We start from the raw sequence: 57671 nt of genomic DNA on the forward strand, positions 1-57671 counted from the left end.
GGATGCTGAGCGAAGCCGAAGCATTCAACTTTTTCCACAAAGCGGAAGGATACTACACAACAAGTGTGCAGTATCCTTTCGCTTTATCGATCCAGATGTGGATTAGAAATCGTTGATGGAACGACCCAAGAAGGTAAGTGCACAACGGAAACCTACGTAAGACTTGGTAGTGTCTTGGTATTCGTAGCTACGTGCACCCGTCTGAAGGAAGTGGTGAATGTCTTTCCAGGAACCACCCCGAATAACTTTACGCTTATTTTCTGGAGTGTCGTCATCCTCGGCATCGTAACGGATATCAGGGTTCAAATCGTGCAAAAAAGAATAAGCGTTCTCATAGTATGCTGTATTGGTCCATTCCGAAACGTTGCCAGCCATGTTGTACAGGCCGTAATCGTTGGGGAAGTAAGCATCGGCGCGAACGGTGTAGAAACCACCATCTTCAGGATAGTTGCCACGACCTGGTTTGAAGTTGGCCAACAAACAACCTTTGGCATTGCGGATATAAGGGCCGCCCCAAGGATACATTGCCCGATCACGACCACCGCGAGCGGCATATTCCCATTCGTGTTCGAAGGGGAGCCGGTAATTTTCGGTGTTTTGACCGTCTTTACTTTCGCCAGTTGCTTTGTTCCACAACATGGTACGCCAGTAACAAAATGCATTGGCAGTGTGCCAGTCGATGCCCACTACGGGATATTCATCGAAAGCAGGATGCCAGAAGTAGTTCCGAGCATAAGGCTCGTTGTACGAATAGGCAAAGTCGCGCACCCATACCAGTGTATCGGGATAAACATTTACCTCTTTTTCTTTGATGAATTCGTTGCGAGGAGAGCGGCCACGGTCATTAGCTGCTTTTTTCCAATCGTACCAAGTGTACTTGTACTTCAGGTTACGAACGTCAATTTCTTTTTTGCCCGCAAAACGGTCATCGCCCTGATAGTACATTTCGGCAAGGGCTTCATCGGGATCTTCCCAATCGATTTCTTGCTCCCAGTCGATGCGGCCTTCGTCGGCATCGTCTTCGTCACTTTCAAGGAAGTGCTCCAGAATCGTGTGAGCAATTGAATCCTTTACCCAGTATACGAACTGGCGGTATTCATTGTTGGTAATTTCAGTTTCGTCCATAAAAAACCCTTGGATAGAGATTTGTTTGGGACGCTGAACAAAGGTGTTGCTGACATCCTGATCGCTGGGTCCAACCAACAGGGTGCCAGAGGGGACGTAGACCATTCCATATGGATTAATTCCTTTCCATACCGGACGGTCGAGAACACCGGTTAGTTCTCCGCTTTCTTGCTTTCCGCAAGCAACCGCTACAAATACCAGCGCAACTAGTGCAAGCTTGAGTACGTTTTTCATGTTAATACCCGAGTTTTCCTTCAGACTTTAAACAGCTTCGATATAAAGCTGCGTAAATATAGATCGTTTAGAAATTCAAAAAAAGTTAATTGGTGCGTTTCGCCCTAAGTTTAACAATCCGATAGCTCAAACGCGAAGCCCATGCTGCTTATTTTAGCGAATCAAAAAAAGTTTAAAGTACATTTTTCCGCTTATAATAACCGAGGATTGTAGATGATTTTAGGCTTGCGCCCTTTTCCAATCCCCTGTTGGATGCGGTAATGCACCCTCAACTCGTGAGATCCATTGCTTACTTCACGCAACGGCGAGAGAATCAAATCGTAAGCATACGCCACGCTCAACTTCTCATTTAGTTTTGCTCCTGCGATCAAACCAAGAGCGTCAATGCTATTGGAATTATACCCTCTAAACGAAGCGCCGCCAAAGATATTGTCATTATACCGAATTAACAAACCTAGGTCAGTTTGTATTTGTGTTAAATCCGTACGTACTATGGCAGATGGTTGAAACAATAGACTGGTTCCCAAAGGAAAGGAAGTTTGGGCATTAAAAAAAATGGTTCGTGTCGTATTTAGGTCAAATTCACTGAGCTTGATACTTGCCGCAGTCGCATTGCGCACGGCGAGGCCAAAGTTCCATTTTTCACTTTGGTAATAAGCGCCAAGATCAAAAGTTGGTGCCATGCCACTCATCGCTCCAGCAGAAAGTATGGCGTCGTTGTGGTTGATTAAAATGTCCTGATAAGTGCCATCTGGGGCCCGCAATTGGGATCCATCCAGGCCATACTGCATAAAACCACCCGATACGCCCAAACCAATGATGGCTTCGCCCAATTCCAACTGATAATTGTAGCTGAGCATCAGATTGCTGTTGCGCTGGGCGCCTAGTTCATCATTTTCAAACTTCACGCCGAAGGCCGCACGGAATTGGGGCAACGGAACCTGCAACAAGGCAAACTGTGACATGGGCGCACCCGGCAAGCCTCCCCATTGTTGTCGAATGCTGGCCGTAATACTCAGATCCTGATCAATAGCTGCCGCACCAGGGTTCCAATAATAAGGACTCAGCATATGCAAGGTATACTGTGCCGATTGTTGGGCATAGAGGTTGGTGCAACCTAACAAAATGCCCAAAATGAGGGTGTGAAGTTTACGCATAGTTCGAGTTTTCGATCAAAGCCTGTCGTACAGCTCAATTTTGCACAACACCACATCGCGCTGATCTTTGGAAGTAAAATAGTACAAATTGACCGTAAGTACCAAATCACAATTAATTAATGTAATTTGAAGGGCAAATTTTAACCCATACTTCGTTAAAAAGCCTTGCCTTTGGGAAAACATATTCTGCGGACTTGAGTTGGCAAAGAAGCGATAAAAACCCAATAATTCTGTAGTTTCTTTCATTCAGTACCTAACATTAGGTATAGGGGTAACTACCTCATGCTAGGTAATTTTCGCCAAACGATGATTTTTGTTAGTAGAAAAAGAAAAAAAACGATCTATTTTGCACCAGAATTGTTACTTAGATTAAATCAAAATAAGCGTACTCGTGGTCGCAACTACAAATACCGGAATGCAATTGGCCAAATTAAAAGTTGGCAGCAAAGGGCATGTCTCTCATTTTACTGATAACTGCATGGCTTGCAAGCTGTTATCTATGGGTATTTTACCAGGTACCCAGATTGAGATGGTACGTCCAGCCCCATTTGGCGGCGGGTGTTACATCAAAGCAGACAATCTTTTGATTGCTTTGCGCCGATCGGAAGCTTGCATCATTATGGTACGTTAACTTTATTTCATTCTTTCTCTAGTTCTGTCAAAGGTTTGAAACCAGCTCTGTCGCCCGCTCCTGAACCAAAGATTGCCCTTATTGGTAACCCCAACAGTGGCAAAACTTCGATTTTCAATCAACTCACCGGCCTACAACAGAAAGTAGGCAACTTCCCTGGTGTTACAGTTGACAAAAAAACCGGTACGCTGGAACTTCCTGGTGGTATCCGCGCCAAGCTGATTGACCTTCCCGGCGCTTATAGTTTTTACCCCACCTCAAAGGATGAAAAGTTGGTTGTACAAAGCCTCGTACAGCCGGGCAACGAAAACTACCCGGATGCCATCGTGTACATTGCCGATGTCACCAAGTTAGAAAAACACCTCCTGCTATTCAGCCAGCTCAAAGATCTGGGTCTTCCAGTGCTACTTGCCCTCAACATGGCCGATGTAGCGGAACAAGAAGGATTGCAATACGACCTAGAAAAACTCGGTCGCAAATTGGGTGCCCCTACGCTCTTGGTCAGTGGACGCACGGGTGAAGGACTTGGGCAATTGAAGCAGATGCTCGTTGATTTATTGGCTCAGGCACCTGCCACGAATGTACCCATCGACAGCACCCAATACCGTTTGGCACCTGAAGAAGCCAAATTGATTACCCAAATACAAGGCGATTTTCCGGGCTATACCCCTTATCAATTGGTGTTATTGGCGCACCACATCAAATGGTTGCCTTTTTTAACACCCGTTCAAAAAGCAGTCATTGAGCAGGCCATCGCTAATACTGGTTTTCAGGATTTGCAGTTGCAAGTGTATGAAACCATGCAGCGCTACGACCAATTTACCCCGATTGTACAACAAGCCCGGGATAAAGACGGGCAAGGTTCAGCCAGTTTTACAGAAAGACTGGATGATCTTCTGACCAACCGCTTCTTGGGGCCAGTGGTGTTTTTTGGTTTGATGTTGATGATTTTTCACGCCTTGTTTACTTGGGCTGAATTGCCTATGAATTTTATCGAAGGCGCTTTTGGTCGCCTCAATACTTTCCTACAAAACAACCTGCCTGAACACTGGCTGACGGATTTACTGACTGAAGGGATTGTGACGGGTTTGAGTGGTGTGGTGGTTTTTGTACCGCAAATTGCCATCCTATTTTTCCTGATATCCTTATTGGAAGAAGTGGGCTACATGGCGCGTGCAGCGTTTATGTTTGACCGCATCATGCAGTTTTTTGGCCTCAATGGGCGCAGTGTGGTGGCACTCATTTCGGGTGGTGCCTGTGCGATTCCCGCGATCATGAGTACCCGCACCATCAGCAACTGGAAAGAGCGGTTGATCACCATCTTGGTTACTCCTTTTATTAGTTGTTCGGCGCGGATTCCTGTGTATACGGTTTTAATTGGATTTGTGGTGCCTCCTACCAAGGTTGGATTTGTCAGTTTACAAGCACTGGCCTTTATGGGGCTTTATCTGTTAGGGATTGCTGCTGCTTTGCTGGCTGCTTTGGTTTTCAAATTGATCTTGCGCACCAATGAAACCAGCTACTTGATGCTGGAATTGCCTGAATACCGCTTGCCAGTCATGCGCAACGTGTGGCTGACCGTATGGGAAAAAGTAAAAACCTTCACCTTTGAAGCCGGGCGGATTATCCTGATCATCAGCATGGTGCTCTGGCTCATGTCTTCCTTTGGCCCGCCAGGAGCGATCAACCGGGCAGAAGAAGTAGCGCGGCGCAGCGCCCAACTGAAAAATCTGGATGAAACGGCTACGCAGGATTTGATCGATGCTCAGGTGATGGAAGCTTCCTTTGCCGGGCAATTGGGCAAGTTCATTGAACCAGTTATTCGACCACTGGGTTTTGATTGGAAAATTGGCATTGCTTTGATTACTTCTTTCGCGGCCCGGGAGGTTTTTGTAGCTACCATGGCTACCATTTATAGCATCGGCCATCAGGATGACGAATACTCCATTCGGGAAAAAATGGCCAAGCAACGCGATCCCATCACCAAAGAGTTGATTTACAGTCCAGCTACTTCATTATCGTTATTGTTATTTTACGTTTTTGCCATGCAATGTATGAGTACCATTGCGGTGGTCAAACGGGAGACGAAATCCTGGAAATGGCCACTGATTCAATTTGCATTTATGACGGGGCTGGCGTATTTGAGTAGCTGGTTGGCGTATATGTGGTTGAGTTGAGGTTTTTTATTTGGATAATCGTCATTCAACTGCTCAATCCTCCCATTCGGCATCAATCCCGCTTTCCTTTTTCCCATCTTCCATTTTTTTTCGATCTTGTCAGCTACAAGGGCGATAAAAAAATAAGTGTTCATTTTGCCAGAGGATTAGATAAGTAAACGGTTCATTTTAAGTTTCTTATCTAATCCTCTGGCTTAGAAAAAATGAACACTTATTTTTGCCATACTACATACATTCACTGACAACTGACATGAAAAAAATTTCTACCACCCTATTTTATGGGATTTTTTGCCTGCTGATGGCCCAAGCGCAATCCCCCGCTGCCCTAAGCATCGACCAAATTATGCTCGGCGATCGGTTCACCGGTTTTTCACCCGAAAATGTTTTTTGGAGCGAAGACAATAAAACCATCTATTTCAGTTGGAATCCGACGATGGACACGCTGAGTAGCCTGTACAAAGTGGTGTTGCCCAATGGGAAACCCGAAAAAGTCACTCTGGAAGAGCAACGCAAAATGGTGGGCAATGGCGAATACAGCAAAGACTATCGGCGCAAGGTATTTGGCCGTAGTGGCGATGTTTTTTTGCTCGATTTGACCACGGGCAAGGAGCAACAAATCACCAATACCTTTGACAACGAAAGTGGCCCACGGTTTACGAGAGACGGCAAAGGCCTAACCTGGGTAAGCAACAACAACCTCTACCATTGGGACAGCGCCACGGGCAGCATTGCGCAATTGACCAACTTCCGCAATACGCCAGCCCGGCCAACTCCTAAGCCGCTCGAATATGAAACCTGGCTGAAGGAAGACCAACTAGATCTATTTGAGGTGTTGAGCTGGCGCAAAGGCCAACGCGACATCCGCGAGCGCCAGAATAAAGCGCTCGAAGTCAAACGCGCCCGTGAGATCAACTACGGCAGCAAATTCCTGAGTGGCTTACAAGCCAGCCCCGACCTGCGCTTCGTCACTTTCCGCTACACCAAACGCGCCGAGCCCAAAAGCACGGATGTGCCCAATTACGTAACTGAATCTGGCTACACCAGCGACCTGATCGCCCGCTCGAAAGTTGGTACACCTCAAGACACCTACGAGTTTGGCATTTACGACCGTACCCGCGACACCTTTTATATGGTAGACACCAAAAAACTGGAAGGCATTTATGACAAACCAGCCTTTCTGAAAGACTACCACAAGGGAGAAAAACCTTACAACCCCAAGTACGACAAACCGCGTGAGGTATCCTACACCAATGTTCTGTTTTCAGAAGATGGCAAAGCGGTCATTTCGCTACGCGCACAGGACAACAAAGACCGTTGGATCCTGCTCCTCGACCTGGCTACTGGGCAACTCAAACAACTGGATCGCCAGCACGACGACGCCTGGATTGGTGGCCCCGGGGTCAGTGGTTTTGGCGGTGGTGACATCGGTTGGCTGCCGGATAATGAACACCTCTGGTTTCAATCGGAAGAAACGGGGTTTTCTCACCTGTATACTGTAAATGTCAAAACTGGCGTAAAAAAAGCCCTGACGAGCGGCAATTTTGAAATCCTGGAAAGCAACCTGTCTCGCGATGGCAAATCCTTTTTTGTCACCGCTAGTGCCGATGGGCCACACGAGCGCCACTTTTACCGTTTGCCCGTGGCAGGAGGAAAATTGGAAAAAATCACCAGCCTCAAAGGAGGTAATGAAGTGAGTCTTTCGCCGGATGAAAGTACTCTGGCCATCCGTTACTCCTACAGCAATAAGCCTTGGGAACTCTATTGGATGCCCAATCAAGCAGGCGCGACGGCTCAACAAGTCACCAATTCGCTCAGCAGTACCTTCAAAACTTATGCCTGGCGGGTGCCTGAAATTGTGTGGTTTACCGCCCGCGATGGAGTGAAAGTCCCTGCGCGTTTGTACAAACCCAACAAACCTGCACCTAGCCGCCCAGCGGTGATTTTTGTACACGGAGCTGGTTACCTGCAAAACGTACACAACTGGTGGAGCAGTTATTCACGGGAGTACATGTTCCACAATTTCCTGGTGGATCGGGGTTACACCGTGTTGGATGTGGACTACCGGGGAAGCGCGGGTTATGGTCGCGACTGGCGTACAGGCATCTACCGCCACATGGGGGGCAAAGACCTGGATGACCAGGTAGATGGGGCCAAGTACCTGGCGAGCACGCACAAAGTAAATGCCCAAAACATCGGGATTTACGGCGGCTCCTACGGTGGGTTTATCACCTTGATGGCCTTGTTTAACGCACCAGAAACCTTTAAAAGTGGGGCGGGTTTGCGCTCAGTGACCGATTGGGCGCACTACAACCATGGGTATACCGCCAATATCCTGAATACGCCCGTGGAGGACAGCATCGCTTACCGCCGGAGTTCACCGATCTATTTTGCGGAAGGACTGAAAGGCAACTTGTTGATGTTGCACGGCATGGTGGATGTGAATGTGCATTTTCAGGATGTCGTGCGTTTGTCCCAACGTTTGATTGAATTGAAGAAAGACAAATGGGATTTGGCCGTTTTCCCGATGGAGGACCACGGGTTTATTGAGCCAAGTAGTTGGGCGGATGAGTACAAGCGGATCTTCAAGTTGTTTGAGGAGACGTTGAAATAGTACCGAATCCAAAGGATAAACCTTAACTTTCAGCCCATCTATGTAGTGGGGCAAAAATAAGTGCTCATTTTTCTTGAGTCAAAGGATTAGATAAGACACTTGAAATGAAGCGTTTTCTCATCTAATCCTTTGGCAAAATGAGCACTTATTTTTTAATGCCCAAAAACCTAACAACATGATCGGACTCATTCAAGTAGTCATTGGACTTGTTTTTTTGCTTTTGTTGTTGAGCTTGTTGGTGACGACCATTATGGAGTTGATTTCTTCCATGCTGGCCCTGCGTGGGCAAAACCTGGAAAAAGCCATCAAAAATATGTTGGCCAATGGGCAAAAGCAGGGGGAGCTATTTCAAGCTTTTAAAGGCAATGCCTTGTACAAACAATTGTGCAACTACCGCGGCAATTCCAAACTCCGGCCCCCCTCCTACCTCAGTTCAGAAAACTTCCAGTCCATCGTGATGGACATCATCCTGAAAGGGGACGATGCGGGTAAACTGATGCAAAAAATTGAAGAAATCCAAAACGATGAGCTCAAGCAGGTGCTCAAACAATTGCTCAATGATGCGGGCTACGAATTGGATGCCTTCAAAGAAAAAATCCAGGGCTGGTTCAACGACGTCATGGATCGGGCTGCGGGTTGGTACAAGCGCAACATCCAGATTTTGGTCACCTTTGTTGGTTTAATCGTCGCTGTCATTTTTAATGCCGATACCATTTCTGTGTACCAACGCCTGGAATCCAATCCAGAAGAACTCAAGGAAATTGTGACCATGGCCGAAGCCTATGCTGAAAAAAATGAACTGGACATTCAAACGGGCGGCACTGTGCAACAACAATGGGATCAGGTCAATCACCTGATTCAGGATGAATTACAGCAAGCCAATTCTCCGCTCGGCCTAGGTTGGCATCCGGAAGACTTGCAAGGCATGACGCCCAGCGATTGGGTGATCAAAATCCTGGGTTGGATCGTAACAGCCCTGGCAGTATCGCTTGGCGCGCCATTCTGGTTCGATTTATTGAAAAAACTGGTCAACATCAAAGCAGCAGGCAATGAGCCTAAATCTTAAATTCTTGCTAAATCTTCTCTGATTGGAACCATTTTTCTCCAAAAAAACTTGCTTCTTTGTGCCTTTAAACTTGAGAAAAAGATGCATTCAGAGACTTTGGCTATCCGCGGGCAAATGGACCGCACCGACTACCGCGAGCACAGCCCCGCGATGTACCTCACCTCCAGTTTCACTTTTCCGAACGCGGAACTGATGGCCGATACCTTTGCCGGCCTCAACGATGACATCATTTATTCCCGCTACAATAACCCCAGCGTAGACGAATTCATCAATAAAGTGTGCCAATTGGAAGGGGCGGAAGAAGGTTTTGCGACCGCTTCCGGGATGGCAGCCGTGTTTGCCAGTATGGCAGCCTTGTTGCGTTCTGGCGACCACGTTTTGGCTTCAAGAGCCGTTTTTGGCTCAACCCACCAGATTTTGACCCAAATTTTTCCCAAATGGGGCATCACCTATACTTATGTTGATCCCGAAGACATCGACAATTGGGAGCATTACATTCAACCCACTACTCGTATGTTGGTGCTGGAATCTCCATCCAACCCTGGTCTGGCTCTGATCGACTTGGAAAAAGCTGGGGCGCTGTGTAAAAAACACGGCATCATCTTCAACATCGACAATTGTTTTGCCACCCCTTGCCTACAAACGCCTACGGATTATGGCGCAGATTTGATCGTACACTCCGCCACCAAGTGGATGGACGGCCAGGGCCGGGTGCTCGGCGGGATTGTGGTGGGCAAAGCCGAATTCATCGAGCCCATTCGGTTCTTTTGTCGCCACACGGGTCCTGCCATGTCGCCATTCAATGCCTGGATACTGAGCAAAAGTTTGGAAACCCTGGCCGTGCGCATGGAGCGGCATTGCAGCAATGCCTTAAAACTGGCGCAATTCCTGGAACAACACCCCGAAGTAGCCAAAACCATTTATCCATACCTACCTTCACATCCTCAACACGAGCTGGCGCTCAAACAAATGAAAATGGGCGGCGGCATTGTCACCATTGAGGTGAAAGGTGGCCTGGAGCAAGGTCAGGCTTTTTTAAATGCAGTCAAAATGTGTTCCCTTTCTTCCAATCTGGGCGATACGCGCAGCATCGTAACCCACCCCGCTTCCACTACGCACAGCAAATTGAACGAAGCCGAGCGAGCAGCGGTGGGCATCAATCCGGGCACGGTACGCATTTCCGTGGGTTTGGAACATGTGGATGATATCATTGCGGATATCGATCAGGCTTTGCGGGCGTCCCATTAGTAAAGACGTAAGATCTTACGTCTCTACTACCGGTTAAACGGAAATTCATTGATCCAATTGAACCCACGATTGACCAACAAAAATGAATTCCGATCAATCGTCCGCATTTTGATCAATAAAGTATCCCGCTTGGATTGCCCCCGCAAAATCAGCTGCTCTTTGGTGGGTTGTTCGTAAGTCAGCTTGAATTTTTGCAGGGTATCTCGCTGAGGCGTCATACGAATGCTTTGTTGTTTTTCATCAACCTTAAATTCAAAGCCTCGGACACTGTCACTCACCGTCCGCACCATGGCCCGATCCCGGAAGCCGATGACTAACTTGTGCCAGCGCATGGTATCCGTGCGTAAGGGTGGTAAAGTATCACCATTGTGGACAAAAGTTTCCACCTCATACATGCCATACAAGGGAGGTTTGGGCGCTTTTTCGCCAAACTCTTTTTGGTATCCCTTGGATTGAATGAAGGAATAGACCATCAGTCCCCCAATGAATAAAATTTTAAAAATGATCCGTGCCAAATTTAACCCTTGGTTCGAAAACACCGCAATAAAGCGCCGGGCATAAACTGGTTCATTGAGGATCAAAAAATCAATCAATCGGATGGCATCGGGCCACAGCACATACAAAGCCATCGCAACCAGATGAATGGAGTATAGTTTGACCGGAATATCGAAACAAAAATTCATGGCCACCACGTTGCTCATTACCCCCATTACAATCAAAGCCCCAAGGGTGGCTGTACGCCGAAAACACAACAAAAAGCCTCCTAAAATTTCCAAAAAGCCCGCAAAAAAGTTGTACCCTTTGGAATAGCCCATAAAATTCCAGGCCAGGCCCATTGGCGAAGAATCTCCCAAAGGTTGCAGGAGTTCACCCTGTGAAGGAAAGGGGAATTGTAGTTGGATCACCTTAAAAAAGCCGTATTGCAACATCGTGTAAAACAGGTAATAACGCACCAGTACCCGCGCCCAATAATACAACTGATGGTAGTCGTTGCGCCGCCGATCCACAATACTCCAAGTCAGGGTGAACAATAGGGACAAAACAAGATTCAGGAAAACCTCAACATAATTGTAGGTGGTATCCCCGCTACCATTGGGCTTTACCGTAATGTCGTATGGAATGTGCAGGACGTGTTTCCCAGTCCATTGAATGAGTTTGAACCAATAGTCGCCAGGAAAAACGGACCAAAACAGTCCTAAAACACTTGGAACAATCAGGAGGGCAAAATAAATGGCCAAAAAGCGAAAGATGAATTTTTGCAGGCCAGTCCAACGAATCTTAGGGTATGGTGTGGCTTCCATTGGTGTTTTTTAGGTGGTAAGTGATGAGCACTAACGAAAATACAAATTATTCTCAATTTACAACTTGCCGTATTTGATTTCTATGCATTCAAATGAATACAAATAATATTTGATTAAGATGCAAAAAGAATGCAATTTGCTACATCCATTCTAACGCGTTAACGCACAATCCTCATCCGTACCTACAGCAGGCTTTAGCCCCTGTACTGTCTTTGCTTTTTTCATGAAATAAGACCCGACCTGATCCTTACAGCAATCATCAACACCTGTTAACCTATAAAAACCTAAGTCATGAAAAATGCTTTAATTCCCTTCCTTTTGTGCTTCCTATTTTGTTTGCCCTATGCACGAACCCAAAACATCGCCAGTGATTGTGATGTAGATTCCTGCGAATGTATCGGAGACTTTTTTACCGAAATTGAAGTCTATTATTTTGGCACCAACAATGTAAAAGTGGAGGTCTTTTCCGATCAAAAACTCACTCAACCGGTCGTTTCTTTTCCCAGCGTCAACAATGCACAATTGCTGGCAATCAAAGCATCAGCGCTCCCAGGTGCCGTTTTTAGCACCTATATTTACCTCAAAGTTACTGACCCCGGAGGGGCTACTTGTACTACTGAAATTTTCTCCCGTTGCCCACTGAATGCCTGGCCTGGAGCGCTGGAAGACCTCGACATTTTGGGCAAAACCTATGGCTATTTCACCGTGTTTTCGCATACTACTTCTGAACAAAAACGCCGTTGTACCATCGACAACATTGATCAGGACTGGCATGTTGGCGGCAATGTGGTTGGCCCGGTGAAAAACACCTTAGGCACCCGCAATCCCGAAAATGTGGTACTCATCAGCAGCGACCTGCCCCGTGGCATCATTACCAAAGACGGCAAATTTGGCCTCAACACCCAAACGCCAGCCGCCCTTTTGGACGTCAATGGCGATGCACAAATCAATAGCACCTTGGATGTCAATGGCATTACCACGATCCACAACACTACAGCTTCAACGACCCCGGCTACGGGCGCTTTAGTGGTCACCGGAGGTGCTGGCATCGGCAGCAATTTGATGGTAGGAACCGATGCCAAAATTGGCAAAGACCTACAAGTAGATGAAGACCTGAATGTCAATCAAACGGCGACCATCGGTGGCCTCACCAAAATCAATGACATTTCGGCCTCAACTACACCAGCAACTGGAGCATTGGTCGTAGCTGGTGGCGCAGGTATCGGCCAGGATTTGAATGTAGGCAGCACCTTAAAAGTCAACAGCAATGCAACATCTACTAATGCCACAACTGGCGCATTGGTAGTAACCGGTGGTGCAGGAATTGGTGAAAACCTCAATGTAGGCAATGCCCTGAAAGTAAGCGGCACGACCAGTTCTACGAACGCGACAAGCGGAGCACTCGTGGTAGGCGGTGGTGTTGGCATCGGCGAAAACCTCAATGTAACGGGCACCTCCACCCTGACTGGTAAAGTAGCCATTGCTACGACTAGCACCCCTGGCGGGCATGAACTCTACATCGGTGGTAGCGCTATAGCCGAAGAAATAGTGGTAAAACTGAGCGGCAACTGGCCTGATTACGTTTTTGACCCAAATTATCAGCAGCCTAATTTAAAGGAATGGCAACAATTCATCACTGCAAATGGTCACTTGCCGGGTATGCCTTCCGCCCAACAAATCAAACAACAAGACGGTGTAGCAGTTGGTGAAACCCAAAGGCTTTTGGTAGAAAAAGTGGAACAACTCCTGCTCCTGATTTTGGAACAACAAAAACAAATCGATGCGCTGCAAACTGCGCTCCAGGTAAAAACCAAAAATTAGTCTTCATCTTATGAGCTTGTTTAATTTTTTTGTTCGGCTGCAAACGGCCCATTTTTGCCCAAATTTCGTTCCGAAAATGCTCATTTAGCGCTGCTAAACTCCGCTTTTCGTGCCTCATTTGGGCAAAAATGGTCTCGTTTTCGCTTCACACAAAAAAATCAAACAAGCTCCAAAACCTTGCAACCATGAAACATCTGGCTTTATTGTCGATGCTGGCCCTTGGTTTGCTGATCCCTGGCTATGGGCAGGATGAAGGCAAAGAAGAACGAATCGAAGGGCGTTTTTACCAGGAATGGCTGATGACTCACGATCCCGGCACGGGCATCGTACCTCGCGAGCGACTGCTCGATGCCGCACGTATTGCCCAGGAACGCCGCAAAGACAGCCACCTGCGTTCGGGGCTCATCCCCATCTATTGGTATGAACGCGGGCCCAGCAATGTGGGTGGTCGTACCCGGGGCCTGCTCATCGATGCCAATGACCCTACAGGGAAACGGATCTGGGCGGGCAGTGTATCCGGGGGCCTTTGGCGTACCGATGACATTGATGCCGCAGCCCCGGTTTGGGTAAACATTGATGACTACTTTTCCAATCTGGCCATTACCACCATTGCACAAAGCGCAACGACCCCTAACCTGATCTTCTTCGGAACGGGGGAAGAAGGCACTCAACCCAATGGCGGTGTGCGGGGTATGGGCCTGTGGCGTACCATGGATGGCGGCAACAACTGGCAACAATTGCCATTTGTCAATGCCAGTTTTAATGCCATCAATAAAATCGTAATTGACAATGCTGGGCTGGTTTATGTGGCAACTTCCATGGGCTTGTTCCGATCAACGGATGCCAACGGCACCTTCAATGCCGGCGCTGTACCAGTTTTAAATGGCAATGTCCAAGACCTGGAAAGGGCTGCCGATGGCACCTTGTATGCTACCGTAAATGGGGCAGGCGTTTTTCGCTTGACGGGTAATGCCTGGACGCTACTGGCAGACAGTGATTTTCCAACTGGAAACATTGGTAGAATTGAAATTGCTACTGCACCTGGGGCAGCCAATACTCTTTATGCAGCCTTCTCAGCAGCCAGCAGCGATACCTGCCTCAATGTGTTGGTCAGCACAGATGCCGGAGCAAGTTGGACGCCACGTAGCTGTCCTGCGGGTATGGGCGCCATTTGCTGGTACGCCTACATCATGGCCGTTGACCCCAACAATGTCAATCGTGTCTGGATCGGCAGCGACAATTTGTACCAATCCGCCGATGGGGCCGGTACCTGGACGGTTGTTGCCGGAGTCCATGCCGATCACCATGCCATTGCGTACCGCCCGGGCAATTCCGATCAGGTGGTTTTTGGCAATGATGGCGGAGTGTATCGTTCCCTCAATGCAGCCGCGGCAATGCCCACCTTAACGGCCAAAAACAATGGCTACAATGTGACCCAGTTTTATTCAACAGCGCTCCACCCAACGGCGGGCAGCAATTTTATGTTGGGGGGTACGCAGGACAACGGCACCCAACGCTTCACCTGCCCTGGAATTTGTGTGACGGACGAACCCAAAGGGGGCGATGGTGGCTTTTGTTTCATCGACCAGAACAATGCCAAATTGCAAATTGCCAGCTCCCAGAATCGCCGTTTTTACCTAACAACCGATAGCTTTGCCACTTCGATTGACCTATTGCCAACCAAAGAGGCGGCCCTCTTCATTACTCCTTCTGATTTCGACGATGTTAACAACATCCTCTATTTTTCGGATGCCAAGGACACCCTGGGGCGAGTGGTTGATGTGGGTGGGGCCAATACGGTCAGTTACGAACGCATTACCCAATTCAATGGTCGGCAAATTAGTCACATCAAGATCTCGCCAAATACTGCACATCGGCTTTTTGTCGGCACTACCCGAGGCCGAATCTTTCGCATCGACAATGCCAACCAGGCGGGTGCAGTGACGGTTACGCTACTTGATTCCATTTTTTCCACCTACGTTTCCAGCATTGATGTGGAGGCCGGAGATGACAACCACCTTTTGGTCACCACTTCCAGTTATGGGAGCATCAGCATTTACGAAACGAGAGATGGAGGCAACAACTGGACGCAAGTAGAGGGTGACCTGCCCGATATGCCGGTGCGTTGGGCCATGTTTCATCCCTTTGATTCAACCCAGGCTTTGATTGCTACCGAACTGGGGGTTTGGACCACCGATTTTCTAAATGGCAGTAGAACTGAATGGTTCCCTACCAATACCTTTGGTTTGGCAAACGTGCGAGTCGACATGTTGCAATACCGCAGTTCCGATCATTTGGTATCCGCCGCATCACATGGCCGGGGGATGTATACCACCGATTATTTCAACCTGCTGACTACGGCTTGTCCGCTCAATCTGATGTTGAGTGGCACTACGCCAAGTGGTTTGTACCTGGCCAAAGACTTCATTGAATCGGATGCTACGATCGCTGTGGGGTCTAGTGTGGTCTACCACGCCGGGAATTTCATCAGGCTGAAGGAGAATTTCCGCGCTGTACCGGGCAGCTTTTTTGTGGCCGCCATTCAGGATTGTAACATGAATTTGATGGAAGCACCATCTTTGAGCAGCAGGCCGGACCAAGAATTACCGACTGTAGATGCCACCCCAAGTATGAAATGTTTCCCCAATCCAGCTACTTATCGGATGACCATCCAGATTAATTTGCCAGTAGAAAATTGGTATAACCTGCAAGTCCGGGCGCTGGATGGGAGGCTGGTGAGTACCCTTACCCCAGGCAATCGAACTGCCAAAGGTGAGCAGTGGCACGAGTTGAATACCACGGAACTTAAGCCGGGTATTTATTTACTCTTGTTGCAAAGTGCGCATGGAGCGACTACTGAAAAGTTTGTAGTGGTGAAGTAAAGCGTATGTAGAGACGCAGGATTTTGCGTCTCTACACCCCTTACATCCCTTTTGTCCGGTCACTCACCCCAGCCAGTGCAGGCAGCCCATTTACTGGTTTGTCCAGGTAAAAATAGGCCGTAGCACAATAATCTTCCTGTCGATAAAAATTGACCCAACCATCTGGAAAGTTGGGTGAATCAAGGGCAGGCGGATTGCCCTCCAATAATTTCATAAAACCTTTGTCATAGGCGACCGAGATAGGCTTCAATGCATGTCCATCTTTGATCATCTGCCGCACCTGATCCCGAGAATAGCCACCAATCACCTGAATGGTTGCCCTCAATTTTTGCTGAAAATAAATGGGGTCGGGAATGTGAAAACGGTAAAAAGACCACTGCCGCCTGCTCCAACAGTGGCTTTGGGATTTTCAAAGGTGGTCCAACGTGGCTTGTCGCTGCTCATGCGGTAGAGGGGCTCCTGGGCGAGGAGGGTGGCACTGTAGAGGGTGCAGAGGAAGAGGAAGATGTTTTGTTTCATTGCGATCGCTTGTCCCACTACTAAAGTCATGGGTTGGTTTTGTATGGTAGCCTCCCACGGATAAATCCATGGGTTGGCGGTAATGCTTGGGAATGGAAGGCCCTGTACGGGCAGCCCTAAGTGGCTGCCCCAACCTACCCCAAATTACATCGGGTCCACATCAACCGCAATTTTGATGCTGGAATAACCCTCCTCATTCAGCAAAAAATGCTCAGCTTCCGCGATTAAATCTTTGGTACTGGCAATCAACTTGTTGTTGCGCTCTAATTTAATCAAAAAATCGATCAGGAAATAGGAACGTACGCGACCGACGTAGGGCACGGCCGGGCCACGCAGGCGATCACCCAGTTTGCTGCGCAAAAAATTGCCGTATTTCTGGGCGGCGGCGTTGATGACCTCGGGCTTTTTGTGCTTGAGGGTGATGCGGATCAAGCGGTAGAAGGGTGGGTAAAAAAACTCTTGCCTTTCCATGATTTCCCGGGTGTAAAATGCACGGAAATCGTTGTTCAATACCTCTTTGATCACCGGATTGGCTACATTTTGTACCTGAATGATGACTTTGCCACGCTTGTGTTTGCGGCCTGCGCGGCCTGCCACTTGCAACATCAATTGGAAAGCGCGTTCTCCAGCCCGAAAGTCGGGGAATTGTAGCAGTTGATCCGCACTGAGTATCCCCACCAGGCCTACTTTTTCAAAATCTAGCCCTTTGGTCACCATTTGGGTACCCACCAGTACATTCAGTCGCCCTTCTTCAAAATCGTTGATGATCTTGGCATGGGCATTTTTGCTGCGTACCGTGTCCAGGTCCATCCGCCCAATTTTCGCTTCGGGCATGAATATTTTCAGTTCATCTTCGATTTTTTCGGTACCAAAGCCCTGCACGATCAGTTGTTTGCTGCCACAAGCTGGGCATTCTTTGGGCAATTGGGTTTGGTAGCCACAATAATGGCATTTGAGGTTGTTTTGCCCTTTGTGGTAAGTCAGGCTCACATCGCAGTGGATGCATTCACAGGTCCAGTTGCAGGTGCTACACTTGTAAATGGGGGCGTAACCCCGGCGGTTTTGGAACAAAATAACTTGTTCACCCTTTTCCAAAGTGACCCTCATCGCATTGAGCAAGTCGACCGTAAAAAGGGATTGCATCGTCCCCGCTTTTTGGGCTTTTTTGAGGTCGACGATTTCAACTTCTGGCAATTCCAGGCCGCCAAATCGTTCGGTCATACTCACCAGGCCATATTTGCCGACCTGGGTATTGTAAAAAGATTCGATGGAAGGGGTAGCAGTACCGAGCAGGACTTTTGCCCTAAACAATTGTGCCAAATAAATAGCCGCATCCCGGCCTTGGTAGCGCGGATTGGGGTCTTGTTGTTTGAAGGAGGGGTCATGCTCCTCATCAACGATGACCAATTTCAAGTTGCGGAAGGGCAAAAACAAGGCTGAGCGTGCGCCCAGCACGAGGGCTTTTCCCTCTTTGGTGCGGTTCCAGATTTCAACCCGCTCGTTGTTGCTCAAACGCGAATGGTACACATCGACCTGATCGCCGAAGATGCGTTTGAGGCGATCAATGATTTGGGTGGTGAGTGCAATTTCGGGCAAGAGGTACAGGGTTTGTTCGCCGCGCCGCATCGCTTCCCGAATGAGTTCGATGTACACGCGGGTTTTGCCACTGCCCGTTACGCCTTGCAGCAGCACCACATTTTTTTCCTCAAAATGGCTTTGTATTTCGGCGATGGAGCGTACTTGTTGTTCACTGGGAGCATCCGCTTCGACAATTTCGTCTTCGTAGCCGCCGATGCGGCTGACCTCCCGTTCGTACACTTCCAGGATTTCCTTTTTTTCCATAGCCGCAATCACACTGGCATCGACCTTGGCCATTTTGTACAATTCATCGCGGCGGACAAATTCCTGACCCCGCGCCAATTGTAAATAAGCCATCAGTGCCTCCACCTGGCGGGTGGCGCGACTGAGTTTGTCAAAGGCGTCCTGCAGGTTTTCGGGGTGGCTGACGTAGGGTTCGCGCAGGCGCACACAGGCGACGGTTTTGGCCTTGAATTTTTCCTTGAGGTCTTCCTTGAGGTAAATGATGCGTTTGTCCAGCATATCCCGGATCAGGGGATAGATGGTTTTGATGCCCAAAATATCGCGGACTTGCTCTAGTGTGAGTTCGTGTTGAATGGTCAAGGCTTCGGCGATGAGGTATTCCCTGTCTTCCAGTTCCATGATGTCGCCCTCAAACAAAGGGCTGAGGGTAATGGTGGTTTCGCTGGCCAGTTTCAGGTTGGCGGGTAAGGCGGCGTGCATCACTTCGCCGAGGGTGCAACTGTAATATTGCCCCACCCATTGCCAAAAGCGCAATTGTTCCGCCCAAATGATTGGCGTATCGTCGATGACGGAAAGGATGGCTTTGGTTTTGTGGCCAGGTGCCTCGGTCAATACGTCCAGCACCAGCGCTGCGTACTGCCGCTTGGGGCCAAATTGCACCTCTACCCGTACCCCAACTTGTACCTTGCTGACCCATTCTTCGGGCACTGCGTAGGTGTACGGTTTGGGCACCGCCATGGGCAGGATGACGGTGACGTAGGTATTGGCCAGGGCCGTGGGATGCAGTTCGGACATTTTGTGACGCAAATTGTTTTGAGAGTGGAAAGATAAAAAACTTCCTGCAACAAGGCTGGTTTGTTTAGGGTAAAAAGTATAACTTTGTTTGACACTTGGATAAAACGAATCGAAAGCATGTACATCAAAAAGGTCAGCATCCAAAATATCCGCTCCATTGATCATTTTGAAATGGAGTTTGAGGAGCCTGCAGGCTGGCATGTGGTTATTGGGGATAACGGGAGCGGAAAGTCGAGCGTGGTGCGGGCAATTTCATTGTGTTTGATTGGGCCAAGGGATGCACAGGCGCTTCGTTTACCACTTATTGATTGGATTAGGAAGGGAGAAAATGAAGCGGATGTATCCCTTTCAATTCAATTGGATTCCGAATATGACATGATTGCACAGGTTTCACAGGTATCTTTATTCCATCCTACAGGTGATATTACACCTGCTAAAATAAAAATTTTCAAAGAGTTTAATTCCGGTTTTGAGCTTGGAAAAATCAAAGATAATACTGACGGTTTGTTTAGCCCTACAAGCTATGTTTGGAGTGGGGAATATGGCTGGTTTTCAGCGGCATTTGGTCCTTTTCGCCGATTTACAGGCGGGGAAAAAGAATGGTCCAAAGTATATAGATCTAACCCTAAAGCTGCAGCCCATCTTTCAATTTTTGGAGAAGATGTTGCCCTGACTGAGAGCATAGAGTGGCTTTCACATATGAAATTTCAAAGTCTTGAGAAAGATAAAAATGCCATCAATATTCTTGAAGCAATCAAAAAATTCATTAATGCTGGAAATCTTTTACCAAATGGAGTAATTATTCATGATGTAACATCAGAGGGCGTCTTTTTTAAAGATTCAAATAGTTTTCAGATTGATGTTACCCAATTGAGTGATGGCTATCGTTCAATGCTTAGCATGCTTTTTGAATTGATCCGACAACTAGTTAAAACTTATGGTGAAGCTCGGACCTTTGATAGAATTAGGCAAAATGACCTAATTATTGATTTAGCTGGTGTAGTCCTTATCGACGAAGTCGACGCCCACCTCCACCCCTCCTGGCAAACCCGCATCGGCCAATGGTTCACCAAATACTTTCCCAACATTCAATTTATTGTCACCACCCACAGCCCGCTCGTATGCCGTGCATGTGAAAAAGGCAGTATCTGGCATTTGGCTGCTCCAGGCTCAGATGAAGAATCAGGTGAAATTACTGGCATCGCCAGAAAAAGACTCATTTATGGGAATATTTTAGATGCCTATGGTACAGAAGCATTTGGGGACAACGTCAGCATCAGCGAAGATGCCGCGTTGAAGCGCAATCGGCTTGGAGAATTGTATGAAAAATCGATGCTGGGGCTTATCAACAAAAAAGAAGAGCTTGAATTTGAAGAGCTCAAAGCCATACTGCCAACTTTTAAAGTAAATGCTCCTAAAGCTCAATGATACAACTGCCTGCACATCTTACCCCATCTGATGAAGTTTTGGCGCAACTCCGTGCTTACCAGGCTGAGATCATTGGCGACTTTGCCACCAAACAAGCTTTGGTGAAGCGTAAGACTATACCTGGATTTGCCAGTCGCAATAAACCGAACAATCCAACTTTTAAAGCCATTCGCCAAGTCCTTTCTGATATGTGCCCTGGTGCGCGTCGCTGTGCTTATTGTGAAGATTCCGTTGCCGACGAAGTTGAACACATTTATCCCAAAGATTTATTTCCTGATAAGTGTTATGAGTGGCTAAACTACCTGTATGCTTGCGGCCCATGCAACGGCCCTAAAAATAACCAGTTTGCTGTGTTTCTTGCCAATGGGGATATGGTGGTGCTAAATTCTGATCAAGAACCACCCCATGATTCAAGCGTACTCATCAACCCTCGACTAGAAAATGGTCTGGATTTTTGCAGACTAGACCTAATGTCTTTCCACTTTAAAATCATTGCCCCTGAAGGCACACGAGAACACCTCCGAGCAGACTATACGATTAACACTGTACTGCGGCTGAATCTCCAAAGGGAATACCTTGTAGAAGCTAGAGAAAACGCCTACCTAAACTACAAAAGCAGGCTTGGTTTTTATCGTACCAAAAAAGAGAGTAACGCTCCTGACAGTCAGCTCGATAAAATGGTTGAGCAATTGAAAAAAGAAGCTCATCCCAGCGTTTGGAAAGAAATGCAAAGAAGTCATCAAGAAGGGTTATTGGCAAGTATCGACCCTGACTTAGACGATCTCTTCCTAACCTGCCCCGAAGCATTAGCATGGTAAACCCCCACAACGGATAAGCCCTGAAAGGGCGACATCCCTCCAAGGAAGGGTGCCGCCCTTTCGATATCGATCAGACTATATCGATCACACTACTCCGATCCCATCTCCTCAATTATCATCCTCATCAAACAAATCATCCGAGCTCAGCATATCCGCCAAAGTATCCCGGAACGACAACTTCGATTCCAACATATCCTTGCTGATCACCTGAAATTCCGAGAGGCCGTGTAGCACCAGTTCCATATAGAGGTACTGCTCATCGCCTTGCACTTGTGGGAGGTTGGATTCTACAAATTTGCGTAGGCCAGCAACACCATCCAGGGCGGCACGGTAATCCTTGTCGCTCATGTCGTTGAGCAAGTTGAGGGCATTGCCACCGCTGAACCAGGCGCGAATCACTCCGTATGGATCGCGGTCGCGGCCTTTGCGCAGTTTGTCGGGATCGGGGAAATGATCGAGGAACAATTTTTTCACCGCTTTGCCCAGGAGGTTGATGGCCACCAGATAAGGGCCTTCCTGCTCCCCTTCGTATACCAACTCTACTTTCCCGGTAATGGCGGGCACCACCCCCCAGAAATCGGTGAGGCGGGCTACCGTTTTGTCTTCCCGGTTGATCAACAGTCGGCGTTCAGCAGTACTGACCAGGTTTTCGTAACCTGAGATGGTCAAACGCGCTGAGACCCCACTTTTTGAATCGACAAATTCACTGTCCCGCGCTTCAAAAGCAATTTGTTCCAGCAAAATTTGCAACAAATCCGGCACATATACCTGCGCACGTTGCTCTGCCGTCAATTTGGCTTCCTGCTGGGTGATGCTGCGGGCAATTTCGATCGTTTTCGGGTAGTGGGTGAGGATTTGGCTTTCAATCCGGTCTTTCAGCGGCGTAATGATGCTGCCCCGGTTGGTATAATCTTCAGGGTTGGCCGTAAACAAAAACTGGATATCCAGCGGCAAACGTAGTTTAAAACCCCGAATCTGGATGTCACCTTCCTGCAAAATATTGAACAAGGATACCTGAATCCGCGCCTGCAAATCCGGCAATTCATTGATCACAAAAATGCTGCGGTGCGCCCTCGGAACGAGTCCAAAGTGGATCACGCGCTCATCGGAGTAGGCCATTTTGAGCGTTGCGGCCTTGATGGGGTCTACATCGCCAATGAGGTCGGCCACACTTACGTCGGGGGTAGCCAGTTTTTCAACATACCGATCGCTGCGGTGCATCCACTCCACGGGAGTATCGTCGCCCATTTCGGCGATCAAATCTTTGGCGTAACGCGAGATTGGATTCAGCGGATCGTCATTTAATTCACTTCCACCAACTACGGGAATGTACTCATCCAGGAGATTGACCAAAAGGCGGGCAATCCTGGTTTTGGCCTGGCCACGCAAGCCCAACAACAAAATATTGTGTCGGGAAAGCACTGCGCGTTCGATATCGGGTAGAACCGTATCTTCGAAGCCAATCACGCCTTCAAAAATTGTTTCCCGTTTTTTGATTTTGTCAATCAGGTTGGCCCGGAGTTCTTCTTTTACCGATTTTGCACGATAATTGCTGGCCTTTAAGGCACCTAGTGTAGTAATGGAATTCATCTGTGCGGAAGCGTTTAAAAAGCTTGTTAGAAGAAAAGAAAACGATTGAAAATCGATATAGTTTTGACCCCAGTCTAAACAATCGACATTTCTGCTGCAAAAACTTTAATTTTAAGCCTTGTATGACGCAAAAAATTACTTCCCGATTTTTTTTGAGGCTTTTGAATAGGAAGCTCACTTGAAATGAACCGTTCGACTTCCTATTCAAAACCCAAATCGGGAAGTTAATTTTTCTGCGTTACTTAATTGCCAAAAACACAACTGACATGAAAAAACTAGTAGTCTTTGGATTGCTGCTATCCGTTTCATTTTTATTATCGGGTTGTATCAACATCATTGAAGAAATGACCCTCAATAAAAATGGCAAAGGTTTGTACTCTCTGACCATCGACATGAGTTCCATCCTACAATTGGGTTCGCTAAAAGACCTAATGAACCAAGCTGGTGCAGATGCAGATGCCCAGAAAAAGTTAGGCATGGATAAAATGGAAAAAGATACCACCATTTACTTCAAAGACATGCCCGCCGATCTTAAGGAACAAACGGGAGACGCCAAATTTTGGGACAAAGCCAAAATGACCATGAAAATGAGCGAGTCCGAGAAAAAACTGGTCATGCAAATGAGCCTCGACTTTGACAAAATGGAAGACATCGAGTTTTTCTACAAAAACCTGGGGACCTTGATGAAAGAAGGTGCTGGTGAAATGGGCGGAATGCCTACGGAAGGTTTAACACCTGCCGGGGTCGCTTTTAAACTGGCGAAAAAATCGCTCACTCGCCTCCCCACACCCAAAGCCGAGAATCAGCCCAGCGGAGAAGACCTCGAAATGATGAAAATGTTCATGGGTACCGCCAAGTACACCACCATCTACCACCTTCCCAATCGGGTGAAAAAAGTCAAAATGGCCAACGCCAAAATTGACGGCAATACCGTAACCATCGAGAATTCCATGTTGGACATCATGGAAGGAAAAGCCAAATTAGAAGGACAAATTAGTTTTTAAGAAAGTTGAGTAGGTTGAGGGAGGTGTAGAAAGGTTGAGGCTCCGCAGGCGACGTTGACAATGCCGCTTGAGAAGCCTCAACCTTCCTCAACCTTCCTCAACCTTCCTAAACCTTTTATCATGATCGACCGACTGAAAAAAGCATTCCAAGAGGCCTCCGACGCCATCATGGATCAAGCAGGTAGCCTAGGCGAAAACGCCAAAGAACGCGGCTACCAAATGATTGAAGAGTGGCTGCGCATTTTCCCACGTATGCAAGCATATGGGTTGGAAATGGTCAATTTTTCCTTGACTGTAGCCCTCAGCCCATCTCTGGAAGTAGAAATGCGCGGCAAGCATGAAGATTTTTCACCCGAAAGGCTGGATGAAATTTTGAAAGAAAACAAGGGTAGTGCCGCGATGGTCTCCGTTTTCACCACCATCAAAAGCACTTATTCCTTGTACCGCAGCACCGCAAATCCGCTGAACGATCCACTGATTGTGCGCATGAAAATCAAAATCACCCCGGAAATCAAGGTGACCATCGGTCAGGCCTGGACTTAAATGGTTTAAGCGCAAAGAACACAAAGACCGTGCAAATACAAAGTGTCGTCAACGTCTAACTTTGTGTCCTTTGTGCTGCCATTGTGTCCTTTGTGCTTAAAAATGTCGCTTTGTGTCCTCTATTTCAACAACTCCAAATGCCCCAAATGGTGCCGACTGTGCCAATGGTACAACGCCAATACCTTCCCCAACGGGTTTTTCACCGTGCCAAATTCCGGATGATAATAGCCCTGGTTTTCCCAATCTTTGATGTCCTTTAAAATACAAACCCAACGGGTATGGACATCCTCCAGAATCCTCAAGGACACCTCGATCGGTAATTTGGAATCCGGTAAGGTCGCCCAGCGGTCTTCCATATAAGGTTTAATGGTCGGAAAATCTTCGGTTAAAGACAATTTGAAGCGAACATACGCATTCATGTGGCTATCGGCGATGTGGTGAATCACCTGGCGCCCCGTCCAACCATCGGGCCGATAAGGACTATCCAACTGTTTTGCACTTAAAGATTCGGCAGTTTGCCGAAATACCTGCGGGAATTTCTCAAGGTAAGCGATCCATTCCTGAATCATGGCGGGTGTAACGGTTTCCGGCTTGACAAATTTGCCAACCGGGTACTGCAGAGAAGATAGGTCTGTAGACATAGTTTGAGTGTATGTTTGGGTGTAACAATTAAAAGCAGGACTTCAAAATTTTAAAAAATAAAGGAATAAAGCAATAGGGGTAGAAAAATCATTGAATCAAAACTTGCACATTGGAGTGCAACCACAAAAAAGAAGCGGGCAATTGGGTGCTGATTTTAGCTTCCATTAGCCGCTGTGTGATCTCTACTTTTGTCTGCCCTGAAATGAGCAATAAAACTTCCTTGGCCGCCAAAATATCACTCATTCCAAGGGTCAGGCCGTACAATTTTACACCTTGCATGTCCTTTGCCATGCTGTGCCCTAGTGAATCTTCAGTAAGTTGGGCAATGTGGCAATGCGGCTGCAAAAACGCTCCAGGTTCATTGAAGGCCAGATGACCATTCATCCCCAGTCCAAGTACACACAAATCGATTGGGCCCTCTTTTTGCAGCAGTTTTTGAATTCTAGTGCATTCTTGTTGCGGATCTGCTGGATTGCTTTGGAAGGAAAAGTAGCGATCCGCAAGAATGTTTAAAGGTTGTAACAAGTGCTCCTGAAGATACGCTTCACAAGTGCCCGGATGATCCATGGGAGCACCACCCCATTCGTCCAATTTGAAAATGCGCAGTTTATTGCTTGGAAAAAGTGTGCGTTGGGCAACCAGATTTTGGTAGGTAGCTGTAGGCGTATTGCCTGTGGCAGCACAAAGCAACAGATCGGGTTTCTTTTGAATGGCCTGGAGAATGATTTGGCTGGCTGCTGCGGCAAGGGCTGTTTCTGAGTCAAAGTGTTGAATGTGCATAGGGTAAATTTTTAACCTGATCCTATTAATGCCCTAAAAATACTTGAGCAACTCACTATCCCGATCAAAATCCAGACAAAGCTTCAAATCTAAGGTAATTGTTCCGCTTCTTGTTTCTCGCGACGCCCCCGTAAGTGCATCATCACCAAAAATGCACCAAAAGATACAACATGATTTAACCTGAACCAGGGAGCATCAATCACGATCGCCAAAGGGCTATCCCAAAGTTTCAACAAATAAGCTAGTCCGCTCAAAGCCGCCCAACATACAATCAGTAATTCCCAAGTCTTAAATTTACGGTTGTTCATAATATTCTATTTCTATTCAATTTAAATTTTTTCTGCTCGATTGTCAAACTGAAATTGCTTCCCCACCCACCAAATCATACCAGGCCCGGCTATACAAATTATCACTCAGCAACAGCCTCTCATGATCCCCCATTGCCCCAATTCGCCCTGCTTCAATCACATACACCCGATCCGCAGCGCGGGCCGTGCGCAGGCGGTGAGTAAGTACAATGATGCCCATTTGGGATTTCAGTTGGGTCAATAGCTGCAATACAAAACCCTCCGTATCCCGATCCAGTGCGGCGGTAGGTTCATCCAGCAGCAGGAGTTCAGGCTGGCGGTACAAGGCACGTGCTAGCGCGACCAACTGCTTTTGGCCCCCAGAAAGGTTCACGCCCTCCTCGCCCAGTAGGGTCGCGTAGCCATTCGGGAATTGAGCGAAGTAGGGATCAAAACCGTAGGCCGTAAAAAATGCCTGCAATGCCTCTGGGTCTTTTAGCTCTTCGCCTAGCAAAATATTGTCCAGCAAAGTGCCATTGAAGAGTTTGATCTCCTGGGGCACCACGCCCAGTTTAGCCCGCCAATTTTCGTAGCCCAACAAGTCCAAATCCAGCCCATTCACCTTGATTTGGCCTGCTTCAGCGGGGTAGAATTTTTGCAAAATCTGCAAGAGTGTACTTTTGCCACAACCACTTTCGCCCAGAATGCTGATCCATTCTCCTCGGCGCACCTGAAAGTCAATATCCTCCAGCAAGCGCTTGCGACCCGGAAAACGGAAGGCCAGATTTTCTATCCGCAATTCCTCAAATTGCTGGATGCCTGCCCTAGGTTGCTCTGCTTCTAATTCGTACTCAGTATCCAAGGCAGCAAACTCGTACATGCGGTCAAAAGCCACCCGGGCTTCTTGCAGCAGCAGATTTGCGGACGACAATTGTGCCGCTGCGGCCACCAGCGCCGCCGCCATTTGCAGCAGCGCGATCAAGCCACCTGTACTCAATCCCCCCTGCAAGGTTTGCCAGCCCGCCCAGGCAATCACACCCGCCAAAAACAGCGTGCCGATGGCCTCGGCTACCAGTCCAAACCTAGCTCCCGTCAGCCCCAATTGGTACAAGGTTTGCTGAAATACCCCAAAAATGTTTTGGGTGACGCGTGCAAATACATCCTGTCGATTGGCGATTTTGATCACTCCCACGCCCTGGATCGTATCGATGTAATGGCTTTCGGTGAAGGCATAGGTGGCCATGGTTTGGCGTTGTTGTTGCAAAATGGGCTTATGAAAACGCCACACCACCCCCAAAAACAGCGGCAACCACAGCAGCGCAGCCAAACCCACTTGCCAACTGTACACAAATAGAAAACCCAGGGCGGTAAACAAACTCAGGACCTCAATCAAGGCACTACCCGCCAGAGCAGCTACGGTGCGCTGGATGCGTTGGGTATCGTTGAGGCGAGCAATGAGGTCACCCGTTTTGCGGTTGTCAAAAAAAGCCTTGGGCAAATGCAACAGGCTTTGGTAAAAACTGCCAGTGAGGCGCAGGTTCATCTCCCGGCTTTGGCGCAGCAACAAAATTTGTCGGATGAAGCCCATGCCTGCTCGGGCCAGTAATAAAAAGAACAAGAGCCCGGTGCCCAGCAGCAGCCGGGTGGCATCTTTCTGGGGAATAATCTGATCCACCAGTTTTTGAGAAAACAGCGCCAAGGCCAGGCTCAGGATGGAGGCCACAAGTCCCAACGCCAGCGCCATACTCAGAATGGGTACGTCTTCGCGCACCAGATTCCAAAACCAGCGCCGTTTGTTGAATTGTTGGGCAGTGGTTTGGGGTAATTTTTCGGTAGGCTTCAGCAAGAGCAGGGCCTTGCTTTGCCAAATGTTCAGCAGGGCTTCCGGGCTCATCCAGGTAGTGTGAGGCTCGGCGGGATCACTGATCAAAAAAGTGCCCCGCTGGGCATCCCAGCCATAACAAAGGATAAAATGCTGGAGGTGTTGCTCCTTGATGACGTGCAGGATACACAAATCGGCGCAGTCTTGTAGGCTCTGCACATCCGCCTCGTAGCCATCGGCCTCAAAGCCCACTCGCTGGGCAGCTTGCAAAAGCCCCAACAAAGTGGTACCCTGGGTGGAAGTGCCACTCCATTCGCGCAGGCGCTCCAAGGGAGCAGTAGCGGTATGAAAACGCAAGGCACTGAGCAGGCAAGCGGGCCCGCAGTCGCTTTGGTCGTGCTGGCGCTGGTGGGCTTTAGTGGCGAGTTTTGGGTTCATTGTGTAGGTATTTTAACAGCGCGGCGGGTTTGGTTTCACCTTTGTAGTGCTTCAACAATTGGCCATCCTGGCCGTATATCCATACCGAGGGCACCGAGCTGGAGCCAAAGCTGTGCACAAATACATCGGCAGTATCGCTCATCCAGTGTACATTGGGCGCTTGATCCAGTTGGTGTTCCTGCGCAAAATGGCGAATGCTGCTGCTATCGGCGGCGCTGATCCAGATCAATTGAGTGGAGCGGAAGTCATCCAACTGCTTTTGGATGGCCTCTGCTTCGTAGTTGCAATGGTCGCATTCGGGATGGAAATAAAAGATGATACTGGACTGTTTGTTTGGGGGATAGCTGAAGGGAGCCAGGGGCTGAAAGGGTAGCCTGGCGGGGCGTTGGGCGGTTTGGGCCATGACCTGCTTTTTCCTGGACTGGGCTTCGATGGTTTTGCGCAGCAGGAGAAATATCACTGCTGAGAGGAAGGTGACTAGGAGGAAGAGAAGCAGGGGGCGTGGGTTGAGGGTTCTCACATGTTAATAGTTTGGATTTTCCTTATTACTTTGAAATCGAAGGAAGGAATTTTTTTTCAATTCCCGCTTTTTCTTGTTCCCCCACGCCACAAAAAAATGAAAGCTGCAAATAAAAATGATGTAGCAATGTAATAGTAGTTTGGCTCGATTACCTTGAGTAACATTAGAACCGATACCATCATAACCAATGCCATTACCCCGAATACAATTCTTTTGGTATTCATATTTTTGACTATATTAGATACCAGCAATTCCTCCAATCAAGTCAATGGTTGAAAAAATCATATTCAAATTTTTACACATTAATAATTAATATGCACCATCAACATGAAAATAAGAATTGCTGGCGATTAATTGAAAAATGAGTTCAGAACAAATCACTTAAATAATTGGATGCCACCGTAAACAGCACACCCCACATTAATTCCACCCCAAACCCAAGCTGCAGCTCCTCCAGTTGCAACGGTAGCGCCAGCCAAAACGGCTAAACCTATACCTGCATCAACTGCTGCCACAGTAACACAAAACCCATCAAGAAATTTACTACCACCTTCTAAAATGGCAATTTCATTGACATTTAACTTTCTCATTGCATTAATTTTTTGTTAATTATCAATACAGTTAATACCTGCTATCGTTTGCCAATACAGTTAATACCTGCTATCGGTGCACCAGGAACTACTGCCCAAGCTGCCAGCACTGCTCCAGCCGCGACCCCTCCCGTAACTAAAGTCGCAATTGCCAGTCCTCCTACAAAAAGACCAGCCGCAATCCCCCAGCCTTCACCACAACTAATTCCTCCCCCATTAATCACTTCCATCTGTTTAAAAGACAAAGCATTCATAATTTATTGGTTTTTAGTGTAAAAAATATTCCCGAACCTTCTTTTAGGAGCTGCCAGGATAATTCGGCTCCGTCGGTTGCGCAACCTATTCTTTCTGTGCTCTGGGATTTTTGTCCAGAATGAGTTCATTGTCATCTTTATAAAGACCACAAACAGCCACCAAAGCAGGATGTCGGCGAACAGGCATAGGGTTGTAAGTAGCGTTTGGGATGCTAATAGCAATGAACAAGACCGCATAGCCCTGCCAAGTCACCATTTAGAACGTACTTTAATTTGATAAATCCCTCTCGCGCGCCGAGGAATACCTTATCTCAACTCCCCACTAGGAGCCAAAATTCACCTGCAAATACACCAAAAACAAAGACCACAGCACCACACCCACGCCATAAGTCGCAGCTACAAAACCCAAGCCGCCTCTTCGCTCACTCAATTGCCGAACCCCCGCCACCAGCAGCACCCAAAACAATACCTCAAACACATTCACAAAGCTCACGGGTACAAGCAACAACTCCGGGATATTCTCCTTGCCCAACCAACCCAGCAGCGAAAACCAATCCGCTCGATAAATGTCCTCCAAGCTTTGGATGTTGCTGAGCAGCAAAATCAAGGTTTGTAACACTTTGCCGACCGCAATCACCGTCATGGCGCGCACCACCAACGTAAAAAAACTGCGATAGGAAATCCTCCAATCCAGCAAAATCGCTCCAATGAACATACACGCTGCAATACAAGCCATCTGCACCAAAAGTACCACCGGAATCAACACATACCCGACCCACTTCCACTTGGCCTGCAAACCCAACAAAGCATCAATACGCTCCACATCCAACTGCTCACCCAGTATATGGTAATACACCTCCTTGGTCATGATCACCTGATCCTGGATGAAAAACACCAGTAGCGACACAAAGCACAGCACCCCAAAGGTTTCCCAGGTGCGCAGCCCCCATACACCATCGCGATTCGTCTGTTTGTTTGGATTTATATTGATTACTTGAGACATTGTTTTGCTGTTTTGTCTATCACAAAATTACAGCACTCCAAATTCCCATTTTGTAAAAGTTTGTCAAAATTTGTAAAGGTTTGTAAAGCCCCTCAAACAAAAACACCCCACTGAGTAGTGAGGTGTCATTTTTTTAATAAAACAATGTTCAGGTTTTACCGGCCCGCCCTTGAAGGGGTATGGTCGGTTTTGAGATTGGGTTTCCCTAGCTTGATGTAGACCAACTCTACTTCAGAAGGGGATAAGAGAACACGAGCAGGGAGAACTATTCCGGCTCTTTTTAACCAACTGTAAAACGTAGGACGGCTTACACCATACTCCTGCGCCAGTAGGTCGCGGGTTTTGCCAGCACTCATACAGAAACAGATTATTGGGTTAGTAATCATCGTCAATATAATCGCATTAATTTTAACAATCAAGACGCCGGGATAATTTTTATAGACCTTGTTTTTAATTTTAACAGAATCACTGATCTCATTCTATGAATATCCTTTTCCACCCTAGGCAATATAATCCCCCTTTTTCCTTATTTTGCCCGCCTGAAAATTTTCATCCATGCGCCATACCATTTACGCTATATTTTGTCTCCTGTTTTGCACGCCTTTGATCGCACAAACAGCCAAAGACCTCAGCAGCCAGGATTATCCACACTTGGAAAAACTCTACCTCCACCTCCACCAAAATCCCGAACTCTCTTTTTACGAAACCAATACCGCCAAGCGCCTCGCCGAAGAATTGCGGCAAGCAGGTTTCCAGGTGACCGAAAACTTTGGCGGTACTGGAGTGGTAGGCATCCTGAAAAACGGCCCCGGCCCTACCGTGCTCATCCGTGCCGATATGGATGCCTTACCCGTAGTGGAAGAAACGGGCAAAACCTACGCCAGTCAGGTAAAAACCAAAGATGAAAGTGGCAATACCGTTGGCGTCATGCATGCCTGTGGCCACGATGTACACATGACCGTATGGACGGGAGCGGCCCGTACCCTGGCCAAAATGAAATCCAAATGGAGCGGTACGCTGATCATGGTAGGCCAGCCCGCTGAGGAGCGCAGCGGTGGTGCCAAGGCCATGTTGAAAGAAGGTCTGTACAGCAAATTCCCGAAACCAGACTACGCTCTCGCCATCCACGTTAGTCCAACTCTGGCGGCTGGTCGAATCGGTTTTCGCAAGGAATACACTTTAGCCAACGTCGACTTCATGGACATCACCGTTTATGGTCAAGGCGGGCACGGCGCTTATCCGCACACCACCATCGACCCCATCGTGTTGTCTGCCCGAATCATCACCACGTTACAAACCATCGTCAGTCGGGAAACATCCCCATTGGAACCTGCGGTGGTCACCGTTGGCGCCATTCACGGCGGTGCTAAGGGCAATGTCATTCCCAATGAGGTGCAGTTGCAACTGACCATGCGCTCTTATTCGGACCAGGTACGCAAAAATACGATTGAAAAAATTGGCCGGATTTGCCGGGGCGAGGCGATCGCTGCGGGTTTGCCCGAAAGTAAATTTCCCAAACTCACCATGCGCCCCGAAGAAACCCCTTCCACTTACAATGATCCCGCTTTAACCGAGCGGGTAGTTAATCATTTTAAAACTACCTTTGGTGCCGCTCAAATCCAGGAAGTAGAACCTTCCATGGCGGGTGAAGATTTTGCGCTGTTTGGTCGTACCCCAGAAAAAGTGCCCATTTTCCTGTTTTGGCTCGGCACTCAAGAACCCTTACAGGCTGAAAAAGCCGCCAAAGGTGAAATCCAATTGCCATCATTGCACTCTTCGCTCTTTTGTCCGGTACCTGAACCCACCATCAAAACGGGGGTAGCGGCAATGAGTGAAGCGGCTTTGCAACTATTCAAGAAATAGTTGAGAAGGTTGAGGGAGGTTGAGAAGGTTGAGGCTACCGCGAGCGATTTTGACAAGGACTTTGCCAAAATCGCTCGCGGCAGCCTAAACCTTCCTAAACCTTCCTCAACTTCCCTCAACTTCTCAACTCCTCAACTAGAATGGATACTTTCAACTGGGGCATCATCGGCCTGGGGCGCATCGCCCACAAATTTGCAGCAGATTTGGCTAAAACACCGGGTGCTAAACTCACGGCGGTAGCTTCGCGAGATATGGACCGATCTACTGAATTTGCGCGGCAGTATGGCGCCAGTCATTGTTATGGTGCCTATGAAGACATCATCCAGTGCCCCGATCTTGATGCGGTATACATTGCGACGCCCAATAATTTACACCGCGAGAATACCTTGTTCTGCCTGGCGCATCAAATTCCAGTGTTGTGTGAAAAACCATTTTCCATCAATATCCACGAAGCCCGACAAATGGTGCAGGAGGCCCGCACCCAGCAAACTTTTTTGATGGAAGCCTTCTGGACGCGTTTTTTGCCCACCACTCAAAAAATGTTGCAACTCATTGCGGAGGGGCAAATTGGCGAAATTCTGGGGGTAAAAGCTGATTTTGGTTTTAAACCTCCGTTTGAGCCTGAGGGGCGTTTGTTCAATCCAGAATTAGGGGGTGGCGCATTGTTGGACATTGGAGTATACCCGCTCTTTTTGTCGACGCTGGTACTGGGAATGCCCACTGAAGTGACTGCTAAAGCCTACATTGGTTCTACCGGAGTTGATGAAGATACGGCCATCATCTTACGGCACCAAAACGGAGCCCTTTCCCACCTCCACACCACCATCCGGATGGGCACCAAATCTGAAGCCTTTATTTATGGGGAAACCGGTACCATCCATTTTCACAGTCGTTTTCACGAAATGACCTCAATGAGTTTATTGCGCGAAGGGAAACGTCCCGAATTTTTCCAATTCAATCAAGAGGTACACGGTTATACTTTCGAAGCACAGGAAGTCATGCGCTGCGTGTCGGCAGGGCTCACCGAAAGTCCCGGTCTGGAGCTGGATTATACGCTGGCCAGGATGGAGCTTTTGGATGAAATTCGTCGGCAAATTGGCTTGAGTTTCCCCATGGAAAATGTTGAATAAAAAATCTGTGAATTTTGTAAAAATAGTTTTACCAAAAAACTTAAAATTCTTACCGAAAACCCCGAAATTCTTGCTGAAATACGGAAATTTTGGATTGTATCAGCAGATCGGCTGTACATTGCAAACGTTTGCAGAAAATAGGTTTGCATACCAGAAGCTGCTTATGAAAAACTTTTGTTCCCTCCTTTGTTTTGTATGCCTGTTAACCACACTTGGGGCGCAAGGTAGCACGCCTCCTGTGTCAACTACTCCTAACAAGGCAGTTGATCGTCCCATAGATTTCCAACAACAACTAAGCACGATTGCCTTTGGTTCCTGCAACAACCAGGAAAAGGATCAGGCCATGTGGAACCCCATCTTATTGAATCAGCCCGATTTGTGGGTATGGTTGGGCGACAACATATACGCTGACACCAATGATATGCAGGCAATGGCTAAGATGTACCATAAAGTACGGAGCGAGCCAGGCTATAACAAATTGCGCGAGCAAAGTTCGATCATGGGCATTTGGGACGACCATGATTACGGCATAAATGACGGTGATAAAACTTATCCCAAAAGGCGGCAGAGCAAAGAGTTGATGCTGAAGTTTTTGGATATTCCTCACTCCAATCCCGTCTGGAAACACGAAGGTGCCTATCAAGCGTATACAATCGGGCCAGCAGGGCGTCAGGTCAAATTCATCTTATTGGATGGTCGTTATTTTCGCGACGAACTGAAGGCCAATCCAGGGGGCACTCCACGCTATTTCATCAATGAAACAGGCGATATGTTGGGCGAGGCACAATGGAAATGGCTGGAAGCAGAATTGCGCAACAGTACCGCACAAATCAATATCATTGGCTGCGGCATCCAGTTCATCCACGATGAACACGCTTTTGAAAAATGGGCCAACTTCCCGCTTGCCCGCAAACGGTTGCTGGATTTATTGGCGCAAATTAAACCCGTCAAAACCATGCTAATCAGCGGTGATCGCCATATTTCAGAAGTATCCAAAATGGAGCTGCCAGGTCTGGAGTATCCACTGTACGACTTCACTTCTAGTGGCCTTACGCACTCCTACGTAAGCAATATTGTGGAACCCAATCGTTTCCGGGTTTCCCCTTTGGTCAATCAACGCAGTTTTGGCGTTCTGCGCATCGATTGGTCGGAGGCGCCCCCTAAAATCACGATGGAAGCCCGCGGCTTGGACAATGTCGAATTTTTTAAAATTGAATTTTAGCCCATTCCTAACCGGGCAACCAAACTCCCTCTAATTCCCACGTCTTATGGCTTGCTCTTTGAGCAGGCCATTTGCATTTTTGGAATTGTAGCAAATTACGGTTTTAGTTTGGCCTTGTGCTTTGGGGCTTTTCTCGAAAAAGAAAATAATTTTTGGTAGCTTTTCGCAAAACTTGAATCCAAAGGAGGTGATTTGCTTTGGCTACAAATTATTATTTTAATCTTAGCTTTGAAAAATTTTTAAAAAAACTCCATTTTTTTGCATATTTTGTGGTTAAGTGTCGGAGAAAAAAGATTTAAATTAACGGTTTCGTACACTTTTTTCATTCCTTGCAATTGGCTTTTCAAGTTCCATGCAATATTTTTGAAGTTCTAACTTGACAGCGACGTGTGCTTACTAGCCAACTTACAACCAAATTATTTCCAATTTTTTTAGCCTATTCTTTTTAAATCACCAAAGAACTTAGCGACCTAAGTCCCGATTAGCTCTAACCATACTGCTGCTTCAGCAACCCAATTTCAACTTGAGGGGCTCAAAAAAATGAACACTTATTTTTGCCCTACTGCTAAACCCATTGCGTTAAAGATATTTTTTATTGATCAGACAACAGTTTTGTATATGAAGGAGACCAATGAAGGTTTGTACGTTCCGCAGTTGGAAAAAGACTCTTGTGGCACAGGTTTGATGGCCAATCTCAATGGCATCAAATCCCATGAACTGGTCGAGGACGCCCTCACCATGTTGGCCAATATGGAGCACCGCGGGGCTTGTGGTTGTGAACCCAATACCGGGGATGGTGCCGGTATCATCATCCAAACTCCTCATGAATTTTTTGTGAAAAAATGCCGGGAATTAAAGTTCGACCTCCCCGATTTTGGTAAATACGGCGTAGGTATGGTCTTCTTCCCCATGGATCGGGCGCAACGCCAGGAGTGTCGGGTATTGTTTCAGGATTACATCGATGAATGTGGATTTGAAGTGATCGGCTGGCGCAAAGTGCCCACCGATCATGAGTTGTTGGGCGAATCCGCAGTGGCGACGGAACCACGTGTGGAGCAGGTGTTTGTCAAACCCAAGCAGGAAATGGAATTGCAGGCTTTGGAGCGGCGTTTGTACATCCTGCGCAAGTTTGTCATCCACAACATCTACAAAGTTTTCCCTCATGTGAAGGAAAACTTTTACATCGCCTCATTTTCATACAAAACTGTTGTATACAAGGGCCAGTTGACCACGTATCAGCTGCGCCCTTACTTTTTGGATTTACAGGACGCGGACCTGAAATCAGCCATTGCGCTGATTCACTCCCGTTTTTCAACCAATACGGTGCCGAAGTGGAAATTGGCACAACCCTTCCGCTACATTGCCCACAACGGTGAAATCAACACAGTAAGAGGGAATCTGAATTGGTGGCAGTCCAAGGAAAAAAACCTGATGTCGGAAATTTTTTCCGATGAAGAATTGGAATTGATCAAGCCCATTTGTGGCGATGACCTTTCCGATTCTGGCAATTTCGACAACGTGTTGGAATACCTGGTGATGAGTGGTTATTCCTTGCCCCATGCCCTGATGATGATGATTCCCGAAGCCTGGGAGCACGACGACACCATGGAGGATTACAAAAAAGCTTTCTACGAATACCACAAAACCATCATGGAGCCTTGGGACGGCCCCGCTTCGATTTGTTTTACCAATGGTATTTTGGTAGGTGCTACCCTCGACCGCAATGGTCTGCGACCTTCGCGGTACTGCTTGATGGAAGACAATACCTTGATCGTAGCTTCCGAAGCTGGTGCCTTGCCTGTAGACCAATCCAAAGTGGTGAAAAAAGGCCGCCTGCAACCAGGTAGAATGTTGATTGCCGATTTGGACGAAGGCCGCATTGTAGGCGATGAAGAACTAAAAAGTGTCATCTGCCAACGTTTGCCTTACCGGGATTGGCTCAAGGAGCACCGCCTGACTTTGGCCGACCTGCCAGAAAACATCCCGGGCACGGTAGAAATGGACGAGCAAAGTTTGCTGCGCAATCAACAACTTTTTGGCTTCAGCAAAGAAGACATCAAGGTATTGATCAACCCAACGGTAAGCGATGGTCTGGAACCACTTGGCTCCATGGGAGCAGATACACCATTGGCGGTACTCTCACACCAGTCGCAGCACCTATCCAACTACTTCAAGCAATTGTTTGCCCAGGTAACCAACCCACCAATCGACCCCATCCGGGAGCGTTCGGTGATGTCCTTGTTCGCCATGTTGGGTGGGAACCCCAAGCACCTGGATTTGGTACCTGAGCGTGGCCGTTTCATCCACCTGGAAAGCCCGGTCATCACCAACGGGGAACTCAACCGGGTGAAATACCTCGAAGAAGGTTACTTCAAATCAGGAGTCATCAATATCCTGTTCCGGGCTGACGGACAAGAAGGCCGCCTCAAAGCAGCCGTTGACAACATTTGTGCCGAAGCAGAAGACCTGGTGCGCCAGGGTGCCAATATCCTGATCCTTTCCGACCGCCATGTGGATGAAAAACATGCCCCTGTGCCTTCCCTTCTGGCCATTGGTGCGGTGCATCACCACCTGATTCGTCGTGGTTTGCGCACTTTGACTTCAATAGTCGTTGAAGCTGGGGACATTCGCGAAACGCATCATTTCTGTACCCTGATCGGTTACGGTGCCACTTGTGTGAATCCATACATGGTCTACGCAACCATTGCCCAGCAGCGGGAATTGGGGCATTTGGATGCTAGCATGAAGTTGGAAAAAATGATCGATACCTTCAATAAGGTCATCGGCAAATCCATCCTCAAGGTGATGTCTAAAAACGGGATTTCAACGCTACAATCTTACCAGGGTGCCCAAATCTTTGAGATTTTGGGTATTTCCAAAGAAGTGGTTGAAAAATGTTTTGTCGGTTCGGTGTCCCGCATCCAGGGCATCAGTTACGACGGCATTGCCGAAGAAGTACTGGCGCGTCACTCCTTTGCCTATCCCGAAAGCCCGGTACCCGGTGCTCAACTGGACGTAGGTGGGGTGTATCAGTGGAAACGCCGGGGGGAAGCTCACTTGTTTAACCCCAAGAGCATCCACCACCTGCAGGTTGCTTCGCGTAAGAACGATTACCAGGAGTACAAAAAATTTGCTGCCATCATCAATGAACAAACCGAACAGGCGCTGACGCTACGGGGTTTGTTGACTTTCCGCAAGGGTAACCCCATTCCAATTGAGGAAGTGGAGCCAGTGGAAAACATCATGAAGCGATTTGCTACCGGGGCCATGTCCTTTGGGTCGATTTCTCACGAAGCGCACTCCACTCTGGCCATTGCCATGAACCGTATTGGCGGCAAAAGCAACAGTGGAGAAGGAGGTGAAGACGAGATCCGCTTCGAACCTAAAGAAAATGGCGATTGGGAACGTTCGGCCATCAAACAGGTGGCTTCAGGCCGTTTTGGGGTAACCAGCTATTACCTGACCAATGCTGCTGAATTACAAATCAAAATGGCCCAAGGTGCCAAACCTGGTGAAGGGGGGCAATTGCCCGGCCATAAAGTGGATGAATGGATTGGCCGCGTACGTCATTCCACCCCAGGGGTAGGTCTGATTTCGCCGCCACCGCACCACGATATTTATTCCATCGAGGATTTGGCGCAGCTCATTTTTGACCTCAAAAATGCCAACCCTGCTGCCCGCATCAATGTGAAGTTGGTGTCCAAAGCCGGAGTGGGCATCATTGCCTCCGGAGTAGCCAAGGCGCATGCCGATGCCATTTTGATCTCGGGTCACGACGGGGGTACCGGAGCTTCTCCACTCACCTCGATTCGCCATGCGGGATTACCTTGGGAACTTGGCCTCGCCGAAACCCATCAAACCCTGCTGCGCAACAAACTGCGCGACCGGGTAGTGGTACAAACCGATGGTCAATTGCGTACCGGTAAAGACATCGCCATCGCAACACTTTTAGGTGCCGAAGAATGGGGTGTAGCTACTGCTGCCTTGGTAGTAGAAGGTTGTATCATGATGCGCAAGTGCCATGTCAACACCTGTCCTGTAGGGATTGCTACTCAGGATCCTGAATTGCGCAAACGTTTCAATGGTGATCCTCAACACGTCATCAACTTCTTCCGCTTCCTCGCTGAAGACTTGCGTGAAATTATGGCGCAATTGGGCTTCCGCACCATCAACGAAATGGTGGGTAAGGTCGAGTTGCTGCGCTTGCGCAACAATGTACACCATTGGAAATACCGCCAGGTAGACCTCAACGCCATCTTGTTCAAACAACCAGTAGATGAGAACGTAGGGCAATACAAGCGGGTAGAACAAGACCACGGCATTGCCAGTGTTTTGGACCGTAAGTTGATTTACCAAGCCAAACTGGCTTTGGAGAATGGCCAAAAAGTGAGTTCAATCTTCCCGATTCAAAATACCGACCGTGCAGTGGGTGCAATGCTCTCCAACGAAGTATCAAAGCGCTACAAAGGCAAAGGTTTGCCCGACGCCACGATTGATTACCGTTTCAGGGGTTCCGCTGGCCAAAGTTTTGGTGCTTTCGCCGCACCAGGCTTACAATTTACGCTGGAAGGTGAAGCCAATGACTATTTTGGCAAAGGGCTTTCCGGTGGCCGCCTGATTGTGGTACCCGACCGTGAGGCCAAATTCGAACCACAAGAAAACATCATCATTGGCAACGTGGCCTTCTATGGCGCAACTTCCGGCGAAGCTTACATCAAAGGTATGGCAGGTGAACGTTTCTGTGTGCGCAACTCTGGCGTAAAAACGGTAGTAGAAGGCATAGGCGACCACGGCTGTGAGTACATGACCGGCGGTGTAGTAGTGGTACTTGGTGAAACGGGTAAAAACTTCGCCGCTGGAATGAGTGGTGGTGTGGCTTACGTTTACAACCCACTTGGTGCATTCGAAAAACGCGTCAACACCGAAATGGTCGACCTCGACCCGATGGAAGACGAAGACTTCGACTTGCTGCGCCGCATGTTGCGCAACCACTTTAGCTGCACCAGTAGTAAAGTGGCCCGCGAAATGCTCGAAAACTGGGATATTGAACGCCAGTTTTTCACCAAAGTGATGCCCCGCGATTACAAAGCCGTACTCGCCAAGCGCGCCGAGAAGATGAAAGTTGACATCAAACCAGCTTTAGTTTCTTAAGCCAACCCACAAGAACGGGTTTGGGTGTGAAGGTGTGAACGTGTGAGTGTGATGGCCTTCCACCGCCTAAGAGATATCGCCAACCCACGGATTTATCCGTGGGAGGCACCAAACAAGAATCAACCCACGAATTTATTCGTGGGAACCAGCCCATGGCTTTAGCCGTGGGGAGAAAAAGTAAACCAATGGCAGATCCAAAAGGATTTCTCAAACATACTCGCGAACTCCCCTCTTCACGCAAACCCGAAGAGCGCATCAGCGATTATCGCGAAATTTACGAGCCGTTTTCAGCCGAAAAAACGGTTGACCAGGCTTCACGTTGTATGGACTGTGGGGTACCCTTTTGCCACAGCGGTTGTCCATTGGGCAACATCATCCCTGAATTCAACGACGCGGTATACCAGGAAAACTGGGACGAGGCTTACCAAATTCTGAGCAGCACCAACAACTTCCCGGAGTTCACTGGACGCATTTGTCCGGCACCCTGTGAAGCCGCTTGTGTACTGGGCATCAACCAGCCACCCGTAGCCATCGAGCACATTGAAAAGTCAATTGCAGAATTGGCCTTCGAAAAAGGCTACGTGAGACCGCAGATTCCCGCCCAACGCACCGGTAAAAAAGTAGCTGTGGTCGGTTCTGGCCCTGCTGGCTTAGGTGCCGCTGCACAATTGAATAAGGCCGGCCATGAAGTCACCTTGTTTGAGCGCAAAGACCGGGTTGGTGGCTTATTGCGTTACGGCATTCCAGACTTCAAGTTGGAAAAATGGGTGATTGAGCGCCGCGTAGGGGTTATGGAGCAGGAAGGTGTAGTGTTTAGGGTCAATACCAACATTGGTGTAGACATCGAAGCCAAACAATTGCTCAATGATTTTGATGCAGTGGTCTTGGCTGGTGGTTCCACCATTCCACGCGACTTACCCATCCCTGGCCGGGAACTTAAAGGTGTTCATTTTGCGATGGACTTCCTGGAACAAAGCAACCGCCGCCAGTCTGGCGATCAATTGCCTTCAGCGGACGATATTTGGGCCACGGATAAACACGTCATTGTGATTGGTGGTGGAGATACCGGGGCAGACTGCGTGGGAACTTCCAATCGCCATCGGGCCGCCTCAATTACTCAAATCGAATTGTTGTCCAAACCGCCCAAAGAACGTGATCCTTATTCCTGGCCCAACTGGCCGATGATTTTGCGGACTTCTTCTTCTCACGTTGAAGGTTGTGACCGCCAATGGGCCATCCAAACCAAACGATTCATTGGCGATGAACAAGGCAACGTGAAGCAATTGGAATTGGTGAAAGTAGAATGGGGCATGGATAAAGCAAGTGGCCGTTATTCTTTCCAGGAAGTGCCCGGCTCCGAGCAAATCATCCCTTGTGATTTAGCACTACTGGCCATCGGCTTTGTACACCCACAACACCAGGGCATGCTCGAACAATTGGGCGTAGAACTGGACGAGCGTGGCAACGTCAAAGCGACCGAGCAGAAATACCAAACCAGCAATAAAAAAGTCTTTGCAGCAGGAGACATGCGCCGGGGTCAATCCCTGGTGGTATGGGCCATTTCCGAAGGTCGGGAGTGTGCACGTCAGGTAGATTTGTTCCTGATGGGGCATTCGGGCTTGGAGGCGAAGGAGGATTCGCCGCTGATGTTGCACGAAATTGAGGAGTCGTAGGGGCAACCCTACGTGGTTGACCCTATGTGTGGTTAACCACACCTCGTTGCCGTTTACAATATATTTTGTTACCCCGGTGATCGCATTTTGAATGCGATCACCGGGTGTTAAGGGCAACCACACAGGGTTGCCCCTACAATTTCACCCGGATCACCGAAAACGAATACCCTTTTACCTCCAATTCCATTTTCTTCCCCTTCGTCTCGATCTCCTTCTCCACAGGCGCAACTACCCCTGGCATTTCTATCGTATTCTCTGCCTCCAAGTTGTCATTTTGCAAGGTGATCAACTTCGCCTTCGCATCCACCTTTTTCACTCCATCAATGTTCACTTCCGTAGTCTGGGCTTTAGCCGAAGCGTTCACAATTTTAATGATCAACTCGTTGCTGGCCTGGTCCAATGTAGCCGAAGCGTAAAGGCTATCCTGCCCCGTAGCGGGCAATTTATCTTTGTACAAAATTGGCACTATCTGGCTCCCCTTGTAATTGGCATATAACTTTTGTACGTGATAATTCGGGGTGGGCATGGTTTTTAAGTTGTCGACCCAAATCAGGTTCGGTTTCCATTGCCAGCCATCAACATGGCCAAAGAGCGGCGCGTAAGAAGCCATTTGCACCACATCCGCGTTGCGCTCTAGCCCAGTCATGTAGGCAGCTTCCGCCAAGGCAGTCCGCCAGTTGTTTTTGTTGTTGACACTGACCGTTTTGTCACTTTGCCCGGCGTATTCTCCTGCAAAAACTTTAGAAACGGACTTGCGGTCGTAACTATCGTACCGTTTGGCATTGGCCAAAAACCATTCTGGGCGGCTGTAGTAGTGCTCATCGATAAATTCAGCCTTCATTCCGCGCAATTCTCCATTGAGGTAGTCAAACAATTCTCCACTATGGTTGATGCCACTGCTGCACACCAGCTTGATGTTGGGGTACTCCCGCTTTATGGCCGCCTGGAATACTTTCAGGCGTTCGATGTATTGTGGGCCCCAGTTTTCGTTTCCTACCCCGAGCATTTTGAGATTGAAGGGAGCGGGGTGACCCATGTCGGCGCGCATTCTGCCCCATTTCGTTGAAGTGGAACCATTGGCGAACTCGATCAAATCCAGAGCATCCTGGACATAAGGCGCCAGGTCTCCCAAGGGTGCAACTTCAGCTGAGTTGAATTGGCACGCCATGCCGCAGTTCAGAATCGGCAGGGGTTCAGCGCCAATGTCTTCGGCCATTTGGAAATATTCGTAAAAACCCAGACCAAAAGTTTGGAAATAATCCGGAGTAGGGCGATGTGCAAATTCATAATTCCAGCGGTTGATCACGAGTTTCCGATCTTCCACTGGGCCAATGGTACGTTTCCACTGATAGCGCACCGAAAGGTCATGGCCTTCCACGATGCAACCTCCAGGAAATCGAACGAAACCAGGCTTCAAATCAGCCAACATTTGGATCATGTCGGCACGTAGGCCACCTTTGCGTCCTTTCCAGGTATCGCCGGGGAAAAGGGAGAGCATGTCTACATCCAACACCCCCGTGCCTTCAAACCAGATGTTGAGTTTGGCTTTGGGTTCGGTAGCATTAGCGGTAAAACTGGTTTCACCCTTTTGCCATACGTCGCCCGTGTTTTTTGGGGTGAACTGGCTCGAGCCAATGATTTCGCCCTTTTCGGTGACCAATTCCAGATGGATTTTGGCGTTCCCACTTTGCAAACGGTAGAGTACGGAAAAATCGTAACGCAGTCCCTTTTTGATGCCCATGCCCCGGAAACCTTCATTGGTCAAACCCAGGCTATCTTTAGCTGTATTTTTAAGGGTAACTTGTAGGTAGCGCGGGTTGGTTTCTGATTTTTCTGGCCGATTGATCATCAGCAGGTTTGCTCCAAAATTGAGCGTCCCCGTCGACTTGCTACTGCGGATTTGCCAACCCATCAGGGGTTTAAAAAATTCAAAAGAGCGATTTTTGATCATCTCGGCATACATGCCTCCATCGGCTCCGAGGTTGATGTCTTCAAAAAAGACGCCCCACATGGTGGGTGAAACGGCAGCGCCGGGTTTGTCCGCTTGTACGGAAAAGACGGCTTTGTTTTGGGCAAAAACCTGGGCCACTTGCAGCAGGAGAAGGAAAAAAAGGACTGGTATTTTCATGTTTCGTTTGTCAATCGTTGATGAATAGACAAACTTAAAAAATTTTATTAGTTTGGTTGAGGGAAAGAAGGCATTGGGCTTTGCGGCCTTGTATCAATGATCGGATTCTAGTATTTTGCATTCAAATGTTGGGATTATGATACTGCCTGAAGCGAATTATGTGGTTGACACCCAAGGACAGAAGGTCTTTGTCCAGGTCTCCGTACAAGATTGGGAAAATTTGATCCATGAAATAAAACGTATGGAAGATTTATTGGCCTTCAAAGCGAAGCTTAAAGAGGCTTTTCGGGAAGTTCGTCAAATCAAAAGAGGTGAAATACAGGGTGTTAGTTTAAGTGAATTGATCGATGAAGTTACCTTCCTCCCAAACTCCTAAACGTAAACACCTGCTCCGACTCCCCATTCTCCCGCAAATACAACAGCCGATCCCGCCCCTCTTCAGCCGTAGGCATTGCTCCAACGGGCACCCACCACAAAGCCATGTGCGCCACATCCATCTTCTCGAACCAGCGCGCCCGATCCCGAAAAACCTGCACATGCGCGGATTTGTACGCAAAGTTCTTCAAGTCTTCAATACTTTCCCACACCGACATGTTGACGATGATCAATGGATCGCCAAATACATTGATTTGGGTGGCGTCGTTGCCGTTATCATCTTTCAAGCGCCATACAAAGCCCGGACTGCTTTCAGCAAGGGCATTGATGTCGTCGAGCTGCCGGACGAAGTCGGCAATGAGTGGATCGTCGATGGGTGCGAGTAGGCGACCAATGTTGATTTGAGCGAGGTGTTTAGACATGGATGATCCTGAATCAGTTATCAGAAAACTCATCAGAATTGGGCAATTCTGGATTGTTATTTTGTTTGTTTTGCTCATCTAGGAGCTCTGTTCTAACCTTTTCAATAAACGCTAGTTCCACATGAAGAATGGTCATGACGAATTGATCAGTGCATCCGTTTAAGATCATTTCTCGGGCGGCAGCGTTTAAAGTTTGCTCGATACCTTGCTCGATACCTTTTTCAATACCTTTTTCCAAAATCATTTCATAAGTTGTCATGGCCGCTTTGTTTATGTTTTGAGGCAGGGCATCAAAGAATTTCCGCACTTTCTCTTCAGCAATTTCCGCATTTTTAAAGCGGCAGCAAACCCACTCGTCTGCCGCCGCTTTTCAATCTATTGCGAAATTAATTCTTACAAATTCCCTTTCTTCAACTCCGCCACCGCGTAATCTGCAGCCCGAGCCGTCATGGCCATATAGGTCAAGGAAGGATTCACACAGTTGGCCGAAGTCATGAATGCACCATCCGTAACAAATACGTTGGGTGCCGCCCAAACCTGGTTCCACTTGTTCAGCACCGAGTTTTTGCGGTCGGTACCCATCCGGGCAGTACCCATTTCGTGGATACCCAAGCCCAAGGCAGGTTCGCTGCTGCGGCTGCTCACGTTTTTGGCACCCATTGCCTCCAACATTTCAGCTGCATCGGTCTCCATGTCTTTGCGCATGTTGAGCTCGTTGCTGGTGTAACCCGCATCGACCACTACTTGTGGCAAACCCCACTGGTCCTTTTTATCGGGGCTGAGGGTCATCATGTTGTCCTTGTAAGGCAACCATTCCCCAAAACCACCCATGTTTACATTCCAGGGGCCCAGCGAAGTATACTGTTTTTTGAAGTCTTCTCCAAAGCCCATAATGTCGCGACTCCATCCCTGACGAGTGCCACCGCCCTGGTAACCAAAGCCACGGATGTAACCATTCCCTTCTTGATAAAGGTTGCGGTACCGAGGGATGTAAAAGCCATTGGGTCTGCGGCCAAAGGTCGTTTTATCCAATTCCCCTTCAAAAGTGCCACTAGCACCCACACCCAAGTGGTGATCCATCAGGTAACGACCCAATGAGCCCGATTCATCCAAACCTGCCGCACCGTAGCGTTGAGTTTTGGTGTTCATCAAGATGGAGGTAGAAGCAACACAAGAGGCATTAACAAAGATAATTTTGGCAAAAAACTCCATCGGTTGTTTGCTCAACTCATCCACCACGTTTACCCCTTTGGCTTTGCCCGTGGCTTCGTCATAAATCAAAGAACCTACAATGGAGTGTGGGCGGAAGGTCATGTTGCCTGTGCGCTCGGCCGCAATCAAAGTAGCGCCGTTGCTGCTGAAGTAGGCACCATAGGGGCATCCTCTGGAGCAGAGGTTGCGGTATTGGCATTTGCCACGGCCCAAAGCAAGTTGCTCCTGCGTAGGAGCAGTCAAGTGTGCAACGCGGCCTGGGATCACCTTACGACCATTCCATTTTTTTTCAACCGAACTTTTGAGGATTTTTTCCGCAGCGGTCAGGTCCATGGCTGGTTGGAAGTCACTATCAGGCAAGTGTGCCAGATTTTCTACTGATCCACTGATGCCCGCAAAACGCTCCACATAGCTGTACCAAGGCGCAATTTCGTCGTAGTTGATGGGCCATGGGGTAGCAATGCCGTCTTTGGCATTGGCTTCAAAGTCCATTTGGCTCCAGCGGTAGGTCTGCTTGCCCCAGGTGATGGAACGGCCACCTTTGTGGTAACCCCGCATCCAGTCGAAACGTCTTTTTTCGATGTAAGGATGATCCGTATCCTTGACGAAGAGGTAAGAAGTACCTTCGTTTTGTACCGTATAGCCAGTACGAGCCTGCACACTTTGTAATTTGAGTGACTCCTCCGGTGAACGACCTTGGTGAGGAAGGTCCCAGGGCATACTCATGGTAGTCTGGTAATCGACTACGTGACGTAGATCGCGGCCCCGTTCGAGCACCAGCACTTTGAGCCCCTTTTGGGTTAGTTCTTTGGCAGCCCAGCCGCCGGAAATGCCCGAACCTACTACAATGGCGTCGTAAGTGTTTTCTGCAACAACGCCGTTATGATTGATTTGCATGGATTTTTTTTTTGCGATACTGACTACAAATAAATTTTGTCCCCCATTTTGTACAATTCCTCACCACTCCAGCGGCCTGGAGCAATCTGGTACTCAAAGGTCGTGCTAGCCCCTACTTCGCTGTTGGCGTAACAGGATTTTACCAGGTCTTTGGTCGCGCGAATGAATCCTCCGCGAACTTTGGCATCCCGTTCTGCTTTTTCCATGGCGGTCAGGATTTCAATTTGTTGTGGCATTTTGAGTTTGGCAAACGTGGATCCGTGTTTGGTTTTGCACTCCAGGTCCAGATTCGTGAATCCATCCATGATCACCTTCTGCGCATCAGGTTTGTAGCAATCCTGTAGCAGGGTTTCAAACCAACGCGGTACTCCTGCCTCGATGGCACCCGGAGTATCGGTCTTGGGGATGATGCATTGGGCAACGGCAGCCAGGGTTTTGCGTTGCTTACCACTCAGAAGGGTCGGCTTGATGCCTAAGTCCATCGGCTCGGCGAGCCGGGCGAAAACTGTTTCCGGCACAGCCAGAGAGGCTCCGAAAACAGCCGTAAAAATTTTTACTGCTTCTCTTCTCTGCATGATTGAAAAAGAATTAATACCCATTAATGTAGCGCTAATCCAAGTTTGTACTCATCGCTGGGCATGAATGAATAGCATGATTTTTTCCGAATTCTCTAAAAGTAAACAAGCGCGGTAAAAATAGGAAGAGGAAATGGTTTTTTACCAAAAAAAGAGTAAACATTAAGGGAAGATTAACAATAAGATTCTGATTTGGTTTAGGGAAAAGGTTGTGATGAAGGCAAAAAAAACGGGTGAATGACCATAAGCCATTCACCCGACGCGATTTTTTAGTATACGTGGTTAGAGAAAAGTCGCTAGTGTTTAGTTGAGCGTGTAACGAACAGCAAGGGCGCCGTAACCACCGCCAAAACCAGAGAGGTAACCACTACCAATGTAGATGGTAGGCACCCAGTCTGCACTGATGTTGATGGGCGTATTCGGGAATTTGTAGTCCAGACCCAGGTTACCCATGATCCCAATGCCAAAGCTACCAGAATCACCAAAATTAAAACCATTGTTGTAATTGTAGAAAAATGCACTGGCTCCACCACCAAAATACCACTGTAGATTATCTACACCATTGATGGGTTTGTGAATTTGGTAAAGTGCACCTACATTCACCCAGCTATAGCCAGTGTAGCCGCGAAAACCAGCAAAGAGTTCCAAAGCATTGGATTCTGATAAGAAGGTTTTGTAAGAAACAGAGAGTGGAACACCCAAGCGCAAACCGATTGCAGAATTGTAAGATTGAGCATGAATCGCGTTACTGAACAAAACAGCACCCAAAAAGGCGAACAGGAAAAATAGTTTTTTCATTGTATAATAGTTTTAGGTTTAACAAGCATGTTTGTGAAAGGTTGATTTCCGGGCAACCGCAAGGTCAGACAAGATAAACGGACAAAAAGTTGCGATCAATACAGGACAGGATAAACTTTAATGGCGGAAAATTACTACTTTTTCTCATCAACTTGCAACCAATATCTGATGAAAAAAGCGTTATGGAGGATAAACTGGCGGTAAAACCAGACATATCTTTGCTAAAACTAATTTAGAAACGGAAAAAAAAATTAATTTCACTTTCTAATTTTTAAAAAAGGCAGCCACATAGGGCAGTTCCTAAACAGGGCTGCCACATAGGGCAGCCCCAACTAGGGCAGCCCCAACCAGGGCAGCCCCGACGAGCGCCTAATTATGAAGCAACCCGTAATTTTTTTGGCTTTTGCCAATGACAAAGATGATCACCTGCCCCTCCTCGACGAGGAACGCAAGGTCATTAACGGGCATTTGCTTCCCCTGGCCAATCAGCAGTACCTGCAACTGGTGATTGAACCCAGTGCTACAACCATCGACATCAGCCGTTACATTACCGATCTCAAAGACCGCATCAATATTTTTCACTACGGTGGTCACGCCGGTAGTCAAGAGATTTTTTTACAAGACCAGGTTGCCAACTCCGCTGGCATTGCTCAAATATTGGCCTTACAAAAAGAATTAAAAGTTGTTTTTCTCAACGGTTGTTCCACTCGGGCCCAGGTAGGGCTCTTGCAGGAATTGGGCATTCCGGCGGTCATTGCCACCTCTATCCCCATTGCTGATCAGGCGGCCAGAACGTTTTCGGATGTATTTTACCGTGCCCTTGCCGAAGACCACACCCTGGAAGAAGCATACAAACTCGCTGCTGCCAATCATTTGATGAGCTCTGGACAAGCAGCAGGCATCAATCGGGGCGTGCGGGTACGCAAAGAGGAGACCGAACCACTACCCTGGGGGCTCTACATCACCGATGGCAAAGAAGCGGTGCTGAACTGGAAAATCCCCCGGCAAAGCGCAGGCTCCTTCATCGTGCGGGGAGCAGGGCTGAAATACCAAAGTGGGGCGGGTATCAACCAAAAACTGGTGATGGCCATTGCCAATGCCATTGCTCCACATAGCCGGAGTATCCAGTTGATTTTGGACGAAGCTAAATCCAAAAGCCGCGAGCCCAAAATGCGCGACTTGCGCGTGGCCGTAATCGACTCCTTTCCTACCCCGATTGGTATGCATTTGCGCAAGTTGTTGATCGTAGAAGAAATAGGTACGGATCGATTGCAAAAGATTGTCAACCTGTATCAGGTGTCGGCGCAGTTTTTGGCTTATGTCCTGCTGGCTCAGGTATGGGATGAAAGATTCAGTAACCCCAATTATCCAATCCTGCCGATCACCCAATCGACCCTCAAAACGTTTTTGTCGCTATCCGCAGCGGATAGTCAAACCTATAATTTCGTCAATCTCATTGAAGCCTTGGGAGATACCCTGGCCGAAAGCAAAACGCCATTGTTTGTAACCGAATTCAACACCTTGCGCAAACAATACCGGGAAGAACCGGAATTAAAAACCGCAGTACTTTTCCTCGAGGAAATGAAACGGGAGCTTATGGGTTCAGTGGCTGCCGATGAGATCGAAAGTTTTTGTGTACAGGGTGAAGACAAGCTGTGTGAAATTTTTAAACACATTGGTTTTGCTGCCAAATACACACTGGCTACCATTAAAACGATTGAGCTGATCAAACCAAGGCATGAAACCCCTCGGTTTCGGCACAACCTGGTCGTGCTCAATCAACTGACTGCCGCCATCGGAGTACTGGATGATGTGCTGGAAACCACGGAATACACCGACAACAACTCGGTGATTTTGATGCGTGACGAAGAAACTGTTTCCCCTTCGCTCAACTTGTCCCCATTTATTTTGGACGAAAACGCACTATCCGGCCAGCAAAATTCTAAATTGTTCTTTTTTACCAGTTATGAAAACAAACAAATCAACTTTACTCTGATCGACAATTTGAAAGATTTGCTCAACATCACGAGAGACAACTATCCCCTGGTGAGCGAGCTTTTTGATGGCTTCATCAATAAATTTCAGGTATGACCCGTACACCTTTCAAGTTTTTGGATGCTTACGGTAAAGCAGATACCGAAATCTTCTTCGGACGTGAAGAGGAGGTGGAATCGCTGTATCAAATGAGTTTCCAAACCAACTTAATGCTGGTGTATGGCGTATCGGGTACGGGAAAAACCAGTTTGGTGCAATGTGGCTTGGCGGGGAAATTTGAATCCAGTGACTTGTTCGACATTACCATCCGCCGCAAAAACAACCTGAACGACGCTTTTTGCGATGAATTGAAAAAACACGACCTGGAGAAATCCTTTGAAGATGGCTTTTCGCCTGATCAAATGATTCACTCCTTGTACCTGGATTACCTAAGGCCTATTTACCTCATTTTTGACCAGTTTGAAGAGCTGTTCATTCTGGGCTCCCAACATGAAGAGGCCCTTTTTGTCAAAACCATCAAAAAATTACTCGCAGCTGAACTTCCCTGCAAAATCATCATCGTGATTCGGGAAGAGTACCTGGGGCATTTGTCGAGCTTTGAAAAAGCAGTACCCCAAATCTTTGACAAACGCCTGCGGGTAGAACCCATGAGTAGGAACAATGCCCGCCGGGTCATTGTCAATACCTTGCAAAACGAAAAAATCCACGTAACCCTCAGCAATGAGCAGGTTGCCGATACCATCATCGACAAGGTAACCGAAGGCATGGGTCGGGTGCAACTCACTTATTTGCAGGTATTTCTCGACAAATTATACCGGGTAGCCGCTCTGCGTGGTGGCAGCGAGATTATTTTTGACAATGAATTGGTCAACGATGTTGGCCGGATTGAAGATGTATTGCGCGACTTTTTGGATGAACAATTGGATGTATTTGCACAGGAAGTGGACACCAAAGAACTGGGGCTCAAATGGCTCAAGTTGTTTGTATCCGACAAAGGCACCAAAATCCCCATCAAACGCCAGGACGTGGAACGCGCCATGCCCGAACTAGGCCGCATCAAACACTTCAATTACCTCCAGTTTTTTGTCAACCGCCGCATATTACGGCCACTGGACAGCGACCAATACGAACTGATCCACGATAGTATAGCCTTAAAACTCTCACAAACCAAAACGGCAGGCGTCCCCATGCCCTTGCAAGTCCCCGCTCAGCAACTGCCCGCCAATCCTTTCCTCAATTTCACACCCTATGGCCCCGAAATGGCCGAATTGTTTTTTGGCCGGGATAAGGAAATTCGGGAATTGTTCGACAAAGTCATCAACGATACTGCCGTGCGCTCTACCCTGGTTTTTGGCCCAATTGGGGTCGGAAAAACTTCGTTGATGCGCGCAGGATTGATTCCAAGGATCCAACAATTGTTCCGCACTGCCTACCTGGCTTTGAGTCGGGAGATGTTTGATTTGCCGCTGTTTTCCGAGCTTTTTTTAAGCCCACCCAATAAGAAGGAAAGTCCACGGCTTTTAGAATTGTTTTTTGGCGCAGATGCCCAAAAAATCAATACCGAAGAGCGCAAGATACTGGTACTGGATCAGTTGGAAGAAGTGTTTATTTGGGTGACGGAAACAGCACAATTGGAGTTTTTTTACCGCCACCTCGCCCATCTGATTGATGGCACGCAAAACTGTGACCTGGTTTTAGTGATTCGCGACGAATTTTTTGCCAATTTGCAAGACCTAGAATCCTTTATTCCAGGTATTTTAGAGGAACAAATGCGCGTTAAACACCTGGATCGTTTTAGTGCGGCTGAGGTAATCCGGCGCAATTTGCACTTTGCTAAGGTTGAGCTGGACAATGAACAGGTCATGGAGCGCATTTTGCAAAACGTAACCGAGGGCGACGGCAAAATCAATTTGACTTTTTTACAATTGTACATGCATAAATTGCTGATAGCTTGAAAAAAATCACACTGGACAGCCTCGATCAAATGGGGACTGGCAACAACATTGTGGAAGATCTGCTCGACCAGCAAGTGCGCGAAATCGAAACCATCCTGGGGGAAAAATACCGAGGCATTGGCAACAAGATTTTGTCCATGTTTGTACAAGGTGGAAATCGGGTGCAGCTCAGCGAAAGCAGCATTGCCGAAGAACTACACAGCAAAAAAGGCCTCGCCTTCACGATGGTGCAGCGCATCCTGGAACAAATGACCCAGGCCAGTTTGCTGCGCAAAACCCCTGGTGGAAAATACGAACTCAGCAACAACCTCCTGGCTCAACGCGCTTTTCAAAAAGTGGAAGCCGAAAACCGGGTATTGCGCACCATGCGCTCCAATATCCGCGATCGCATGGCACGCAAGGAATTACTGGACGAGCATTATTTAAACTACATCACTTCTTCACTGGGTTTGTTGGATTTGACGCCGGAAGAGTATGGCTTTGTAGAGGAGTCACGGGACTCTATTCAGCGTAGAAAGAGGCGGCGGGGATTTTTATTGACCTTGTTTGTTACTGTGCTTTCTTTGATGGCCTTTTGGGCTACTATGCAAACCTGGGAGGCCCGCAAAAAAACGAAAGAACTAGCTGTCATCAATAAAGAGTTGGAGGTAAGCCGGGATAGTTCAAGGCATGCTTATGAGAATGAGCGCGCTGCTAACGATCTCACCCAACTGAGTCTGAATGCACTCAAAGAAGAAAAAAACCGCGCTGATTCTTTGGCAAAAAAAGCAACCGCTAGTGCTGCTTTAGCTCAAGCCGAAGCCAACCGCGCCAACGAAAACGCAAAAAAAGCGCAAGCCGAAAAAAAACGTGCAGAAACGGAAGCTGCTAGTGCCAAACGCTCCAGCGCGGCCGCACGCAGCGCCGAAGCCGCCGCCAAACTCTCTGCCGAGCGAGCAGAACAACTTCGCGAAGACGCCGTAAATGCAGAAAAAAAGGCTCAAGACGCCCGCGAACGCGCCATAGTTTTTAGCAATGCCGTTGTAGCCCTCAATGCCGCCCTCAAAAGCCAGGAGCTCGATGATGCCCGTCTGCAAGCACTCGTCGCCCGGCAAGCTTACAATATCGTGAGTGCTTCGCCAGAACTGGGGCTTACCCGCCATCCCTACATTTACAATGCCTTGTATTATGCGGTGAAAGACGTGGACAACAACATTCGTTTTCGCAACAAAGCTCATCAAGGTTCGGTACGCGACATCGTTTTTCAGGAGGATGGTCAGCGTTTTTTCACTACGGGTAGTGATGGCCAGGTGGTGCAATGGGACATCAATGAGTGGAATGCCTTGGGAGTCCCCGCGCATCGACAAACCCGCCTGCCCTTTGAGGGAGATGCCGTACACAATTCACTGGCACTGAGCCCCAATGAAGATCGTTTATTACTGGGTGGTGAGTTAAGCTACCTACAAGTGTACAACCTGAAGAATAAAATGGTCAAACGTTTTGACTGGCCCAAGGGTAAAAGCACCGAAGAAATCTTTTCCGTAGGTTTTCTTAACAATACTGGGGCCATAGTCGGAATGGGCCGCAGCCATTTTTATTACCTGAAAGATGAAAATGCGGCCATTACGGACATTCCCAAAGCGAATTCCCGTGCCAGCACCTTTTTGAGTACCAATCAAGGAGTTATTTCGCTTACAGTACAGGTGCTGTATCAAGAGCTGACCAAATTCAACATCGAAGGTTTGATCAATGGCCGTTTGTACCGCCAGGAATTTGCGACCCGTCAAATCAATGCTCAAAGCAAATATGGGGCAATTACTTCCATTGCCGCCCAGCAAGCGGAAGGAGCTGGTTTATTGGCCATGGGCTTTCAGAACGGACAAATTGCACTAGGGAAGATGGATGCCAATACCTTGGTAGTGAGTAAAAATCCAGTCTATTTATTCAAACAAAATCAGTCGCCCATCGTCGACATCACCTTCAGTGCCAACGGCCGCTATCTGGCTGCTGCCAGTTTGGATGGTCGGGTGACCATTTGGGATTTAGAAATTTCGGAAAACGATCCGACCTATCAACCCTTGTTGTTGGAGGATCATGAGGGTTGGGCCACTTCCGTTTGCTTCACCCCCGATGAAAAATTCCTTTTAGTCGGCACCAAAAATGGCGAAGTAGCCTTTTGGAACCTCGACCCACGCGTGTACGCCGAGCACTTGTGCAATCAACTGCGCATCAACTACCTCAGCCCGCGTTACGACGTAATGGAAACCCAAGATTGGAGCCGCTTTTTTGGCAAGGAAATTAAACAACAGCGGGTATGTGGAGGAAATTAAGCAACCGGCAAGGCAATCGCCTTTGGTACAAAGCTGCGCTTACCAGCTTCTTGCTCCTGACCTATGTCCTTTCCTGGGGGCAAGTCGACTCTTGTCAGGAGCGCCTCATCCAGGCCAGTCAGTTGTACGAAAAAGGCAAACTCAGCCAGGTCATCCAAACCCTGCGTACCTGCCTCTATAACCATGATCAAAACAGAGTAACCCGCCGCACTGCCCTCAACATGGCCTCAGAGTCCTTCATTTTTATGGACAGTGTCCGCCTCGCTCAACGCACTCTGCTGGAGCTATTGCGCCTCGATCCTTTTTATCAAGTCAACAAAGACATTCCCGAAATGCGCTACCTGCGAGAGCAGGTGGTGACCTATCCCTGCCTGGAAATTTCCGGCTTTTTTGGCCCCAACGTGCTGACCAGAGCTGATTTTCAAAGTGCCTTGGTTCACCCTGGCGGCAATCTGATCAGTCGAGAGTACAGCCTAAAAGGCGTGGATGACGATTTTGATGTGAGTTGGGGTTTTACGGCTGGAGCTGAACTAGGGGTTGCTCTGGATCGGCGCTCTAATTTTGACCTGCATTTTGGCCTCAATGTTTCTCGTTATACCTTTCGCTACATCCAAGAGATGGACAATGTGCCCAATTTTGACAATGAACTCGATCGAGCCAGACTCTTCATTGCTGAAAAACATTTTTGGTTGCGGACACCCCTGTATTTATCCTTCAATTTGGTGCCACGCGAAAGCATCGTTGAACGATACTTCATTCCTTACCTGAAAATTGGCGGCAGTTACGATCATCTTTTGCGGCAAACCGCAAAACTGAGTTCGCTCAAATTAAGTTTTCCACCAGATGGCACTTCCATCGTTGACCCTGGTACCAGAATTGGGGATTACCGACAATCCAGTAATTTTTCTATCTTGGCCGGGGCAGGTGTAAAATTGCACCTGCATCGTTTTTTCTTGCTATTAGATGCACAATATTCCCAAATGTTGCGAAATTTGCGCGACACCGAAGCAGAACGGCTGCTTGTTGATGATTACCGCTACGTCGACAATGATTTTACACTCAGCAATCTCAATTTCCGTATAGGTATTGGGGTGTTTTTGTTCCGGGCAAAGGGGCTATAAAAAATATGTGTTCATTTTGCTAAAGGATTAGGTAAGTAAACGGTTCATTTCAAGTGTCTTAGCTAATCCTTTGGCCTAAAAAAAAATGAACACCTATTTTTGCCCCACTATACAAGGTGAAATAATCGCTGCACTCTACAATTTATCCGTCCTTTTTTCTCCACTGCAAACGTTTGTGTATTCAGGCTACCGGGATAGGCGCGTCAAAATTCAGGATTTTCGCCTTACCTTGCGGCCGTGTTATTCTTCACAAAATTGAAATTTTATGGTTGAGCATTTGAATGACGGCGGAGTCAAACTAAAGCGCATTTTTATTGAATCACGCTTGCCAGAAGAACTCGAACCCCTACAGGAGATGGCCAACAACCTCTGTTGGTCCTGGAGTAATGATGCTACTGAGCTGTTTAAACAAATCAGCCCTGAGCAATGGGAAGCCCTCAATTACAATCCGATCGCAATACTGGATCAACTCTCAATGGACAGAGCCCAAGAGTTGTTGAAAGATAAGGCTTTTATGAGCCTGATGTCCAAAGCGCATACTTCCTTTAAAAAGTACCTGGCTGAAGAACCCAAAGCTGAATCGCCAAAGATTGCGTATTTCAGCATGGAGTTCGGTTTACACATTTCAGCCCGCCTGTATTCGGGTGGTTTGGGCGTGTTGGCTGGAGATTTTTTGAAAGAAGCCAGCGACGAAAATGTCCACATGGCGGGTGTCGGTCTGTTGTACCGCTACGGCTATTTTGAACAAAGTATCTCCTTGTACGGCGATCAGGTCAACAACTACGCACCGCAGGAGTACACCAAAATGCCGATGCACCCGGTGCGCGACAAAAATGGTGAATGGCTAAAAATTGTCATCGACCTACCCGGTCGCCAGGTGTATGCAAAGGTTTGGGTACTGCCCGTAGGTCGGATTCCCCTATACCTTTTGGACACCGATCTCAATGAGAACATCTGGGAAGACCGCAGCATTACCCATCACCTCTACGGCGGCGATAAGGAGCATCGCCTCAAGCAGGAAATCCTCCTGGGGATAGGTGGGATACGTGCCCTGGAAGCACTCGGGTTTGACGCAGATATTTACCACTGCAACGAAGGCCACGCTGCCTTTATGACTCTGGAGCGTACCCGTGGGTTGATTCGCACTCAGCACCTCAATTACCAACAGGCAACGGAGGTAGTTCGTTCTTCCTCCTTGTTTACGACGCATACTCCGGTACCTGCAGGACACGATTATTTTACCGAAGACCTCCTGCGCAAGTACCTATCGGAATATTGCCACCAATTGAGCCTGACCTGGCACGATTTTATGGCTTTGGGCCGCATAGATGCCCACAACAATGATGAACCTTTCTCCATGAGCCACCTGGCCATCCACTTGTGCCAGGAAGTGAATGGGGTAAGTGAATTGCATGGACTGGTTTCGCAACAAATGTTCAAGCCCATGTTCCCTGGCTACAACCAACAGGAACTGCATGTGAGTTTTGTAACCAACGGGGTACACTACCCAACCTGGATTGCCGACGAATGGCACCAGTTGTATACTGAATTTTGTGGCGAAAAATTCATCAAGGATCAGTCTAATTTGAAACTCTGGGAAGGGATTCAAAAAATCCCGGCAGCGCGGATCATGGAGATTCGCAAAAAGCTAAAAACCCGCCTTTTGCATTATGTGAAGGCTAAGCTTAAATCCGAATTGACCCGCCGTGGCGAAAAACCGGGCAGCATCTTTGAGGTA

44 protein-coding genes (1 of these 44 running past the window's edge) are annotated in these 57671 nt (G+C 48.0%); 22 read left to right on the top strand and 22 right to left on the bottom strand.

What is annotated here, in order from left to right; all coding sequences use genetic code 11:
* Nucleotides 1–102 precede the first annotated feature (102 nt).
* On the bottom strand, nt 103–1359 hold the full coding sequence (locus ACEW9O_RS26065) for an SUMF1/EgtB/PvdO family nonheme iron enzyme (protein ID WP_373553162.1): 1257 nt from the start codon (nt 1357–1359) through the stop codon (nt 103–105).
* 191 nt (nt 1360–1550) lie between these two features.
* Nucleotides 1551–2516, bottom strand: coding sequence for a PorP/SprF family type IX secretion system membrane protein (locus ACEW9O_RS26070; protein WP_373553163.1), 966 nt, complete (start codon nt 2514–2516; stop codon nt 1551–1553).
* Nucleotides 2517–2931: 415 nt separating this feature from the next.
* Here ACEW9O_RS26070 and ACEW9O_RS26075 point away from each other — a divergent pair, with 415 nt between their 5' ends.
* The 5 genes from ACEW9O_RS26075 to ACEW9O_RS26095 all read left to right on the top strand — a co-directional run bounded on the left by ACEW9O_RS26075 (nt 2932) and on the right by ACEW9O_RS26095 (nt 10249).
* Nucleotides 2932–3147 carry a ferrous iron transport protein A gene (locus tag ACEW9O_RS26075; protein ID WP_373553164.1) on the top strand — a complete coding sequence of 72 codons (216 nt, stop codon included), beginning with the start codon at nt 2932–2934 and terminating at the stop codon, nt 3145–3147.
* Nucleotides 3148–3182: 35 nt separating this feature from the next.
* A complete protein-coding gene (gene feoB, locus ACEW9O_RS26080) occupies nt 3183–5324 on the top strand; it encodes a ferrous iron transport protein B (protein ID WP_373553165.1) in 2142 nt (713 codons plus the stop codon).
* Nucleotides 5325–5574: 250 nt separating this feature from the next.
* Entirely contained in the window at nt 5575–7935 is a 2361-nt protein-coding gene (locus tag ACEW9O_RS26085) for a prolyl oligopeptidase family serine peptidase (RefSeq protein WP_373553166.1), read from the top strand.
* Nucleotides 7936–8110: 175 nt separating this feature from the next.
* Nucleotides 8111–9001 carry a hypothetical protein gene (locus tag ACEW9O_RS26090; RefSeq protein WP_373553167.1) on the top strand — a complete coding sequence of 297 codons (891 nt, stop codon included), beginning with the start codon at nt 8111–8113 and terminating at the stop codon, nt 8999–9001.
* 81 nt (nt 9002–9082) lie between these two features.
* Nucleotides 9083–10249 carry a PLP-dependent aspartate aminotransferase family protein gene (locus tag ACEW9O_RS26095; RefSeq protein ID WP_373553168.1) on the top strand — a complete coding sequence of 389 codons (1167 nt, stop codon included), beginning with the start codon at nt 9083–9085 and terminating at the stop codon, nt 10247–10249.
* A gap of 26 nt (nt 10250–10275) precedes the next feature.
* Here the strand turns inward: ACEW9O_RS26095 and ACEW9O_RS26100 are convergent, their stop codons facing one another.
* Nucleotides 10276–11550 carry a hypothetical protein gene (locus ACEW9O_RS26100; protein WP_373553169.1) on the bottom strand — a complete coding sequence of 425 codons (1275 nt, stop codon included), beginning with the start codon at nt 11548–11550 and terminating at the stop codon, nt 10276–10278.
* A 291-nt stretch (nt 11551–11841) separates the two neighbouring features.
* Here ACEW9O_RS26100 and ACEW9O_RS26105 point away from each other — a divergent pair, with 291 nt between their 5' ends.
* Nucleotides 11842–13371 carry a hypothetical protein gene (locus ACEW9O_RS26105; RefSeq protein WP_373553170.1) on the top strand — a complete coding sequence of 510 codons (1530 nt, stop codon included), beginning with the start codon at nt 11842–11844 and terminating at the stop codon, nt 13369–13371.
* A gap of 185 nt (nt 13372–13556) precedes the next feature.
* Nucleotides 13557–16253, top strand: coding sequence for a 3-coathanger stack domain-containing protein (locus tag ACEW9O_RS26110; RefSeq protein ID WP_373553171.1), 2697 nt, complete (start codon nt 13557–13559; stop codon nt 16251–16253).
* 40 nt (nt 16254–16293) lie between these two features.
* Here the strand turns inward: ACEW9O_RS26110 and ACEW9O_RS26115 are convergent, their stop codons facing one another.
* From ACEW9O_RS26115 to priA, 3 genes are all read right to left on the bottom strand, one after another.
* Nucleotides 16294–16608: a hypothetical protein gene (locus tag ACEW9O_RS26115; RefSeq protein WP_373553232.1), complete on the bottom strand. Its 315-nt coding sequence runs from the start codon at nt 16606–16608 to the stop codon at nt 16294–16296.
* A complete protein-coding gene (locus ACEW9O_RS26120; RefSeq protein WP_373553172.1) occupies nt 16575–16772 on the bottom strand; it encodes a hypothetical protein in 198 nt (65 codons plus the stop codon). Before ACEW9O_RS26120 ends, ACEW9O_RS26115 begins: the two co-directional genes overlap by 34 nt.
* Before the next feature lie 144 nt (nt 16773–16916).
* On the bottom strand, nt 16917–19388 hold the full coding sequence (gene priA, locus ACEW9O_RS26125) for a primosomal protein N' (RefSeq protein ID WP_373553173.1): 2472 nt from the start codon (nt 19386–19388) through the stop codon (nt 16917–16919).
* Nucleotides 19389–19505: 117 nt separating this feature from the next.
* Between priA and ACEW9O_RS26130 the strand changes: the two genes are divergently transcribed.
* Nucleotides 19506–20816: an AAA family ATPase gene (locus ACEW9O_RS26130; protein WP_373553174.1), complete on the top strand. Its 1311-nt coding sequence runs from the start codon at nt 19506–19508 to the stop codon at nt 20814–20816.
* Nucleotides 20813–21634 (top strand): aminoglycoside phosphotransferase, encoded by an 822-nt coding sequence (locus ACEW9O_RS26135; RefSeq protein ID WP_373553175.1) that lies wholly within the window; start codon nt 20813–20815, stop codon nt 21632–21634. The genes ACEW9O_RS26130 and ACEW9O_RS26135 overlap by 4 nt, the downstream gene beginning before the upstream one ends.
* Nucleotides 21635–21742: 108 nt before the next feature.
* Here the strand turns inward: ACEW9O_RS26135 and ACEW9O_RS26140 are convergent, their stop codons facing one another.
* On the bottom strand, nt 21743–23224 hold the full coding sequence (locus tag ACEW9O_RS26140; RefSeq protein WP_373553176.1) for a magnesium chelatase: 1482 nt from the start codon (nt 23222–23224) through the stop codon (nt 21743–21745).
* A 266-nt stretch (nt 23225–23490) separates the two neighbouring features.
* Here ACEW9O_RS26140 and ACEW9O_RS26145 point away from each other — a divergent pair, with 266 nt between their 5' ends.
* Both ACEW9O_RS26145 and ACEW9O_RS26150 read left to right on the top strand, forming a co-directional pair.
* Nucleotides 23491–24228 carry a hypothetical protein gene (locus ACEW9O_RS26145; protein WP_373553177.1) on the top strand — a complete coding sequence of 246 codons (738 nt, stop codon included), beginning with the start codon at nt 23491–23493 and terminating at the stop codon, nt 24226–24228.
* 120 nt (nt 24229–24348) lie between these two features.
* Nucleotides 24349–24771, top strand: a complete 423-nt coding sequence (locus ACEW9O_RS26150; protein WP_373553178.1) for a hypothetical protein — start codon at nt 24349–24351, stop codon at nt 24769–24771.
* A gap of 119 nt (nt 24772–24890) precedes the next feature.
* On the opposite strand, the gene ACEW9O_RS26155 is transcribed toward ACEW9O_RS26150, so the two are convergent.
* From ACEW9O_RS26155 to ACEW9O_RS26195, 9 genes are all read right to left on the bottom strand, one after another.
* The gene (locus ACEW9O_RS26155) at nt 24891–25412 is read right to left on the bottom strand and encodes a YfiT family bacillithiol transferase (protein WP_373553179.1); all 522 of its coding nucleotides are present in this window, start codon (nt 25410–25412) and stop codon (nt 24891–24893) included.
* Nucleotides 25413–25500: 88 nt separating this feature from the next.
* A complete protein-coding gene (locus ACEW9O_RS26160; protein WP_373553180.1) occupies nt 25501–26193 on the bottom strand; it encodes a galactosamine-6-phosphate isomerase in 693 nt (230 codons plus the stop codon).
* A gap of 89 nt (nt 26194–26282) precedes the next feature.
* Nucleotides 26283–26501: a hypothetical protein gene (locus tag ACEW9O_RS26165; RefSeq protein ID WP_373553181.1), complete on the bottom strand. Its 219-nt coding sequence runs from the start codon at nt 26499–26501 to the stop codon at nt 26283–26285.
* Nucleotides 26502–26544: 43 nt separating this feature from the next.
* Nucleotides 26545–28740 carry a peptidase domain-containing ABC transporter gene (locus tag ACEW9O_RS26170; protein ID WP_373553182.1) on the bottom strand — a complete coding sequence of 732 codons (2196 nt, stop codon included), beginning with the start codon at nt 28738–28740 and terminating at the stop codon, nt 26545–26547.
* Entirely contained in the window at nt 28718–29260 is a 543-nt protein-coding gene (locus ACEW9O_RS26175; protein WP_373553183.1) for a peroxiredoxin family protein, read from the bottom strand. The genes ACEW9O_RS26170 and ACEW9O_RS26175 overlap by 23 nt, the downstream gene beginning before the upstream one ends.
* A 377-nt stretch (nt 29261–29637) precedes the next feature.
* A complete protein-coding gene (locus tag ACEW9O_RS26180) occupies nt 29638–29850 on the bottom strand; it encodes a hypothetical protein (protein WP_373553184.1) in 213 nt (70 codons plus the stop codon).
* Between the two features lie 41 nt (nt 29851–29891).
* A complete protein-coding gene (locus ACEW9O_RS26185; protein ID WP_373553185.1) occupies nt 29892–30104 on the bottom strand; it encodes a hypothetical protein in 213 nt (70 codons plus the stop codon).
* A gap of 322 nt (nt 30105–30426) precedes the next feature.
* Complete coding sequence (locus ACEW9O_RS26190; protein ID WP_373553186.1) at nt 30427–31107, bottom strand: hypothetical protein; 681 nt, start codon at nt 31105–31107, stop codon at nt 30427–30429.
* Between the two features lie 155 nt (nt 31108–31262).
* A complete protein-coding gene (locus ACEW9O_RS26195) occupies nt 31263–31463 on the bottom strand; it encodes a hypothetical protein (RefSeq protein WP_373553187.1) in 201 nt (66 codons plus the stop codon).
* A gap of 199 nt (nt 31464–31662) precedes the next feature.
* On the opposite strand from ACEW9O_RS26195, the gene ACEW9O_RS26200 reads away from it, so the two are divergent.
* From ACEW9O_RS26200 to ACEW9O_RS26220, 5 genes are all read left to right on the top strand, one after another.
* Nucleotides 31663–32970, top strand: a complete 1308-nt coding sequence (locus ACEW9O_RS26200; RefSeq protein ID WP_373553188.1) for an amidohydrolase — start codon at nt 31663–31665, stop codon at nt 32968–32970.
* A gap of 140 nt (nt 32971–33110) precedes the next feature.
* Entirely contained in the window at nt 33111–34100 is a 990-nt protein-coding gene (locus tag ACEW9O_RS26205) for a Gfo/Idh/MocA family protein (RefSeq protein WP_373553189.1), read from the top strand.
* A 238-nt stretch (nt 34101–34338) separates the two neighbouring features.
* Nucleotides 34339–35322 carry an alkaline phosphatase D family protein gene (locus ACEW9O_RS26210; RefSeq protein ID WP_373553190.1) on the top strand — a complete coding sequence of 328 codons (984 nt, stop codon included), beginning with the start codon at nt 34339–34341 and terminating at the stop codon, nt 35320–35322.
* Between the two features lie 618 nt (nt 35323–35940).
* Nucleotides 35941–40473 (top strand): glutamate synthase large subunit, encoded by a 4533-nt coding sequence (gene gltB / locus ACEW9O_RS26215; RefSeq protein ID WP_373553191.1) that lies wholly within the window; start codon nt 35941–35943, stop codon nt 40471–40473.
* Between the two features lie 185 nt (nt 40474–40658).
* Entirely contained in the window at nt 40659–42146 is a 1488-nt protein-coding gene (locus ACEW9O_RS26220) for a glutamate synthase subunit beta (protein WP_373553192.1), read from the top strand.
* 133 nt (nt 42147–42279) lie between these two features.
* On the opposite strand, the gene ACEW9O_RS26225 is transcribed toward ACEW9O_RS26220, so the two are convergent.
* Nucleotides 42280–44274, bottom strand: coding sequence for an alpha-L-arabinofuranosidase C-terminal domain-containing protein (locus ACEW9O_RS26225; protein WP_373553193.1), 1995 nt, complete (start codon nt 44272–44274; stop codon nt 42280–42282).
* A 136-nt stretch (nt 44275–44410) separates the two neighbouring features.
* Here ACEW9O_RS26225 and ACEW9O_RS26230 point away from each other — a divergent pair, with 136 nt between their 5' ends.
* Nucleotides 44411–44650, top strand: a complete 240-nt coding sequence (locus ACEW9O_RS26230; RefSeq protein ID WP_373553194.1) for a hypothetical protein — start codon at nt 44411–44413, stop codon at nt 44648–44650.
* Here ACEW9O_RS26230 and ACEW9O_RS26235 read toward each other — a convergent pair.
* From ACEW9O_RS26235 to ACEW9O_RS26255, 5 genes are all read right to left on the bottom strand, one after another.
* Complete coding sequence (locus ACEW9O_RS26235) at nt 44628–45071, bottom strand: DUF3291 domain-containing protein (protein WP_373553195.1); 444 nt, start codon at nt 45069–45071, stop codon at nt 44628–44630. The two genes, ACEW9O_RS26230 and ACEW9O_RS26235, sit on opposite strands and share 23 nt — an antisense overlap.
* A gap of 13 nt (nt 45072–45084) precedes the next feature.
* On the bottom strand, nt 45085–45330 hold the full coding sequence (locus tag ACEW9O_RS26240) for a hypothetical protein (protein WP_373553196.1): 246 nt from the start codon (nt 45328–45330) through the stop codon (nt 45085–45087).
* Nucleotides 45331–45464: 134 nt separating this feature from the next.
* Entirely contained in the window at nt 45465–47180 is a 1716-nt protein-coding gene (locus ACEW9O_RS26245; protein ID WP_373553197.1) for a GMC oxidoreductase, read from the bottom strand.
* A gap of 23 nt (nt 47181–47203) precedes the next feature.
* A complete protein-coding gene (locus ACEW9O_RS26250; RefSeq protein WP_373553198.1) occupies nt 47204–47755 on the bottom strand; it encodes a gluconate 2-dehydrogenase subunit 3 family protein in 552 nt (183 codons plus the stop codon).
* Between the two features lie 303 nt (nt 47756–48058).
* The gene (locus ACEW9O_RS26255) at nt 48059–48553 is read right to left on the bottom strand and encodes a hypothetical protein (protein WP_373553199.1); all 495 of its coding nucleotides are present in this window, start codon (nt 48551–48553) and stop codon (nt 48059–48061) included.
* 375 nt (nt 48554–48928) lie between these two features.
* Between ACEW9O_RS26255 and ACEW9O_RS26260 the strand changes: the two genes are divergently transcribed.
* The 5 genes from ACEW9O_RS26260 to glgP form a co-directional block, all read left to right on the top strand.
* Entirely contained in the window at nt 48929–50644 is a 1716-nt protein-coding gene (locus ACEW9O_RS26260; RefSeq protein ID WP_373553200.1) for a CHAT domain-containing protein, read from the top strand.
* Nucleotides 50641–52503 carry a hypothetical protein gene (locus ACEW9O_RS26265; protein WP_373553201.1) on the top strand — a complete coding sequence of 621 codons (1863 nt, stop codon included), beginning with the start codon at nt 50641–50643 and terminating at the stop codon, nt 52501–52503. Before ACEW9O_RS26260 ends, ACEW9O_RS26265 begins: the two co-directional genes overlap by 4 nt.
* On the top strand, nt 52500–54812 hold the full coding sequence (locus ACEW9O_RS26270) for a hypothetical protein (protein ID WP_373553202.1): 2313 nt from the start codon (nt 52500–52502) through the stop codon (nt 54810–54812). Before ACEW9O_RS26265 ends, ACEW9O_RS26270 begins: the two co-directional genes overlap by 4 nt.
* The gene (locus tag ACEW9O_RS26275) at nt 54797–55933 is read left to right on the top strand and encodes a hypothetical protein (RefSeq protein ID WP_373553203.1); all 1137 of its coding nucleotides are present in this window, start codon (nt 54797–54799) and stop codon (nt 55931–55933) included. Before ACEW9O_RS26270 ends, ACEW9O_RS26275 begins: the two co-directional genes overlap by 16 nt.
* Nucleotides 55934–56198: 265 nt before the next feature.
* Nucleotides 56199–57671, top strand: partial view of an alpha-glucan family phosphorylase gene (glgP, locus tag ACEW9O_RS26280; protein WP_373553204.1) — the 5' portion only. It continues 1089 nt past the right edge of the window; the window shows 1473 of its 2562 coding nt (coding positions 1–1473); the start codon lies at nt 56199–56201; its stop codon lies off the right edge, out of view.

The organism is Haliscomenobacter sp. (assembly GCF_041740695.1).
Lineage (GTDB): Bacteria > Bacteroidota > Bacteroidia > Chitinophagales > Saprospiraceae > Haliscomenobacter.

Excerpts from the sequence above, each read along its gene's own strand:
- ACEW9O_RS26065 (WP_373553162.1), bottom strand. The coding sequence starts at position 1,359 with ATGAAAAACGTACTCAAGCTTGCACTAGTTGCGCTGGTATTTGTAGCG.
- ACEW9O_RS26070 (WP_373553163.1), bottom strand. The coding sequence starts at position 2,516 with ATGCGTAAACTTCACACCCTCATTTTGGGCATTTTGTTAGGTTGCACC.
- ACEW9O_RS26075 (WP_373553164.1), top strand. The coding sequence starts at position 2,932 with ATGCAATTGGCCAAATTAAAAGTTGGCAGCAAAGGGCATGTCTCTCAT.
- ACEW9O_RS26085 (WP_373553166.1), top strand. The coding sequence starts at position 5,575 with ATGAAAAAAATTTCTACCACCCTATTTTATGGGATTTTTTGCCTGCTG.
- ACEW9O_RS26090 (WP_373553167.1), top strand. The coding sequence starts at position 8,111 with ATGATCGGACTCATTCAAGTAGTCATTGGACTTGTTTTTTTGCTTTTG.
- ACEW9O_RS26095 (WP_373553168.1), top strand. The coding sequence starts at position 9,083 with ATGCATTCAGAGACTTTGGCTATCCGCGGGCAAATGGACCGCACCGAC.
- ACEW9O_RS26100 (WP_373553169.1), bottom strand. The coding sequence starts at position 11,550 with ATGGAAGCCACACCATACCCTAAGATTCGTTGGACTGGCCTGCAAAAA.
- ACEW9O_RS26105 (WP_373553170.1), top strand. The coding sequence starts at position 11,842 with ATGAAAAATGCTTTAATTCCCTTCCTTTTGTGCTTCCTATTTTGTTTG.
- ACEW9O_RS26110 (WP_373553171.1), top strand. The coding sequence starts at position 13,557 with ATGAAACATCTGGCTTTATTGTCGATGCTGGCCCTTGGTTTGCTGATC.
- ACEW9O_RS26120 (WP_373553172.1), bottom strand. The coding sequence starts at position 16,772 with ATGAAACAAAACATCTTCCTCTTCCTCTGCACCCTCTACAGTGCCACC.
- priA (WP_373553173.1), bottom strand. The coding sequence starts at position 19,388 with ATGTCCGAACTGCATCCCACGGCCCTGGCCAATACCTACGTCACCGTC.
- ACEW9O_RS26130 (WP_373553174.1), top strand. The coding sequence starts at position 19,506 with ATGTACATCAAAAAGGTCAGCATCCAAAATATCCGCTCCATTGATCAT.
- ACEW9O_RS26135 (WP_373553175.1), top strand. The coding sequence starts at position 20,813 with ATGATACAACTGCCTGCACATCTTACCCCATCTGATGAAGTTTTGGCG.
- ACEW9O_RS26140 (WP_373553176.1), bottom strand. The coding sequence starts at position 23,224 with ATGAATTCCATTACTACACTAGGTGCCTTAAAGGCCAGCAATTATCGT.
- ACEW9O_RS26145 (WP_373553177.1), top strand. The coding sequence starts at position 23,491 with ATGAAAAAACTAGTAGTCTTTGGATTGCTGCTATCCGTTTCATTTTTA.
- ACEW9O_RS26150 (WP_373553178.1), top strand. The coding sequence starts at position 24,349 with ATGATCGACCGACTGAAAAAAGCATTCCAAGAGGCCTCCGACGCCATC.
- ACEW9O_RS26155 (WP_373553179.1), bottom strand. The coding sequence starts at position 25,412 with ATGTCTACAGACCTATCTTCTCTGCAGTACCCGGTTGGCAAATTTGTC.
- ACEW9O_RS26160 (WP_373553180.1), bottom strand. The coding sequence starts at position 26,193 with ATGCACATTCAACACTTTGACTCAGAAACAGCCCTTGCCGCAGCAGCC.
- ACEW9O_RS26165 (WP_373553181.1), bottom strand. The coding sequence starts at position 26,501 with ATGAACAACCGTAAATTTAAGACTTGGGAATTACTGATTGTATGTTGG.
- ACEW9O_RS26170 (WP_373553182.1), bottom strand. The coding sequence starts at position 28,740 with ATGAACCCAAAACTCGCCACTAAAGCCCACCAGCGCCAGCACGACCAA.
- ACEW9O_RS26180 (WP_373553184.1), bottom strand. The coding sequence starts at position 29,850 with ATGAGAAAGTTAAATGTCAATGAAATTGCCATTTTAGAAGGTGGTAGT.
- ACEW9O_RS26185 (WP_373553185.1), bottom strand. The coding sequence starts at position 30,104 with ATGAATGCTTTGTCTTTTAAACAGATGGAAGTGATTAATGGGGGAGGA.
- ACEW9O_RS26190 (WP_373553186.1), bottom strand. The coding sequence starts at position 31,107 with ATGTCTCAAGTAATCAATATAAATCCAAACAAACAGACGAATCGCGAT.
- ACEW9O_RS26195 (WP_373553187.1), bottom strand. The coding sequence starts at position 31,463 with ATGAGTGCTGGCAAAACCCGCGACCTACTGGCGCAGGAGTATGGTGTA.
- ACEW9O_RS26200 (WP_373553188.1), top strand. The coding sequence starts at position 31,663 with ATGCGCCATACCATTTACGCTATATTTTGTCTCCTGTTTTGCACGCCT.
- ACEW9O_RS26205 (WP_373553189.1), top strand. The coding sequence starts at position 33,111 with ATGGATACTTTCAACTGGGGCATCATCGGCCTGGGGCGCATCGCCCAC.
- gltB (WP_373553191.1), top strand. The coding sequence starts at position 35,941 with ATGAAGGAGACCAATGAAGGTTTGTACGTTCCGCAGTTGGAAAAAGAC.
- ACEW9O_RS26220 (WP_373553192.1), top strand. The coding sequence starts at position 40,659 with ATGGCAGATCCAAAAGGATTTCTCAAACATACTCGCGAACTCCCCTCT.
- ACEW9O_RS26225 (WP_373553193.1), bottom strand. The coding sequence starts at position 44,274 with ATGAAAATACCAGTCCTTTTTTTCCTTCTCCTGCTGCAAGTGGCCCAG.
- ACEW9O_RS26230 (WP_373553194.1), top strand. The coding sequence starts at position 44,411 with ATGATACTGCCTGAAGCGAATTATGTGGTTGACACCCAAGGACAGAAG.
- ACEW9O_RS26235 (WP_373553195.1), bottom strand. The coding sequence starts at position 45,071 with ATGTCTAAACACCTCGCTCAAATCAACATTGGTCGCCTACTCGCACCC.
- ACEW9O_RS26240 (WP_373553196.1), bottom strand. The coding sequence starts at position 45,330 with ATGACAACTTATGAAATGATTTTGGAAAAAGGTATTGAAAAAGGTATC.
- ACEW9O_RS26245 (WP_373553197.1), bottom strand. The coding sequence starts at position 47,180 with ATGCAAATCAATCATAACGGCGTTGTTGCAGAAAACACTTACGACGCC.
- ACEW9O_RS26250 (WP_373553198.1), bottom strand. The coding sequence starts at position 47,755 with ATGCAGAGAAGAGAAGCAGTAAAAATTTTTACGGCTGTTTTCGGAGCC.
- ACEW9O_RS26255 (WP_373553199.1), bottom strand. The coding sequence starts at position 48,553 with ATGAAAAAACTATTTTTCCTGTTCGCCTTTTTGGGTGCTGTTTTGTTC.
- ACEW9O_RS26260 (WP_373553200.1), top strand. The coding sequence starts at position 48,929 with ATGAAGCAACCCGTAATTTTTTTGGCTTTTGCCAATGACAAAGATGAT.
- ACEW9O_RS26265 (WP_373553201.1), top strand. The coding sequence starts at position 50,641 with ATGACCCGTACACCTTTCAAGTTTTTGGATGCTTACGGTAAAGCAGAT.
- ACEW9O_RS26275 (WP_373553203.1), top strand. The coding sequence starts at position 54,797 with ATGTGGAGGAAATTAAGCAACCGGCAAGGCAATCGCCTTTGGTACAAA.